The organism is Mesorhizobium bavaricum (assembly GCF_056781655.1).
Genome location: NZ_CM165566.1, coordinates 3,401,003 through 3,456,928, shown reverse-complemented (window position 1 = coordinate 3,456,928; position 55,926 = coordinate 3,401,003). Strand labels below are relative to the sequence as shown.

The following is a 55,926-nucleotide window of genomic DNA, read 5'->3' as shown; positions in this document are numbered from 1 at the left end:
TGTCGGCGGTCCCGAAAATCGGCTGCCGTTTGCGCCACTATCGGCGCATTCCCGGCACGCAGCAGCGCCACAGCAAGCAAATCCGTGGCTCCAGACCCAGGACGAATACGGGAACCGATGCCAAGGTGCAGAGTTTCCCGGCAACGCACCCTGCAAAGGAGTTCTGCCATGACCGCAAAGAAGAAATGGTCGGCCGAGGTGACCGAGCACAGCGACGCGATGGATCTCGAGGACCACGTCTTCGAATCCGATGACGCCAGAAAGATCGCCGCCTCGCTCAAACGATCCGCCGATCACAGCGACCGGCGCAAGGCCGAGCCGTTCCAGTCCGCCATGTCGACGCTGAATTTCTACATCAACCGCGCCGGCAAGAACCTGCCTGCCACGCGCAAGAAGGTGCTCGAGGACGCCAAGGACGAACTGCGCGCCGCCTTCGGGCGTGAGACGGACGATTAGCCGCGACCCGGTCGGCCCTTATCGCGATCGGATGACGCTGTCGGTGTTGGCCAACAATTTGCGCACCGCGGCGCGCGCCGCGTCCGGCCGCTGCAGGCGGATGTTCTTCTCGATCGCCTCATGCAGCTTCTGCGCATGATTGAGATCGTCCACGGCCCGGGTGGTGAAGGCGAACAAATGATCGAAAGCGGATTCGATCAGCACGCCGAGCGGCACCAGAAGATCGTTGCCGGAGGCGCGCAGGATGGCGAGGTGAAAGCGGGTGTCGGCGCGGGTGCGCTCCTGCAGGCTGGCTGCCTCACCCATATCGCGGCAGGCCTGGCTGATTTCAGCCATCTGTTCGGCGGTCCGCCGCATGGCGGCAAAGGCGGTTGCTTCCGGCTCAATGATGTGGCGGAATTCCTGCACGGTCTTCAGGAACACTTCGCGATCAGGTGATGTCGCGTACCAGGCCAGCACATCGCGGTCGAGCAGGTTCCAGCGTTCCTTCGGCTCGACCCAGCTGCCGATCTTGGGGCGCGACGCCAGCAGGCTCTTGGCCATCAGCATCTTGATCGCTTCGCGCACCGCCGAACGGCTGACGCTGAAGGTCTCCGACCATTTCGCTTCATTGGGCAGGATGGTGCCGGGCGGGTAGTCGCCACGCACGATCCGCAGGCCAATCTCGCTGGCCAGCGAAGCATGAACGCTCGAGCCTGGAATGCGCGCCGCGTCGGGTCGGCGAACGCCGGCCGGGCGGTCGCTCGAGGCCGCTTTCGCTGGCGATTTTTCCTTGTTCGGCTTCGCGTCCCGCATAGGCTCCAGAAAGTCCGGATTGAAGAGGCTGTCAAGCGCGGCAAGCGGCTTGGGGCGCAAAGCCCGCCGCTGTGCACAGATCAGCCCCGATTGCCTCCGCGGATCAGGCCTGCTTGACGTATTTGCGCCAGCTGTGCTCCGGGCGGAAACCCAGCACGTCCCGCGCCTTGCGGTTCGAGAGCAGCGTCTCATACTCGCCGAGTTCGGCCTTGACCGGTACGCCCGGATAGAACCGCGTCAAGAGTTCGGCCGTCGGCAGATCCGACGACGTGTCGTCATTGGCAGCATTGAACACCTGGTAGCCGAGGCCATCCTTCTCGACGGCGCGCAACGTGATCTGGCCAAGATCGCGCGCGTCGACATAGCTCCAGGCGATGCGCTTGCGAAAACCCGGATCAGCGAACCATTTCGGAAACAGCGAATATTCATGCGGCTCGATGACGTTGCCGATGCGCAAGGCATAGATATCGGTGCCGTTGCGCTGCGCAAAGGCGCGTGCCGTCTTCTCGTTGACGACCTTGGACAGCGCGTAGCTGTCCATCGGATCGACATCATAGTCCTCGTCGAGCGGGAAATACTGGGGATCACGCGGCTCATTGGCGAACACCAGCCCGTAGGTCGTCTCGCTGGAGGCGATCACCACCTTGGGGATGCCGAGCTTCACCGCCGCCTCGATGACATTGTAGGTACCGAGCGCGTTGATGCGGAAAACTTCATTGTCGGTGGTGATCATGATGCGCGGGATGGCCGCGAAATGCACAACGGCATCGACCGGCTGGGGGCGCAGCGACGGGTCGAATTCGTGCAGGCCCATATAGCTCGACAGCGCGTTGAACACCTGCCCGCTGTCGGTGATATCGGTGATCAGGGTGCGCACCCTGGGATTGTCGAGCGGCTTGGTGTCGATGTTGAGCACCTGGCAGCCCTGCTCCACCAGATACTGCACGACATGGCGTCCGGCCTTGCCACTGCCGCCGGTGAACATGATCCGCTTCGTCATTTTGCTCTCCACATCCTCTGGGATTTATGTGTATTGTCAGACAATATCGCAATCCGCAACCACCCTCGCCTGCAAAATGGCAGCGCCTGACCTCAATCATTTCAACAGGACTTGAAGACATGAACACGACTGCCGCGAGCGAAAAGATCGGCTTCATCGGCCTTGGCCTGATGGGACACGGGATCGCCAAGAATATCGTCGACAAGGGCTACAGCCTGACCTTTCTCGGCCGCAAGAACCGCAAACCGGCGGAAGACCTGCTGGGCCGCGGTGCAACGGAAGCGTCGACCTCGCGCGATGTGGCTGCGGCATCCGACATCGTCTTCATCTGCGTCACCGGCTCGCGCGAAGTCGAAGCCATCGTTCGCGGCCCCGGCGGCCTCAAGGAGGGCTTGAAAAAGGGCTCGGTCGTCGTCGACTGTTCGACCTCCGATCCGGTCTCGACCATTGCACTGGCAGCCGAACTCAAGGCGCTTGGCATCGATTATGTCGACGCACCGCTGAGCCGTACGCCGAAGGAGGCCTGGGAAGGCACGCTCGACGCCATGGTCGGCGCGCCGGACGCCGTCTTTGCCCGGCTGAAGCCGGTGCTGGAAACCTGGGCCGGCCGCATCGTCCATATCGGCGACACCGGCGATGGCCACCGCATGAAACTGCTCAACAATTTCATCTCGCTCGGCTATGCCGCGATCTATTCCGAGGCGCTGGCGCTGGCGCAGAAGGTCGGCATCTCGCCGCCGCGCTTCGACAGCGTCATCCGCAATGGTCGCATGGATTGCGGCTTCTACCAGACCTTCATGCGCTGGACGCTGGAAGGCGACCGCGACGCCCACAAATTTTCCATCGCCAACGCTTTCAAGGACCTGACCTATCTGGAATCGATGGCCGGTGCGGCCGGCATCGCCAACCCACTCGGCAACGCCACCAAGAACTCCTTCGCCGGCGCCTTCGCCACCGGCCCGGCCGAGCAATTCGTGCCAATGCTGGCGACGCATATCGGCAAGGTCAACGGCGTCGACCTGATGCCGATGAAGGATGGCAAGAAACAGACGCTTTGAGGCGAGAAGCGGTTCGCGCAGCGGACGAAAAGCCAATTGCTTGGCTTTTTGAGTTCGGACGCCCTGAGCCTGCGAAGGGCGGCTGGAGGTTACGCGCATAAAATGCGCCAGTCACCGCCTTGACCGCCCGATCCCTTCATCGGTGTTTTCAAGCAGCCTGTGCACGGCGTTGCGTGCGGCGGCCGGACGCTGCAGGCGTATGTTCTTCTCGATCGCCTCATGCAGCTTCTGTGCCTGCCGCTGATCACCAACTCGCTGCGTCGTGAAGTCGAAGAGATGGTCGAGTGCCGATTCGATCAGCACTCCGAGCGGCACCAGAAGATCGTTGCCGGAGGCGCGCAGGATGGCGAGATGAAAACGCGTGTCGGCGCGGATACGCTCCTGCAGGCTCAAGGCATCGCCCATCTCACGGCAGGCCTGGCTGATTTCGGCCATCTCCTCGTCGCTGCGCCGCATGGCGGCAAAGGCCGACGCTTCCGGCTCGATGATATGGCGAAACTCCTGCACGGTGCGCAGGAAGGCCTCGCGGTCGGGCGCCGTCGCGTACCACGCCAGCACGTCGCGGTCGAGCAGGTTCCAGCGCTCTTTCGGCTCGACCCAACTGCCGATCTTGGGACGCGAGGCCAGAAGGCTCTTGGCCATCAGCATCTTGATGGCTTCGCGCACCGCTGAACGGCTGACATTGAAGATCTCGGCCCATTTGGCCTCGTTGGGCAGGATGGTGCCAGGCGGATAGTCGCCGCGCACGATCCGCAGACCGATCTCGCTGGCCAGCGAGACATGGACGCTCGCTCCCGGAAAGTGCGCGGCACCAGCCCTGCGCATGACAGCCGGACGGCGGCTGGCTTGTGCCTTGGCCCGGTCGGCTTGCTTCTTTGACTTCTCGTCCGGCATCCACGTTCCAATGCGTCGGCCGTCTGTCGTCCGGACTGGTCCGAACCTGCACGGCGCGCCGATCTCGTTGCCGAAAAATCCAGACCACGGACGCGCCAAAGCCGGAGCCTGTTGCCCCAACCACAGCGTCCCGTTCAGGAATTGACGGGGCGCCCGTTGCCGAGCGCCCCGAAATCAGGACCCTACTTCTGGATGCAGGTGTCGACCGTGTCCTTGGTGCATTCGTCGAGACCGGTGAACACCGGATCGGCGACGGCCTTGCCTTCGATCAGGTCGATCATCACCGATGGCGCCTTGTAGCCCATTTCGAACGGCCGCTGACCGACCAGAGCCGTCACCAGGCCATCCCTGGCGATCGCCACCTCGTCGCCGATCGTGTCGGCGGCACCGATGACGAAGTCGTTGCTGGCGATCCGGTCCTTGAGCGGCCCGAACAGATCGCGATAGGGCTGCGGGGCACCGAACAACGGCCAGCCGCCCATAATGCCGAACGCATCCAGCTTGGGGTTGGCGGCGAGGATGTCGGTCATCGCCTGCACGCCCTTGGCGCCGTCGTCATTGGTGAACACCGGGCAGCCGGCGACTTCGGTCCAGCCACCTTCGCCGGCAAGTGCAGCGAGGCCTTCCTTGCCCGACAATGCGTCACGCATGCCTTGCGCACGACGCAGGATGTTGTCGGCAGCAGGATTGCCCTCGATGGTGCAGATCGTGCCGCCATTCGGCTTGCCCTTCTTGATGTACTCGCCGATCTTCTTGCCCATCAGATAGTTGTCGGTGCCAAGATAGGTCTTGCGCAGCGCCGCATCTTCCTTGCTGAGGTCGGCATCGACCGTCATGATCGGGATCGTCGGATTGGCGGTCTTGATCGTCTGCGCGATCAGCGGCGCGTTGGACGGCGAAATCGCCATCGCCACGGTGTCGGCCTTGCTCAGCATGTCCTGGACAATCTGCGCCTCGCCGGCCTCGTCCGAAGTCGACGCCGGACCGGTGTAGAAGCATTCATATTCCGAGCTGGCGTTTTCCTTGTTCCATTTCTCGCAGCCCTGGTGGATGGCTTCGAAGAACGGATTGTCGAGACCTTTCACGACAATGACGAGCTGTTTCTTGGCCAAAGCCGGTCCGGCGCCAAGCGCCATCATGGCGACGGCGGCGAGCAAAAGTGATTTTTTCATGTCAGTCCTCCCTTGAAACAGACGGACACGGCGTGCCCGCCACACAGATCAACCCGGATGTGCAATGACAGAGGTCGTTTCGCGAACGCTCGTGTCGCCAGACAGGTCGATAAGCATTTCCAGATGCGGCGTTAGACCGGCTCAAACATGCCGAATCCCCGACCGATAAGCCTCCGCCGATTCCACCCGGCGAACCGCCAGCCGGGATCGGCATAATCTCCTCCGACGCTTAGCTAATATCGGCTCGACACCAACGTCAATGCTATTTGTCCTACAAAACGGATTTTTAAAATAATCCGGCGATTGACGCGCGCCGGCTTTTGCGTAAAAGAACGCTAACGCTGTTTCCGGGAGGAGCTGGGGAGAGCGAGGCCAAAGCAGCGCCAGCATTCATGCTGGGAACAGCAGCAGGCCGCAAAAACGGGGAGGCAAGAAGGCTGGTGGCAGTTCTCGAACTCACCAATATCTCGAAGCATTTCGGCGCCATCCAGGCGGTCAACGACGTCTCGTTGTCGATCGAGCCTGGGCAGGTGGTCGGCCTGATGGGCGACAACGGCGCCGGCAAGTCGACGCTGGTCAAGATGATCGCCGGCAATTTCCGCCCGAGCCATGGCACCATGCAGATGGACGGCAAGGACCTGGTGCTGCACAAGCCGGTCGAGGCGCGCCAGCACGGCATCGAGATCGTCCACCAGGATCTGGCGCTCTGCAACAATCTGACGGCAGCGGCGAATGTCTATCTCGGTCGCGAATTGCGCCGCGGCGTCGGCCCGTTCCGCATTCTCGACTACGCCTCGATGTACAAGCGCGCCGGCCAGATCTTCGCCGAGCTCAAATCCGAGACCCGTCCGCGCGACCTCGTCAAGCAGATGTCGGGCGGCCAGCGGCAGGCGGTAGCGATCGCCCGCACCATGCTGTCGCAAGCCAAGATCGTGCTGATGGACGAGCCGACGGCGGCGATCTCGGTGCGGCAGGTCGCCGAAGTGCTGAACCTGATCCGCCATTTGCGCGACCAGGGCATCGCCGTCGTGCTGATCAGCCACCGCATGCCCGACGTCTTCACCGTCGCCGACCGCGTCATCGTCATGCGGCGCGGCCGCAAGGTCGCCGACAAGACGATTGCGTCGAGCTCGCCCGAGGAAGTCACCGGGCTGATCACCGGCGCCATCGAACAGGTATGATTTCAAGCGTTTTCACCATGGCAGCAGATGAAGGCCGACGATGGCACTGACAATTGACCAGCCGATCGAACACAAGCAGCAATCTCTGCCGGCAAGGCTGTTTGCCAGCCAGACCTTCTGGGTGGTGATCGCGGTCATCCTCGCCTGCCTGTTCCTGTCATTTGCCACCGATGCCTTCGCGACATCGAAGAACCTCTACAATATCACCCGCAACATCACCTTCGTCGCCATCATCGCGCTCGGCATGACCTTCGTCATCATCACCGGTGGCATCGACCTGTCGGTCGGCTCGGTGCTGTGCCTGTCGTCGATGGTGCTGGCCGTCACCATGCACGCCGGCTACTCGATCGAGGTCGGCATCCTGGCGTCGATCGCCACCGCGCTCGCCATCGGTGCCTTCAACGGCGTCCTGATCGCCTATCTCGGCTTTCCACCCTTCGTGGTGACGCTTGGCATGCTGTCGATCGCCCGCAGCCTGGCCATGGTCGCTTCCAACAACACCGTCGTCTTCCAGTTCGGGCCGGACCACGCCAAGCTTCTGGCGCTGGGCGGCGGCGCGTGGGTGTTCGGCATCGCCAATCCAGTGCTTTACATGATCCTTTTGGCGCTGATCACCGGCTTCATCCTGCGCTGGACCAAATTCGGCCGCCACATCTTCGCCATTGGCGGCAATGAGCATGCGGCGACGCTGACCGGCGTTCCGGTGCGTCAGATCAAGGTCGCCGTCTACATGATCTCGGCGCTGTCGGCAGGTATTGCCGGCATCATCCAAACTGGCTGGCTGGGCGCCGTGACCACCAATCTCGGCACCGGCATGGAGCTGCAGGTAATCGCCGCCACCGTCATCGGCGGCGCCAATCTGGCCGGCGGCGTCGGCACCGCATTCGGCGCCATAGTCGGCGCGGCATTGATCGAGGTGATCCGCAACAGCCTTGGCCTGCTCGGCATCAATGCCTTCTGGCAAGGCGTGTTCATCGGCGGCGCCATCCTGCTTGCGGTGCTGTTCGATCGCATCCGCAATTTCCGCCGCAGCGACTAGGACCATGGATGCCGAAAGGTGGAAACCCGTGGGGCGTGAAGGCTTCGTTTTCAGGCACCAACGCCGGCGCGGCCATCCAACCGTTGTTCGGTTCACTACCTATCGCCCAGTCTGAAAATCCACAGCCAAGGCACGTCGCAGAAGACCACGGCCGCCCTGCACCTTGACGCGCGCCCGAACTCGGCCGCACAATCCCGCTGCAGGCGAAGGGAGGCCAGTCGTCTGCGGGAGGATTACCATGACGGAAGCGATCAGGCTCTACTGGGGCCGGTTCGGACATGTTTCTGTCCTGAATGTCGCAAGCGACTTCGTCACCCACGCCCATGGCGAGGCACATCTGATCATCTGGCTGGAAGGCACGGCCGGCGAGATGACCATTGGCCGTGAAACGGTACGGCTTGGACCCCGCACCGCCGCCGGCATCAACTCCTTCCAGCCGCACAGCCACGTCCTGTCGCACAACGGCACGCCAGGCCTGTTTCTCGCCTTCTACATAGACCCCGACTGGGCGCGCCGCCGCCGCGACCTGCCTTCGTCTGCGCCACTGTTCTCACAGGCGGCGATCACACTGGAGCCCTGGCTGCACCAGGCCGCCGGCAATCTGCTCGACCACCTCAGCGACAATGAGAGCGTCGACGACGTCGCCAATTACGAGATCGAGCGCTTCATCGACAGCGTGCTCGATGCCGCGGACGCCTCGGCGCCGCTGGAGACGCGCGTCCGCATAAACACCATGCAGGATTTCCGTGTGCGCAAGGCGATCCAGCTGATGAAGGCCAATGTCTGCGAGCGCATCTGCTTCGACGACGTGGCACGCAGCGTCGGCCTGTCGCGGCCGCACTTCTTCGCGCTGTTCAAGGAACAGACCAATCTGACGCCCAATGTCTACTGGAACACGCTGCGCATGGAGGAAGCCGTGCGGCAATTGCAATGGTCGCGGGAACCACTGATCTCGGTCGCCTGCAATCTCGGCTTCACCACGCAGGGCAATTTCTCGCGCTTCTTCCGCGACCATGTCGGCGTGCCGCCGACGCTCTACCGCGAGGCGGCGCGGATGATCGCCTGACCGGCCGCGACCCTTTTCAGACTCCACCCTTTTTCAGACGCATTGATACGTGCTCAAGACGCATTGATAAGCGCCCCTGAAATGGCCGCCCTACCCTTGCCCAACTGTCGCAATCGCAAGGGAACATCTGATATGGCGAACGTCACCATCTCCAGCGTCATCGACGCGCCGGTCGAAAAGGTCTGGGCGCGCATACGCGACTTCAACGGTTTGCCAAGCTGGCACCCGCGCATGGTCGAAAGCCATATCGAGGATGGCAAGGACGCCGCGACGATCGGCTGCGTGCGCAATTTCCAGCTCGCCAGCGGCGCCCGCATCCGTGAAAAGCTGCTCGACTTCTCCGATCCGAATTTCCTCGTCAGCTACTCCATCCTGGAGACGCCGCAGCCGCTGACCAACCACAAGGCGACCCTGCAACTCAGGCGCGTGACCGATGGGGACCGCACCTATGCCGAATGGACCGCCAGCTTCGACGCCGCGCCCGAGGAAGCCGACAAGCTGGCCGAGGGCATGGGCGCCAATGTCTTCCAGGGCGGCTTCAATGCGCTGAAGACCCATTTCGCCGGCCAGAGCTGAAGGAGCCAGATCATGGCGCTAGCACTGCAGACTTTTGCAACGGTGAAGGACGCCAACGCAGCGCTGAAATCCGCCGGGACCCGTTATCTCGGCGGCGGCACGCTTGTGGTGCGCGCAGCGAATGAAGGCGACGTTTCGGTCTCCAGCCTTGTCCGCTCGACCGAGCCGTCGCTTTCAGCAATCACCGTCACCGACGGCAAGGTCCGCATCGGTGCATCGGTCACCATGGCGGCGATCGCCCGTCATCCGGACCTCAGCGCCCTCTCCGGTGCCGCGCGCGCCGTTGGTGGTCCGGCCGTCCGTAACATGGCGACCGTCGGCGGAAATCTGTTCGCACCGGCGCCCTATGGCGATTTCGCCGTTGCCCTGCTGGCGCTCGATGCGACGGTCAACACCGATAATGGCGAGATACCGGTCGAGACCTTTCTGGCAGGGCGCGACAGCAACCGCGCCATCGTCACCTCCGTCGGTTTCACGCTTCCGAAGGCTGACGGCTTTCGCTTCCTGAAAGTGTCGAGGGTCAAGCCGAAAGGCGTCTCGGTGCTCAGCATCGCCGCCGCTGTGGAACAATCGCCGGACGGCACGGTGTCTTCGGCACGGATCGCGCTGGGCTGCATGGCCGACCGGCCGATGCGCGCCAAAGCGGCGGAAAAAGCGCTGATCGGCCAAAGCCTGACCCTAGACGGCATCGCGCCGGCGCTGGCCTTGGCCAACGAGGGCACCTCGCCGGCGACCGATCCCATCGCCAGCGCCTGGTATCGCAACGAAGTGCTGCCGGTCCATCTCGGCCGGCTGCTGCTGGCCTGAAAACACCGGTTGGGGGGCGCGCGTCTGTCCGATCAATCGGGCAGGCGCGCAAGGAGGAAACATGGCAAAGGTCCCGGTCCAGTTCACGCTCAACGGTTCTGAAAAGGCCGAATTCATCGACAGTGGCACGACGTTACTTCACGCCTTGCGCGACAAGATCGGCGACACCTCGCCGAAAGGCGGCTGTCATCAGGGCACCTGCGGTGCCTGCTCGGTGATCATCGACGGCGAGCTCAGGCTGTCTTGCCTGACATTGGCCGAGACCTGCAACGGGGCGGCCATCAACACGACGTCCGGGCTTTCGGAGGGCGGCGTTCTGCACCCGTTGCAGCGTGCCTTCCTCGATGCATTCGCCACGCAATGCGGCTTCTGCACACCAGGGATGATCATGGCCGCCAAGGTGCTGCTCGACCACACGCCCAACCCCAGCCGCGACGAGGTGATCGAGGCGCTGTCGGGCAACATCTGCCGCTGCACCGGCTACGAGCCGATCATCCAGGCGGTTCTGATCGCCGCCCGCGCCAATTCGCAGAGCGCCGCTTGAGGGAAGCAAACATGGAACTGCGCAAGAGCTACTTCGCCGATGTCCGCAAGGATGATCTGCACGAGATCGGCCAGCCGAGACCGCGCTCGGATTCGCCCGGCCACGTCACCGGCAAGACTGCCTTTTTCGCCGACCGCAATTTCCCCGGCATGTTGCACCTGAAGATGGTGCGCAGCCCGCACCACCATGCCCGCATCCGCTCGATCGACACCTCGGAAGCCGAGAAGCACCCCGGCGTGGTAAAAATCCTCACCGCCAAGGACGTACCGCACAATGTGTACACCATCCTGATCCTGATCCAGATCGGCCCGGAGGACGAGACGGTGCTGGCCGACGGCAAGGTGCGCTGGAAAGGTGAAGCCGTCGTCGCGGTGCTCGCCGAAACCGAGCGCGCGGCACAAGAAGCCGCCGCCAAGGTCAAGGTCGACTACGAGGTGCTGCCGGCCGTCTTCGACATGGAGGAGGCGCTGAAGCCGGGCGCTCCGCTGGTCAACGAATATCACGGCCAGAACCACTACCTCTATGACAGCGGCGAATGCCGCAAGGTGCGTTTTGGCGATGTCGAGGCGGGCTTCGCGGCCGCCGACCATGTGCTGGAGCAGAGCTATCAATCCTCACCGATCGAGCATGCGCCGACAGAGACCACCGGCTGCGTAGTGGTCCCCGAAGGCAATGACCGCTTCACCTGCTACACCAACACGCAGGCGATGTTCTTCACCCTCGACAATGCCTCGATCATTCTGCAAATGCCCGGCAACAAGCTCCATTTCGTCGGCGGCACCGTCGGCGGCGGCTTTGGCGGCAAGGTCGACGTCATCGTCGAGCCGATCGCCATCCTTGGCGCCAAGCTCACCGGCCGTCCGGTCTCCTTCATCTACAGCCGCGAGGAGGAGATGCAGATTTCCTCGCCGCGCGCCGCCGAAAAGGTCGTCATCAAGGACGGCGTCATGAAGGATGGCCGCATCGTTGCCCGCAAAGTCACCGGCTACACCGATGCCGGCGCCTATTCCCGCCATTCGCCCTATGGCGCGCAGAAGGGCGCTGGCCACTATCCCGGTCCTTACACCATCCCCAACGTCTGGATCGACACCTACTGCGTCTACACCAACCGCACGCCCTCCTCCGCCATGCGCGGCTTCGGCGTCACCATCGGCGACTTCGCGCTGGAGGTGCAGATGGACAAGCTGGCGCGGCTGATCGGCATGGATCCGCTCGAATTCCGCTTCATCAACGCCTATCGTGACGGCGACATGAAGGCGCATCGCCAGCCGACCGAGGGTGCTGCGCTGATCGAGTGCATGCAGGAAGCCTCGCGCGCCGCCAACTGGCCGGTGGCGGAAAAATTCATGGCGATGTCGTCCTACGTGAAGGGAGCTTGAGATGTCGATCAGGCGCGGACGTGGGGTTGCCGCGATCAACTACCCGACGGGCATGAACCTCGGTGGCGACCCGACGCAGGCGCTGGTGCATTCGACACCGACCGGCAATTTCATGGTGACACTGTCATCGGTCGATCTCGGCCAGGGCATGAAGCAGATCATGGCGCAGATCTGCGCCGAGACGATCGGCGTGCCGACCGACCGCGTCGTCGTCGACACAGCCGACACCGACACCGGCCCGCACTGCATGGGTACCTTCGCCTCGCGCGGCACCCACCGCGCCGGCAACGCCGTCATCCAGGCGGCGAAGGAAGCCCGCCAGGTGATGCTGGAAGTGGCCGCCGAGGAGCTGGAGGTCAACGCCTCCGACCTCGAGACCGACGGCCAGGGTAACATCCTGGTCAAGGGCGCGCCGCAGAAATCGATTTCGATCTTCGATGTCGCGCTGTCGGCGCACTTCAAGCGCGGCCGCTCGATTTCGGGACGCGGCATGTTCCTGATCCCGCGCTCCTATCCCGAGAAAGAGACCGGCGCGATGAAGCCGTCGACCTGCTATGCGCACGCCTGCACGGTGGCCGAGGTCGAGGTCGACGACGAGACCGGTGAGGTCACCGTGCTGACGGTGAAGAACATCTTCGAGATCGGCCGCGCGCTGAATCCGAAAATGGTCGAACAGCAGCTGGTCGGCGGCTCGTGGATGGGCATCAGCCACGCTCTCTATGAGACGACCGAGCCCTATTACCCCAACCGCGACCATGGTGGCACCGACTTCAACCAGTACCTGATGCCGGGGCCGGGCGACCTTGCCGAAACCGAGATCATCGTGCTCGAGCGGCCGTCGGCCGACGGGCCTTATGGCGCCAAGGGGCCGGGCGAAATGTGCGCCAATCCCCAGATACCAGCGGTCGCCAATGCCGTCTTCGACGCCGTCGGCGTGCGCATCGATACGCTGCCGATCACGCCGGAGCGCATCCTGCGCGCGCTCAAGGCGCAAGCGGCGAACTGAGTGATCGAAATGCCTGAGGTGAACGCCCAGACATCGGCAGCCTCGCCGGAGGCGGTGGCGGAGCACCTCGCCGCCTCGCGCTATCTGGCCGATGAAAGCCTGGCGACCGCCATCTTCCTGGCCATTCGGCTGGGCAAGCCGCTGCTGCTCGAAGGCGCGCCGGGCGTCGGCAAGACGGAAGCGGCCAAGGCGATCGCGCAGCTGCTCGGCCGCGATCTGGTGCGGCTGCAATGCTACGAGGGCATCGACGCCGCGCATGCACTGTACGAATGGAACTACCAGCGCCAGCTGCTCGCCATACGCCACGCCGGCGAGCACGAGATCGACATCTATGACGACCGTTTCCTGATCGCCCGGCCGCTGCTGCAGGTGCTGAAGGCGCCGGATCAGCGTGTGCTGCTGGTCGATGAAATCGACCGCTCGGACCATGAGTTCGAAGCGCTGCTTCTGGAATTCCTCTCCGATTTCCAGATCAGCATTCCCGAGCGCGGCACCATCCGCGCAACCGCGCAGCCGGTCGTTATCCTGACCTCGAACCGCACCCGGGAACTCGCCGAGGCCCTGCGCCGGCGCTGCGTCTATCACTGGATCGGCTATCCCGACGCCGAGCGCGAGGCCGCCATCATTATGCTGCGCGCCGGCGATGTTGCCGAGACGACGGCACGCGCGGTGGCGGCAGCCGTGCAGACCATCCGCGCCCGCCCGCTGGCCAAGCCGCCCGGCATCGCCGAGGCTGTCGAATGGGCCAACGCCGCGACCATTCTGGAAAAAGGCGGCAGCCCATGGCCCGAAGCCTTCCGCCGCGCCATCGGCGTGCTGATCAAGGACGAGGAAGACCTCTCCTATATCGCGCCGGAGCTTGGCCGGATTGTCGAGGAGGCACTGGCGTGAGCGCCATGCCCCGCGCGGCCACGCCGTTCCTCGCCTTCGGCCGACTGCTGCGCCACTACGGCTTTGCCGTCGCGCCGGAGCAGGTGTCCGGCTTCATGCAGGCGGTGACATTGCTGGGGCCGCGCTCGATGGCCGACGTCCGCGAGGCAGCCCTTGCCACGCTGGCGCCGCCGCCCGACCGCCGCGAGGAATTCGAGGCGCATTTCCAGAGCCATTTTTATGGCAACGCATCTGCGGTGGTCGAAGGCGATGCGGACGAGGAAACCCGCATCAAGGACGATGGCGGCGCGAGCCAGGAAGAGGTCGAGGTGATCAGCCAGCAGGAAGGCGGCGAGCTGTCCTCCGGCGCGGAACAGTTGAGCACCCGCGATTTCCAGCGCGACATCGATGGCTTGGCAGCCTTTCGCCGCAAGCTCGCTTGCGCCCTGCCCGCCCGCCGCTCCTTCCGCACCGTGCGCACCCACTCGGGCGGCAAGCTTGACCTGCGCCGGTCGCTCAGGGAGATCGTCAGCGCCGATGGCGACGTGCCCTGGCCGCTGCTGCGCCGCCGCCAGACCGTGCCGCGCAAGCGCTGATCCTGATCGACGTTTCCGGCTCGATGAGGCTGCACACATCCGATTATCTGAAACTCGCGCATGCCGCCGTGCAGGGTGCCGACCGCGCCGAAATCTTCACCTTCGGCACGCGGCTGACCCGCATCACCACGGCGCTTCGTGTTCGCGACCGCGACCAGGCGCTGGCCCGCGCAGCAGCCCAGGTCGACGACTGGGATGGCGGCACGCGCATGGGGCCGACGCTGCTCGCCTTCCTCTCGGTGCCGCGCTTTTCCGCCTTCGCCCGCGGGGCTGCCGTCGTCATCCTCTCGGATGCGTTGGAGCGCGGCGACCACGCCGAACTGGAGACGGCGATGCGCCGGCTGAGTGCCCGTGCCTTCCGGCTTTCACTGGCAACGCCGCTGGCCGGCGACCCGCGCTTCCGGCCGGCAACGGCGGCACTCACCGCCATCCTGCCGGTGCTCGACGATCTCATCGACGGTTCTTCGCTCAAGGGCCTCACCGATTTCATCCTGTCGCTCGCCCGCCCAGCCCCCGCGGCGGCGACAATCTGGAAGAGGGTTTCGTGATGCAGAAAGCAATCGACGTGCATTTCCACATCTGGCGCCAGCAAGACCAGCCCTGGCTGGTCGGGCCGATGGTGCCGCGCATCTTCGGCCCCTACGAGCCGATCCGCCGCGACTACCCGATCGAGGAATTCCTCGCCGACCAGAAGGGCGCTGGCGTCGAGAAGGCCGTCTATGTCCAGACCAACTGGGCCAAGGAGGATTTCGAGAAGGAAGTCGCCTTCCTGCAGAAGACCGCAGACGAGACCGGCTGGCCGCACGCCATTGTCGGCTATACCGACATGACCGTGGACGATGTCAGGCCGCAGATCGACAGGTTGAAAAAATATCCGTTGCTGCGCGGCGTGCGCATGCAGTTGCATTGGCACGAGACGCCGGCCTTCCGCTTCGCCGCTTCGGCTGATCAGGTCATCGACCCCAAGGTGCGCGCCAATGTAGCGCGACTCAGGGACTATGGTCTCTCCTTCGACCTGCAGCTCTTCCCCGCCCAGATGAAAGACGGCCTGACGCTGGTTGGCGAAAACCCCGAGACGAATTTCATCCTCACCCACGCCGGCATGCTGACCGGCATGGAGCCGGAAACCACCGCGGCCTGGAAGGAAGGCCTGCGCACGCTGTCGGCCGCGCCCAATTTCTACGCCAAGCTGTCTGGCCTCGGCACCTTCGTCCACCGCAACGACCCGGCGCTGATCGCCTACATAGTCGACAATACGATCGACATCCTGGGCGCGAACCATCTGATGTTCGGCTCGAACTTCCCGGTCGAGAAACTGTGGACCAGCCATGCCGAGCTGATCAAGGCACACCGCGCGGCGGTGGCCAAGCATGGCGCCGCGGCAGAGGCGGATATTTTCTGGAACACGGCAGAGAAGGTGTATCGGCCGGCATAAGCGCACGCCTTCCCTTCTCATTTCAAGAAGGTGGCCGAGCGCATGTGATGAATATGCTCACAACGGCCGGCCTAAAACCTGGACCATATGCCGTTTTGCCCCAATGCTGACTGGTCCCGCCGTCCGCACCAGCTTGAAGCCTTGCCGCCGCCAAAAGCGATGAGCCTGCTCATTTTCTGCGAGCACGCCGAGTTCCACCCACTTGACGTTCTGGGATTTCAGCCACCTGAAAAAGTCGTCGCACAGTGCTCGCCCCAACCCTCTTCCGCGAAGTTCTTTGTCGATCATGAACAATGCGATCCACCAACACTCCACTCGCGGATAGTTGCGGTCGCAGGCCAGCAAGCCCACAAGTTCGCCATCGATTGCCTTCACCCCGAATACGAACTTGTCGGCTTCCGTCCGGTTCGGTGGAAAGTTCTCAAATTCCTCCTTTGCACTGGCAGCGTTGGGCGGCTCGCCTCGTTCCAGCACGACATAGTCCGAGCAGCCCTGATACAGCGGCACCAGTCGTGAAGCATCAATTCCAATCAGGCCTTCAATCTCGTAGCCAGAGAGCGAGGTTGGAAATCTGGTGCTTTTGTCCATGGAAATTCACCCCGGAAAGCAGCCGCCCTCACTTCACCTCGAACTGCGGATCGACCGGAATCTGCATCGCCGTGACCAGATGGTTGGTCTGGCCGGCCAGCCCGATGATCGACACCAGTTCGCCATGCTGTGCATCGGTCATGCCTTTCGCACGAGCGGCGGCGGTGTGCGAGTGGACACAGTAGGAACAGCTATTGGCGGTCGACACCGCGATATAGATCATCTCCTTGGTCAATGGATCGATGGCGCTGTCGGCGACCATCACCACCTTCAACTGTTCCCAGATCCGCTTCAGCGCCGGTGGATCATTGGCCAGCCCGCGCCAGAAATTGTTGACGAAATCGGATTTGCGCGTAGCGCGTATGTCGTCGAATACGGCTTTCACGGCCGGGATTTTCTCCACCTCGGCATCGCTGAGAAGTCTTGTGGTGGCCATGATGTCGTCCTTTCATTTGAATCGCCGTGTGAGCGCATTGAATCAGGCCTTAAGCAATCGCGGCCAATCCATTCGGATGATTCAGCTTTCTAGCGGCAGCGTAACGATTCAGGTCAGGCCGAGTCGAAAATGGTGGATTCCGAGAACCGGAGCGGAGCGTACTTTTCGTACGTGAGCACCGGAAGCGGAGGGAGCCGCCATTTGCAGGCCGGCCTCACCTGAATCTAATGCACCGCCGCATACATAATCTTCTCCTCCGTCGCCTCCGCCGGTGAGAATTCCTCGACGATGCGGCCCTGCCGGCAGACCAGGATGCGATCGGACAGGTTCATGATTTCCGGCAGATAGGACGAGATGACGACGACGGCCAGGCCTTCGTCGGCCAGCCGGTTGATGATCTGGTGGATTTCGGCGATCGCGCCGACATCGACGCCGCGGGTCGGCTCGTCGAAGATGACGATGCGCGGCTGCTGCACCAGTCCCTTGCCGATCACCACCTTCTGCTGGTTGCCGCCGGACAACTCGACGACACGCGCATTGTCGTTGATCGCCTTGATGTTCAGCGTCCTGGTCCATTCGGCCGACAGCGCGCGCATCTCCTGCTGGTTGATCACCCAGGCCTTTTCGCGGCCCGCCGCCAGCAGCCCGCCGAACAGGTTCTCGGCAACGCCCATCGTCTCGAAAATGCCTTCGCTCTTGCGGTCCTCGGTGACGTAGACGATGCCGTCGGCCACCGCCTCGCTCGGCACGAGGTAGCGCACGGGTTTGTCGTCGAGTTCGATGGCACCGCCGCGCAGGAAATCGCGCTTGTAGATGCCGGAAACGATCTTGAACGTCTCAGTGCGGCCCGAGCCGATCAGCCCGAACACGCCGGTGATCTGGCTCTCGAAGATTGAGAACGAATTGTTGCGCACGACATTGCTCATCGAGATGTCCTGCACCGACAGCACCTTTTTGCCGGCCTTGCGCAGCTTCGCTTCGTCGCGTTGCCGATAGATCTGCCCTGACAGCGTACGCCCGACCATGGCGGCGACGATCCGGTCGCGATCGAAGGTCGATGTGTCGTCGGTGATGACCAGTTCGCCATCGCGCAGGATGGTGATGCGGTCGGCGATATCAAGCGCCTCTTCCAGCGCGTGGCTAATGAAGACGATCGACACGCCGCTCGCCTTCAGCCGCCGGATCAGAGCGAAGAAGTGCCGCTTCTCCTCCGGCGTCAGCGTCGCCGTCGGCTCGTCGAAGATGATGATCTCGGCATTGTGGTGGACGGCGCGCGCGATCTCGACCATCTGCCGCTTGGCCGCACCCAGCGTCGCCACCATGGCGTTGGGGTCGACTGGAAAATTCAGCGATTGCAGGAACTGCTGCGCCGAGATGTAGGTGCCGCGCAGCCGGTTGAGGAATTTTTCGGTGCCGAGATAGAGGTTCTGCGCCACAGTCATCGACGGCACCAGGCTGGTCTCCTGGAACACCATGGCGATACCCGCCTCAAGCGCTGCATGCGGCGAGGCGTAGGCGATCTCCTGGCCCTTGTGGAACATCTTGCCGGACGTGGCGTCGACCACCCCGGCAATGATCTTGGTCAGCGTCGACTTACCGGCGCCATTCTCGCCGAGCAACGCGTGGATCTCGCCCTTGCGCAGCTCGAAGTTGACGTTTTTCACCGCCGGCACGCCGCGATAGGTCTTGGTGACGTTCTCCAGACGAACGATCGGTTCCATCAGAAGCCCCCCGTGGCGACGGACAGCACGCAGTCGCCGCCCCTGGAGGCGACGAACAGCAGGCCGTCCTTTTCGGCGACGCTGCAGATGCCGTGGCGCGTGCCGTTGGCGCGGCTGTGCAGGCTGAATTGCGGTTGCATGTTGCGGTTGAGCCTGACCACCAGCCCGTAGGAGCGGCTTGGCGACCACGGTTTGTGGATGCCCATGGTCCGGATGCCGCCGCATTGCAGCGGTTCGAGGAAACTGCGGCTGGAGGCCAGCGCCGGCGCGATCCAATAGGCCGGCGGCACCTGCTCGATCATGTCCTGGCGGTAGTGCGTCTCCTGCAGCACGAACTCGATCAGCCGGTTGCGCGGCGCAAACAAGGTCAGCCACGCCCCGCTATCGGCCGCCGGCGATAGCCGCGCGGGATAGCCGGGCAGATGCGTCAACACCGTCGAACGGTTGCCGGTCACGCCGTCAAACCGCACCAGTTGGTGACGCCAGCTTTCGCTGACCAGCACATCCCGCCCCATCGGATGCAGCCCATAGGGGTAGGCGATGTCGCCGGCCACCTTGTGGAAGTTGCCGCCCGCCGCGTCCAGCTTCCAAAGCGAACCAGACGCGCCCTTCTTCATCAGGTCAGCGGCCCATTGCGACGGCGTATGCTCGGCCGAACCATTGGCTAGCCACAGCGTGCCGTCGTCGGCATAGGCAAGTGCTGTGATGCAACGGACCCCGGCAGGCAGCGAAACCTCCTTGCCGCCAGTCAGCAGCCTGCCGCTCTCCAACCCAACCGTCAGTTCACCCGATGGCGAGAGCGCCAGCGCCGTGACCGGAGACGGAAAAGTCTCGACCACGCTTGGCTCCGCCCCGGCAGCAATCGCGAAGATGGCGTTGCCGCTGGAGGACAACAGCCTGTCGCTGGAAATCAACAGATTGTCCGGCTCGGTCAGCTCAGTGAAAGCCGGCGCGTCATCCAGTCGCGTGTTGGGGCGGAAGGCCCCATCGAGCGGCGGAATGGTCACCGCCTTGCCGCGAAAAAGGTCCAGCACCGGATCGAGGATCATGGCTTTGCTCCCCAATAGGAAGCGGGACTGGTCCAGTTCGGGTTGGCGCCTGCGATTTTGTAGCGGCCGATGCGGTTGTTGAGGATGCCGCCGACGAACAGATAACCCTTGTGCTCGCGCATCGAGGTGACCATCGGGTGTGCGCCGCCGGTGAGGTCGCCCATCGCCTCGATGATGCCGCCCTTTTCGTTGAACTTCACCACGCCACCGGTGTTGATGTTGGGGAACAGCCATTCGTCCTGCGGCAGCCGGCGCGTCATGCGCTTGCGCATGTCGGGGTGGCGTAGCGATAGGTCGAAGCTCGGCGTGCGCATGCCGAGCCACGCCATCCAGTAGTTGCCGTCGGAGGCGCGGTTGATGTTGTCGGGGTAGCCCGGCATGTCGCGGATGACGCATTCGGCGGTGCCCGCCTTCGGCCCTTCCAGCCAGTAGCGATGCACGCGGCAGGCCCAGCTTTCGGCGAAAAACAGCGACGTGCCGTCATGCGCCATGCACACACCGTTGGTGTAGCGGTAGCCGTCGAGCAGCGTCTTCGTCGATCCGTCCTTCGGGTCGTAGACCAAAAGCCGTCCGGTGGCGCGGTTCTCGATCGAGTCCAGCGCCCAGTCATGGGCGTCGTAGCGCTTGGTCGAGTCGGTGAAATAGATGCGGCCGTCGGGTGCGATGTCGCAGTCGTTGGGGTCGCGCAGCCGCGCATCGTCGACGATCGAGGTCCACGAGCGCGACGTCTCGGCCGACAGGCGTTTCACCTCGCGATCCGGCGACACGGAATAGAGCCCCATGGCGCCGACGCAGCTGATCAGACTGCCTGATTTGTCGAAGGCAAGGCCGAGCGGAAAGCCGCCGATGTGGGCAAACACTTCCGATCTGACATAGTCCGGTGCGAAGAAGCGGACGATCTCGCCATGGCGCGTGCCGCAATAGAGATGGTCGTCGCGGTCGAGAATGACATCTTCCGGTCCTTCCAGTTCGCCAAGCCCGATATGGTCGGCGTCAGACAACCGGTTGTCGAGTTCGTAAGGCGTGCCTGAGCCGGGCGCGGCCGATTGGGTCGCGCCCATCTTGAGATAGACCGGCGCGACATAGACCTCGTTCAGCACCTTGTGGCGGTTCTTCAGCCAGCGGATGTCGATGGTCACCGCGACCGCCAGCATGATGCCCAGCACCATCTGGTTGGTACCGGTGCCGTAGCCCAGCCGGATCAGCCCGTTGGTCATGGTCAAGACGATGATCGCGCCCATCAGCCCCTTGATCACCGAGCCGCGGCCGCCGCCGAGGCTCACGCCGCCGACCACCGCCGCCGTCAGCGCCATGATCTCGAGGTTGAGGCCGGTCCCCGGCCCTGCTCCGCTCAGCCGGCAGGCGATGAGAAAACCGCCGATCGAGGCACAGAAACCGGAAAAGACATAGGTCATGAATACTGTGCGGCGCACGCGGATGCCGGCATTGTGCGCCGAGCGCCTGGAGCCGCCGACCGCCAGCACGTGCCAGCCCGGCCGCGAACGCGTCAGCGCGATGTGGGTGACGATAGCCAGGATGATCGCCAGCCACACCGAGACGGACAGGCCCCAGAAAGTGCTGTCGCCGATGAAGTCGAGTACATCCGATGTAGCTGTCGAAAGCTGCACATCGGCGGCGTAGGTGGTGACGAGGATATCGAACAGCGCCCGCCCGAATATGAAGGTGACCAGCGTGGTGAGAAAGGCGCGCAGGCGAAGGTAGCCGACGAGATAGCCATTGATGGCGCCGAACACGAGGCCGGTGGCAAGCGAGGCCGCCAGCGCCAGCCAGATCGACTGTTCGAGGATGAAGAAGACATAGACGGCCGAGAAGCAGGACAGTGCGAAGATCGAGCCGACCGACAGGTCGATGCCGCCGCCCAGCATCACCACCGTCATACCGGTGACGACCATGGAGAACTCGCCAAGCTGGCGGGTCGATTCCTGCAGCGCGGTGAGCTTGAAGAAGCCCGGAATGATCGAGCCGAAGGTCGCCAATGTCACCACCAGCGCCAGGAACGGAATGGCGTTGTCGGTCCAGCGCTTGGTCAGGATCTCGCCGACCAGATGGTCGGGCACGAGATTGTAGCGCCAGGACTGCAGGCGTTCGCGAAAGGACATCAGGTCACTGCTGCAAGAGAAAGAGGTGGCCGGGCAATCCGGCCACCTCGTTGATTGGTGTTGGCAAGGATCGGTCTATTTCGCCGCCGCTTCGGCCTGCAGTGCCTTCAGGTCCCAGCAGCTGTCGGGCTTGAGGTCCGCCTTGGTCGTCGCCTTCTCCAGGGTGTAGATGTAGGTGTGCGAGGTGCCGGCCGGCTGGCCGCTCTGCAGCAGGAACTTGATGATGGCGTTCATGTCGCCCGACTGGCGGGCAAGATCGGTCATCACCACGGCGCCATAGGTGCCATCCTGCAGCTTGTCGCAATCGGCGGTCTTCTCGCCGCCGCCGGTGGTGACCAGGAACACCTTGCCCTCGAGCTTGGCATCGCGGATCGCGGCGGAGGCGCCGGTGGCGTCACCATCCCAGAAGTCGATGATCGAGCAGATATCGGGGTTCTGCTGCAGCATCGTCGTCGTCACGTTGCGCGAGGTCGTTGCATCCCAGTTGGAGTCGGGCTTGGCCACCACCTTGAAGTCGGGATGCTTGTCCAGCACCTTCATGATGCCGGCATACTGGTAGAGGCTGGAGGAGTTCGCCTGGTCGCCCTGCACCAGGCCGATCTTCTTCGACGAGTTTTCGCCACAACCCTTGATCGCCGCTTCCGCCTCGAGCTGGCCAAGCCGGTCCCAGTCGCTGCCGACGAAGGCGTCGGCGGGGAAGTTGGCCGGATTGTCGACCAACAGCACATAGGTGCCCGCGGCCTGCGCCTTCTTCATCAGCTTGGAATAGGAGTTGAGGTCCGGCGCGTGGATGATCAGCACGTCCGGCCTGGTATCCGACGAGATGGCGTCGGTGATCGCCTGCGCGCCGGCATCGACCACCCAGTTCGGGTCGCGCGTCTCGAACACGCCACCCCAGGCCTCGACTTCGGTCTTCAGATAGTGTGACCAGCCCTGTGCCAGGTCAAAGCCCATCGCCAGCGGCACCAGCATGACGCGCTTGCCCTTCAGCGCCTGCGCATAGGCGGCCGGGCCCGGATCGTCGGCGGCAAAGCTGGGCGCCACGAAGGCGGTAACGGCAAGCGCCGTGGCGGCGGCCATGAGTGTCTTGATCAGTTTCATGTCACATCCTCTGTTTGCTGTTGGTCTCCACGGACGGCCCCAACCGCCCGCGTTTGGTTTAGATATCGCCTTGCTGCGCGGTCTGTTCGTCACGTGGGTTGATGATGCCGTCGACGATGATCGCCCCCAGCAGGATCGCCGCCTTGATCAGGTTCTGGTAGAGCAGCGGAATGTCGATGATGGTCATGGCGTTCAAGAGGATGCCGATCAGCGCCGCGCCGACCAGCACATTGCGCACCCCGCCCCGCCCACCGGACAGGCCGATGCCGCCGATCACCGCCACCAGCACGATGTCGTAGAGCAGCGTCGAGTTGACGACGCGGGTGTTGATCGAATGCAGGCTGGCTGCCGTCAGCAGGCCTGCGATCAGCGCGACGAAGGCAGACAGCACGTAGCGCAGCACCAGCATCGGCCGCACCGGAATGCCGATGTTGCGCGCCGCCACCGGATTGTCACCGGCGAAATAGATGTAGCGGCCCCATTTGGTGTAGCGCAGGAACAGGAAGAACAGGAAAGCCAGGCCGGCGAAGACGAACACCTCGATGGGAATGTCGAGGAAGCGCAGGCCGCCGAGAAGCTCGACCCAATGGCCCTGCGGCACCGGCACGGCATCCTGCGTGATCAATTGCGAGCGCACATAGCCGAAGACGAAGGAGCCTGTCGCCAGCGTCACGAAGATCGCCGGCACATCGGCATAGGCGACGAGGAAGCCGTTGAGCAGGCCGATGGCGAGCACGCCGGCCAGCACATAGGCGAAGGCCAGCCCGTCGGCTGTTCCCGAATTCAGAAGTTGCAGATACCAGGCAACCGACATCGCCATGATCGCCACGGCGGACAGGTCGATGCCCCGGCCGATGATGACGACCGCCATGCCGAGCGCCAGTATGCCGAGCACCGATACCGAGCGGACGATGGCGACGAGATTGTTGGGGTCGAGGAAGCCCGGCAGACCGATGGCGGCAGCAACGAACAGCACCACCGCGATGGCAAAGACAATACCTTCCTGATTCAGGCTTCTGAAATTCGGCCAGCCGATCGTGTTCATGTCTGCGTGTGCCCCGATGGCAGCGCTGCCATCCCTGGGAAAGAAAGCTAATCGGCCCACAGCCGGTTCGTCAAATGAATCCGCGTTCAGAAGCCCGCTCGGCGGCGATATCCACCGGGTGGACGCATCGATTGCCAAAACTGGCGCAATGCGCGGAAAAGCCTGCATTTTTGGCAATTGCTTGCGCCATAGCGGCAGCTCGCGAAAGCTCAACACCAAGAAGAAAGGACAGAGCGGAACTTATCTCCGCATCAGGCGGAAAATTCGATTTCAATTCCTCGGCGCGTGGCCTGAAACCTCGGCGCCCGCACCCGGCGGCAGCGCGAGGAAGCGGAACGAAGCCACCAGCCCGATGGCGCCGATCGCCAGGAAGGCGATTCGAAAATCGACGAGGTCGAGCGCCGGCCGGCCCCTGGCGATCTGTGACAGGTTGAGGATCGCCGCCGCCACCGCGACGCCGAACAGCATCGCCACTTGTTGCAACATGCTGGACAGTGTTGCCGCCGAGCTGCGCTGCGCCGCGTCGATGTCGGCGAAGGCCAGCGTGTTGAGGGCAGTGAACTGCATCGAGCGCGACAGGCCGGCGATCAGCATCAGCGCAACCACCATCGCTTGCGGCGTTTGCGGCGAGATAGCCGCGCAAGCCGCGATCGCCGCCGAGGCGATCAGGCCGTTGACGACCAGCACCGAGCGGAAGCCGAAGCGCCGGAGCGTCGGCGTCGTCACCGTCTTCATGCCGAGATTGCCGAGGAAATAGGCAAGGATCATCATGCCGGCATCGACGGGGCTGAGGCCGAAACCGACCTGGAACAGCAGCGGCAGCAGGAACGGCGTGGCGTTGATCGCCACCCGGAAAATGGTGCCGGCGGCAAGCGTCGATATGGCGAAGGTCAGCACCTTGAAAGATGAGAGGTCGAGCAATGGATGCGGCGCACGCCTGAGATGGCGCATTGCCAGCCAGCCGATGACGATGCCGGCGGCGATCAGCAGCACCGTCGGCAGGACACCGTCCTCAGGGTGCGCGATGCGTTCGAGGCCGTAGAGCAACAGGGCGAGCCCGGCCGATGTCACCACGAAGCCCGGCCAGTCAAGCGGCTTGGGATCGGCCTCGCGGTCGCCGGGAATGAAGCGGGCGACCAGCGCCAGCCCGATCACCCCGAGCGGGATGTTGATAAAGAAATTCCAGTGCCATGACAGATAGGTGGTGATGAAGCCGCCGAGGACCGGCCCGACCACCGGCGCGAACAGCGCCGGCCAGGTGATCAGTGCCGTGGCATTGAGCAGCTCGGACTTCGAGGCGTTGCGCAAGACGAGAATGCGGCCGACCGGCGTCATCAGCGCGCTGCCCAGCCCTTGCACGACACGCGCGGCGACGAACTGGGTCAGATTCTGGGAGAACCCGCAGGCGAGCGAGGCCAGCGTGAAGAGGATGATCGCCAGCAGGAAGATGTTGCGCGCGCCGAACCGGTCGGCGAGCCACCCCGACAGCGGCACGAACACCGCCATGGTGAGCATATAGACGGTGATGCCGATGCTCATCGCCACCGCCGGCACGCCGAAGGACGCGCCCATCTGCGGCAGCGAGGTCGAGATGATCGTCGAATCCAGCAACTGCATGAAGAAGGCAATGGCAACGATCAGCGCCACGCGCCGCGCATTGGTGGCCGTTTCGGGTAAAGCTTCAGTCTCGGGAATGGCAGTCATGACGGGACCGGTTTGAACAGCATTTGGCCGGCCGCGTCCAGACACGGCGCAACAAACTTTCGTGTCGCATCGCGGCCTGTTATGGATGAGCGGCGACCGGGGAAAGTGCACGCAGCAGATGAAACCCATCTATATCGACTACCTCAATGCGTTCGACATTGACGCCCTTGCCATGACCGATGGTGAAATCATTGCCGCCGTCGAGGCTGGCCTGGTGGCGCAAGGCAATGGCCAGACGGTGATCGAGCCGCGCGTTCATCTCGAGCCGGATCCGTCCTTCCACGGTCATTTCAATGTGTTGCGCGGCTACGTCGCGCCGCTCGACACCGCCGGCGTCAAGATCGTCGGCGACTATGTCGACAATTACCTGCACGGCCTGCCCTCGGAATTCGGCATCCTCAATCTGTTCGATCCGCGCACCGGCACGCCGCGCGCCATCCTCGACGCCACCGTCATCACCGACATGCGCACCGGCGCCGTCACCGCCATCGGCGCCAAACATCTGGCGCGGAAGAATTCGAAGGTGCTGGCCCATGTCGGCGCGCGCGGCACCGCCTACTGGAATGTGCGCCTGCTCGATCATCTTTTCGACTTCGACGAGATCCGCGTCCATTCGCGACGCCCGGAAAGCCGCGACGGCTTTGCCGCCAAGCTCTCCGCCGATCTTGGCAAGCCGGTGACGGCGGTAGCCGGCTGGAAGAGCTGCATCGAAGGCGCCGACATCGTCGTCGAGGCCTCGCGGCTGCCTGAGCCGCAGCCATTTTTGAAGACCGAATGGATCAAGTCCGGCGCGCTGGTTGTGCCCTATGGCACGATGAGCGCGGTGGAATTGTCGCTGACCGACATCATGCAGAAAATGGTCGTCGACGACTGGGGGCAGTGCAAGGGCGGCAAGTTCGGCTCGCTGCGCCCCCATGTCGAGACCGGGCGGCTGAGCGAAAAGACGCTGCATGCCGAGCTCGGCCAGATCGCCGCCGGCCTCAAGGCAGGGCGCGAAAACGACAGCGAGACGATCCTGTTCTGGCACCGCGGCCTGTCGCTGTCCGACATTGCGTTGGGCAAGGCGATGCTGGCCAAGGCGCAGGCGCAAGGCATCGGCCAGAGACTACGCTTCGCATGAGCGCGCTCGTCCTCACCGGAGCCGGCGTAGGCACTGCGGATGTCGCCGCAGTCGCCCGCGACGCGCGCAAGGTGGAGGTCGCGCCTGATGTCATCGGCAGGCTGGAGAGGGCGCGAAAAGTGCTCGACCAGGCAGCCGCGTCCGGCCAGCAGATCTATGGCCTCAACACCGGACTCGGCGCCAATCTCGGCACCACGGTAGAGGGCGACGCCAGCGCCTTCCAGCGCCAGCTGCTGGAAGGACGCAGCGGCGGCGTCGGCGAAGCGCTGCCGGTCGAAAGCGTGCGGGCAACCATGGTGGCGCGCGCGGCAATGCTTTCAGCCGGCGGCTCCGGCCTTTCGCCTGCCGTATTTGTCGCCCTGGTCGACGCACTCAATGCCGGCGTCCACCCGGTGATGCCGTCGCTCGGCTCAATCGGCGCCGGCGATCTGGTGCTGATGACGGCGCTCGCCCGCCTGCTGACCGGCGAAGGTGAAGCCGACTATCAGGGCCGGCGCATGCCGGCCGTCAAGGCGTTGATGATGGCCCGCCTCGGCCCCATCACCTTGGCGCCCAAGGACGGGCTGTCGCTGATCAACGCTTCGGCGGTGTCTGCCGGCGGCGGCGCGCTGGTGGTGACGGATGCGCTGTCCGCCCTTGCCCAGCAGCAGCAGGCCGGCGCTCTGACCATGGAAGGCATTGGCGCCAACCGCACCATCCTCGACCCGCGCCTGCACATGGCGCGGCCGGCGGCAGGCCAGCAGGAAGCCGCCAAAGCCCTCAACGATCTGCTCGCCCGCGACGAGGTGCCGGAACCGACCACCTTGCAGGACCCGCTGTCGATCCGCTGCATGCCCTCGATCCATGGCGTGCTGATCGAGGCGATCGGTCAGGCCCAGCAAGCCGTCGAGATCGAACTCAATGCCGCCGGCGACAACCCATTGGTGCTAAGCGACGACGAACTGGTGCTGTCGACCGGCAATTTCCACACCGCGTCGCTGTCGCTCGCCTTCGAGACGCTCGGCCTGGCGATCGCTCAATGCGCTGCCGCGAGTGCCGCCCGTTTCATCCAGCTCACCGGCTCCGGCCGCAACGGCCTGCCCAAATATCTGTCGCCGGTCGGCGGCGCCTCGGCGGGTTTCGTGCCGCTGCAGAAGACGGCGACATCGATCCTGGCCGCCATCCGCCACAAGGCCAATCCGGTGATGCTGGATTTTCTGGCCGTTTCGGAAGGCGTCGAGGACCATGCCACGCAGACCCCTTTGGCGGTTGCGAAATGCGCCGGGATGATCGCGCTGTGGCGGAGGCTGATTGCCTTCGAGCTGATGGCGGCCGCACAGGCGATCGACATGCGCGACGGGTTCACGACGGCGCCCCGCACCACCGCTGTTCACGCGGCGATACGCTCGCTCGTCCCGGCCCTGAAAGAGGACCGGCCGCTCGGCATCGACGCCGAAGCGCTCTATGCCGCGCTCGCCAATGGGCCTTGGCAGACGGCCTTACGTCCGGCCGACCTTGTCGAGGAACAGCCGTAGCTCGGCCGGGTCCATGTGTACGACGTGCCTGTCCTCGGGATAGGCCAGGCTGTTGACGTCGGCGACATATTCCGAGAACGCGGCGATACGCTCGGCCTGCAGGCGATCATATTCGGCGGCGAAATTGCGATAGACCTTGGAGTGGCGGGGCATGTGACCGCGGTTCTGGCCGAGAATGTCGTCGGCGAACAGATATTGCGCGTCGCAGCCCGTCCCTGCCCCCATCGACAGCATGATCAGTGACGTACGCTCCGAAATTGCTTTCGCGACCTCGACCGGCACCACTTCGATCTCGGCGCCGATGGCACCGGCGGCCTCCAACTGCTTCACCGCTGCGAAAATCTCCATGGCGGTGTCGGCGGTCTTGCCGACCGCCTTGAAGCCGCCCGTCCAGGTGGCGCGCGATGGAATGAGGCCGACATGGCCGATGACCGGTATGGCTTCGTCGGCCATCCGCTTGATCGTGGCGTAGCCGGCGCTGCAATAGACCGCGTCGGCGCTAGCCTTGTAGAGCCGGAAGGCCCAGCGGACAAAATCGTCTGATGTGCCGATCTCGAAAAAGTTCTCGCCCGGCATGGTGAACAGGCTGGGGGCTGCGTCGCGGTATTGCGGGTTGAGCACCAGTTCGGGCGGCACCGAGACGATGTCGACCCCCGCCCGCTCGGCGGCCTCGGCTTCGTCCATCGTCAGCACACGCAGCATGGTCAGCTGACGCTTGCCCTTCATGGCGCGCAGGTCGGCGACGGTTGGTCTTTTTCGGCTCATCGAAGGGGTTCCCTCTGTCACGTGCTGCGGTGGGTCAGCCGATCTGGATCATCACTTTGCCGGCCTCGACCTTCACCGGATAGGTCGCGAGATTGACGCAAACCGGTGCGCCCTTGGCGGCACCGGTCTTGTAGTTGAAACGGCCATTGTGCTTGGGGCATTCGATGATGTCGTCCATCACCAGCCCGTCGGCCAGATGGGTCTTCTCATGCGTGCAGAACCCGTCGGTGGCGAAGAACTCGTCGTCCGGGCTGCGATAGATGGCGAAGCTGCGTCCGCCATGGTCGAAGCGGATGACGTCCTCTTCCTCGACATCATGGATGCCACACGCTTCAACCCAGTCGGCCATCTGTCTCTCCTGCAACTTTATTCCGCTGCCGCCGGGACGGTCAGGGCGTGGAACTCCTCCCGGTACGGCCGCGCCGTCGGTGGCAGCTCGCGCTTGAGGAAATAGTCCTCGTACTGGAGTTGTTTGATGAGCACTGGCCAGACTTCGCGATAGGCATGCCACATCGAAGGGTTCGGCTCCGGCAGGTCATGCTTGATCAGGTCATGCAGCTTCGGCAACGCGTGATAGGGTACCATCGGAAACATGTGATGTTCGACGTGGTAGTTCATGTTCCAGTAGATGAAGCGGCTGATCGGGTTCATGTGGACGGTGCGCGTGTTCAGCCGGTGGTCAGTGACATTGTCGGCGAGGCCGATATGCTGCAGCAGCCCGGTCAGCACCATGTGCCAGCTGCCGTAGAGGCGCGGCAGGCCGATAAGCACAAGCGGCAGGAATGACCACAAATAGAGCGCCAGCGCGATCGCAGCGACATAGATGGCAACATGCCAGCGCGCGGCGATGACAGCCTTGGGCTGTTCCATCTCGGGTACGAAGCTTTTTTCGTCGGGCGAGAGATTGCCGAACGCGTTGCGCACCAATGTCGGCAGTGAATAACGGAAATCGAGGACACCAGTGAAGGCAAGCGCGGCGCGCAACAGGTCCGGCGGGCGCATCACGGCGATCTCGGCGTCGCGGCCGACGATGATGGTGTCCGTGTGGTGGCGGGCGTGGCTCCAGCGCCAGGTCACCGGATTGCGCATCAGCATGAAGCTGGCGATCTGGTAGACGACGTCGTTCATCCAGCGGGTGCGGAATGCGGTACCATGGCCGCATTCGTGCCAACGCGAGTCGCTGGAGGAGCCGTAGAGCACGCCGTAGACGAACAAGAACGGCAGGCACCACCATGTACCCCAGAACCAGATGCCGCCGGCGGCGGAGCCGAGAATGGCGAAAATCCAGATCACGGTGTCGCGGATTGCAGGCCCGTCGGAACGCTGCATCAGCTCCTTCATCGCCTTGCGCGAGACGTCGGTGTGATACCATTCGGCCGAGGCCAGCCCGGTCTCGATCGCGGTCCGCGTGCTTTCGCCGACCAGGCTGTAGTCGCGCTTTGTCTTGCCAGCCGTCATCATGGCCTCCGGATAGTGAACCGGGCGGGCTGATCGGCCTGCCCTTTCTGGCGGCGCGCGCCCGTCATTGACCTCTGCCCCCGAGCATCGCAAAAACGCCCGACGGCATCGGGTAATCCTCTTGCGGCTGCATGGCGGTCGCCGCGATCCGCTGCTCGCATGCGGCGATCGCGCCGGCGCCGTCGAGAACGCGAAACACCACATCATAGGAGCGGCTGTCGCCATGCTCCAGCCAGATCATCTCGCTGCGTTCGCGCGCGGCGAGATTGCCGAGCACATGATGCGTCGAGGGCTCGATGCCCAGCGCATACTGCCCCGCCTGGAAATTCTGCCATTGATAGGCGCAAGGCAGCTGGTCCTTGCGCGTCACCACTTCAAAGCCAAGCCCGAGCTGATCGTTGACCACAGCCACGGGCACGTCACCATTGGCATCGGCCGCCATCTCGTGCTGCCAGACCTGCTCGCTGAAACCCAATTGCGGCGCCGGCACCGTGCGGTAACCGACTTTCTGCGCACGGTAGCGCTCGCCGCCATGGCCGGCCCAGACGACATCCCGGATCGGCGCCAGATAGCGCGAGCCTTCGTCGAGCAAGGGATGGCTGACATTGACGTGGTAGAAATACATATGCGGCGTGCGGTTGAAGCCGTGATTGACGACACGGTCGAAGAGCCGGATCTCGTTGCCGCCGACATCGGCCTCTATGCGCCGCAGGAGATGCAGATCCTCGCCGAACACCGCCGACTGCTGGACCATGCCTTCGGCCCACAGCACGCAGCGGTCGCCGTCCCAGGTCTCGCCATAGCCGGTCAGCCTGGCCGGAATGGTGCCGACGCGGCCATGCAGCGAGTGGACCACCGTCTTCTTGCCTGGGTAGTTGTAGTTTTCGGCCGACACTTCTTCCTGGCTTAATATGTGGTCGAGACCGCACGTCACCAGCAGACCGGAGAACGACCGAGCCCAGCCCAGCCCCCCTTCCCCCTCATACTCGTGCAGACCGGGGTTGCGAAAACCGCTCGGCGAATGCCAACCGATCGCCTGGCCCTTGAAGTCGCAGTCGGCGATATCGAGTGCCCGGTCGACCAGCGCGGTGAAGCGCAGGCCCGAGCCGGTGCGGAACTCCAGCATGCGTATGCCGCGTTCCACACCGTCGCCGAGTGTCATCAGCCGCACGCCGGCGAATTGCGACAGCATGCCCGAGCGTTCTCGGACCTGCCGTCGCGACAGCGTCTTGCCGTAGAGTTCTACCATGTCACGGCCGCTTCTTCACTTCACTGTCGTCCCTTCAACCGGCGGCGCGCGGTGACCATCACAGGCCGTTGGCGCGGAACTTCCCGTCGAGGAATTTCTTGGCGCGCGGCACGTCGTCTTCGGCCAGATGCTCGATGATGACAGGGATGTTCGGATGCTTTTCGGCCAGCCGCTGGAGATAGAGATCGTAGTTCAGCGAGCCGAGGCCGGGCGCCGGCAGCTCGATCTCGCCAACACCGCGGAATGTGTGGCTTTCCATGGCGTTGTCGTCGCCGATATCGGCGTGCTTTTCGGATTTGTCGCTGCCCGAACGCTTGACGTCCTTGGCGTGGGCAATCTTGATCTTGTCAGTCAGCGTGTCGAACACCTGGTTCAGGATCTGGTCCATCCTGTCGATGTTGTGCGTCTCGAAATAGTTGGTCGGGTCCATCAGCAGGCCAAGGCCGGGATGGTCGACCTGGGCGAACATCCTCACCGTTTCCTCGACCGAGCCGACGACGTTGTTGACGTAGGTTTCGAGCAGGAAGACCGCGCCGTGGTCATAAGCCGTCTGCGCGAGGTCGGCGACCACCTTGCGGCATTCCTCGAAACCTTCCTCGGTCTTGTTCTTCGGGTGATGCACCCAGTCGGATTCGGTGTTGTAGGTGCCGGTTTCCGAGATCACGTAGGGGCTGCCGAAATGGCGGGCGTTGCGGATGATCTCCTTGAGGTAGCCGACACGCTTGTCGCGCTCGGCCTTGTCCGGATGGATGATGTTGGTGTAGCCCGACACGCAGCAGATCGGCAGATTGTGTTCGCGAAACGTGTCGCGGACCTTCTTGGCCTTGTCCTTGGTGATCTGTCCGGCCGACAGGTCGACATCCCTGAAATGCAGGTCGAGCTGCACCGTGTTGAAATCGAGCCCGCGGATCTTCTTCGCCGTCTCTTCGAGACCGTACGGGAAATAGCCCGTGAAAATACCTGCCTGCATCATGGTGTGAATTCCTCCCTGTAAGCGATTCAGTTGACTGGTGATTCGGTTGTGGTGATCAGACGGCGATTTCGGAAAGCCTGACCGTGCGGCCCTCGTCGATCGAGCGGTAGCCCGCCTCGACCAGCGCCATGGTCTTGACGTTGTCGGCGACGGAAAGCGCCGGCGGCGTGCCGGTTTTCACCGCGTGCTGCAGCTGCTCCATCACGCCGATGAAGGCATGCGGAAACCACATCGTGTCCCAACGCGGCGTCACCCACGCGCCGCCGGTCGTCTCGGTCGAGGCATAGGTCAGCGTCGAGGCAGCGCCAGTTGGCCAGCCGATACTGCCCTTGGCGACACCCCTGGTGCCGTCGACGCGCCAGTTGATGTGCTGGTCGTCCTTGTAGCCGTCCTGGCGCGGGCCGGACCAGACATCTTCCAGCGACACGGCGAGCACGCCGGACGGAAAGCGCAGCGTCGACACGGTGATGCCGTCCGAATGGTCGAATTTCGTGCGTGGATCCTTGCGGGTCAGCGTCGTGATCTCATCCGGGTCGCCGAACAGGAAGCGCAGTACGTCGAGATGGTGCACGCTCATATTGGCGAGCGTCAGCCGGTCGTAGTCCTCGAGGAAGCTCTGCCAGTGCGGAATGGCGTGCATGTCGATCTGCGCGAAGACGATGTCGCCCAGCGCGCCGCTCTCGATGATCTGCTTCAACACCCGCATCGACTGGTCATAGCGCATGTTCTGGTTGACCGAGAGAATCTTGCCCGCCTTCGCCGCCTCATCGCGCAGCTTGACAGCTTCCTCGACCGAGAGCGCCAATGGCTTCTGCGCCAGGATCGCCATGATGTGCTTCTGCTTCAGCGCGTGGCGGATCAGAGCCGGTTGCTGGTCGGGTGGAAAGGCAAGATCGATGATCTCGACATTTGTATCCTCGATCAGCTTTTCCGGCGTGTCATGGACGGTCGGGATGCCCCAGCGCTCGGCGACTTTCTCGGCGCTGGCCCTGGTGCGAGAGGCGATCGCCACCACAGGGAAGCCGGCTTCCTTGTAGGCGGCGAGATGGCACTCGGCCATGATCATGCCGGCACCGACGCAGCCGATCCTGTATTCTTTCGTGCGCACCTTCACGTCCGGCTCGAAGCCATTGTCTGCCATCTGATCCTCCCGAAGGTCTTTTCTTGCGGCCGCCGTCATTTTGCCAGCGCTGCCCCGCTTTGCCCGAAATAATGCACGCGGGCCGGCTCGCAGGATATCGCCACCATGGCATCGGGCCTGATGTCAGGCTGGCCGCGCAGCAATGCCTTCAACCGCGCCTGCCCGGCAGCGAGCGTCACCACGGTGTAGCCGCCAAGCGGCTCAACCTCGAACACCCGCGCCGGGCGGCCCGAGCCCCCGCCAGCCCACAGTCCAACCTTGATATCTTCCGGCCTGAGCCCGATCTCGACGGCATCGGCGGGAGCAGCCTTGTCGGCAATGCGGATCGTGCCTTCGGCCGCTTCGACACCGTCCTCGCCGCGCGCCGATCTGAGGATGTTCATCATCGGCGAGCCGAGCAGCCGCGCCACATAGGTGCTGGCCGGGCGGTCGTAGATTTCGGCCGGTGCGCCGATCTGCCTGATGCTGCCGTCCTCGAGGATGGCGATGCGGTCGGCGACCGACATCGCCTCTTCCTGGTCGTGCGTGACATAGATCAGCGTCTTGCCGAGCTCGCGCTGGATCCGCTTCAGCTCGACGCGCGTCTCCTCGCGCAGCCTGGCGTCGAGCGCCGAGATCGGATCGTCCATCAGATAGGCATTTGGATCGCGCACCAGCGCCCGGGCAATCGCCACACGCTGCCGCTCGCCACCCGAAAGCTGCGCCGGCGGCTTGTGCAGGATATGACCGATATGCAGCTTTGCCGCGACGTCGGCGACCCGCCTTTTGATCTCCAGCTCGGCGACCCGGCGTTCGACCAGGGGGAAGCGGACATTGTCGAGCGCGCTCATATGCGGAAACAGGGCCAGGTTCTGGAACACCATCGCCACGTTGCGTTCGGCCGGCGACACCATGTTGACCGGCTTGCCGCCGATCAGGATTTCTCCGGTGTCAGGCGTCTCCAGCCCGAGCACCAGGCGCAGAATTGTCGACTTGCCCGACAGCGGCGGACCGAAGAAGCAGAAGAACTCGTTGTCGTTGACCGTGAACGAGGCGTCATCGACGGCGAGTGTCTTGCCGTAGCGCTTGGTCACATTGCGAAAGACGATATCGGCCATCTCAACCTGCCTTGATCGCAAGGCCGGTAGCGGCGTCGAAGACACGCACCGACGACGCGGCGGGCGCGACGACGGCGGTGTCGCCGATCGCCAGTCCGACATCATTGTCGAACACCGTCTTTACCGCGCTTTCGCCCTCGCCGAGATGGACGATGGTGCGCGCACCGATCCGTTCGACGAAGCTTACCGGCATGGCGAGACCCCGCCCGTTTTGCACCAGGGACGCCTGTTCGGGCCGAAATCCGTAAAGCACCTCGCCGCGCGCGCCGCGCAAGGCCGCCGCGAGCGCGTCCGGCAGCGGCGGCGTGACGCCCAGCGGCCCGAGATCGACGACCAGCCCACGGTCGCTCTCCGTTGGACTGCCCTTGAGCAGGTTCATGCCCGGCGCGCCGATGAAGCGGGCGACGAAGACATTGGCCGGATCGTTATAAACCTCGAGCGGCGTGCCGACCTGCTGCAGCACGCCATGATCCATGACAGCGATGCGGTCGGCCATGGTCATCGCCTCGAGCTGATCGTGAGTGACATACACCATCGTCTGGCGGAACTGTCGCTGCAACTGCTTCAGTTCGGTGCGCATGACGGCCCGGAAAGCGGCGTCGACATTGGAAAGCGGCTCGTCGAGCAGGAAGATCGCCGGCTCCATGATCGCCGAGCGGCCGATCGCCACCCGCTGCAATATGTTGACCGACAGCCGATCGGCCTTGCGGTCGAGCAGCGGCGTCAGCTGCAGCATCTCGGCAATGGCGCCGACGCGGCGATCGATCTCGGCCTTCGCCGCACCACGCATCTTCGGCCCGTAGGCGAGGTTCTGGCGCACCGTCATATGCGTGAAAATGGCATAGTTCTGGAAGACGAAACCGACGCCGCGCCTGCCCATCGGCACGCCGGCCATGTCACGCTCGCCGAACAGGATCTTGCCGCCGGTCGGCTCCTCCATGCCGGCGATCATGTTCATCGTCGTCGACTTGCCGCAGCCCGACGGCCCAAGCAGCGCCATGAACTCGCCGTCCGATATGGCAAGATCCATCGTCTTCAGCGCCGTGAAGTCGCCGAACTTCTTGACCAGGCTCTGCAGGTGGATGGCACTCATACCGGCACCTCGCGCGACCGCGCCATGCGCTTCATGGCCAACACCGCGACGATGGAGAGCACGATCAATATGGCCAGCGCGATCGCCGCCACATAGCCCCAGATCAGGTCCTGCGTGGTGAGCTTGTAGATGTAGACGGAGATGGTTTCGGTGGCGACGCCGGGGCCGCCGCCGGTCATGATGTAGAGCGTATCGAAGATCTTGAAGTTCTCGATCACCCTGATCGCCAGCGCGATAATGATGATCGTCTTCATCTTCGGCAGCACGATGGTGACGAAGCGCTGCCACGGATTGGCGCCGAGCAGCGTCGCCGCCTTGATCTGGTCCTCGGGCACGCCGACCAGGCCGGCAAGCAGGATGAGGAACATCAGCGGCGTCCACTGCCAGATGTCGGCGACCATGACGGCAAACAGCGCCAGCGTCGGATCCGAGAGCCAGGCGATGGTGACGGGAGAGCCGGTAAGCGACGACAATATGTCGTTCACCGGTCCGCCCGACTGGAAGAGCATGAAGAACATGTAGCCGGCCACCGCCGGCACCACCATCATCGGCATCAGCAGGATCGAGTAGAAGATGCGTTTGCCGGGGAAATCGTCGGCAAACAGCGTCGCCAGCGCCAGCCCGAGCAGGAATTCCGCCGGCACGCAGACGATCATGACGATGGCCGTACGCTTCAGGGCGCTCCAGAAGCGCGCATCGGCGGCAAGGTCGGTGTAGTTGGCGAAGCTGTTCCACAGCGACCAGGCGTTCCACCAGCCAAGACCCGACAGCGGCGACCAGTCGGTGACGCTGATGTAGAGCTGCATCAACAGCGGGAAGGCCGAGATGAACAGCACGAGGATCTGCGCCGGCAGCGTCAGCCGGAAGCCGAGCCTTGCCCCTTCGTCGCGCAGGACCGGTCTTGCCTGGACGGTTTTCATCGCGTCCTCTGTAATCGTGGCCATCACCGCGCTCATTGCTTGAGCGCCCCGAAAGTCAGCCCGCGCACCAGATGGCGCTGGATGGCAATGCCCATGATGACGGGCGGCACGGCGGCGATGAGGCCAAGGGCTGCCTTGGCGCCATAGAGCTGCCCGGTCATCGAGGACGACAGCGAAGCCATGTAGACCGGGATCGTCACCCATTCGCGCGTCGTCAGAAGCAGCGCGATCAGATAGTCCGACCAATTGAGGATGAAGACGAACAGTGCGGCGCTGGCGAGCGGCGCGCGCATCATCGGCAGCGTGATGCGGGTGAAGACGCGCAGCCGCGAACAGCCTTCGACAAGTGCGGCCTCCTCGATTTCGCGCGGCATGTCGTCGAAGAAGGTCTTCATCAGCCAGAAGGCGAAAGGCAAGGTGACGATGCCGTAGATCAGCGACAGCCCCCACCAGCTGTCGGTGAAATTGAGGAAGGCCCACATGATCATCACCGGGATCATGACCGCCATCGGCGGAAACAGCCTGAGCTGGATCAGCGCCAGCGGCAAGTTCTGGCCCGAGCCGAAACGTGACAGGCCGTAGGCGGCGGCCGTGCCCGCCGACATCGCGATCACCGTGCCGAACACCGCCGACAAGAGCGACGAGGCGATCGGCTTCAGCGCTGTGCGGTCGAGCGCGACGATCAGATTGTTGGTGGATTCGCCGAAGACGAAACGGAAATTGCCGAGCGTCGGGTTCTTCGGCCACCATGTCAGGTCCGCACCCGTCGCCGACCATTCGGCGATCGGCTTGAAGGCCATCGACACCATCCACAGGATCGGCACCAGCGTCACCGCCATGGCCGCGAAGATCGCGGCGTAGCGGAATATCTCGAAAGGCATGGAACGCTTCATCTGGCGGCTTTGCTGGTGGCGTTGCGGGCGGAGGGGAGAAGCAAGCTCCTCCCCTCCTTCGATGTGATCCTGGGAGAAGGATCAGGCGATTGGATCGAGAACTGTCGGCCAGGCCTCCTTGTTGGACTTGATGGCTTCGAGCAGCTTGTCCTCGCCGGTGCGCCGGGCGATCTTCTTCCACTCGGCTTCGGTGTCGGCCATCGCCTGATCGGCGGTCTTGGCCTTGGTCAGTGCCGCCATGAGGTTCTCGTCCAGCGCATTGTGGAAGGCTGTCGCGCCGGGATAATTGATGGTCGGCACCGTCCGCGCCACCGTCTCGCGCACAATGTCCATGTGGTAGGCATGGTAGGTCTGGCGCACCAGCGGATCGGAGAAATCCGAAAGCCGGAACGGATCCAGATAACCGCCGGGATTGGCGCTCATCCAGGCGTAGATGCGGGCGGAGCCCAGCCATTGCAGCAAGAGATAGGCGACCTCCTGGTTCTTCGACTGTGACGAGACCATGCCGGTCAGCGAGAACCAGAGGACGGAACGGCTGATCAGCTTGCCGTCTATCTCGCGTCCGGGCGGCAGCATTGAACCGATCTTGCCGGTGACAGCTGAATCCTTGTTGCCGGCATTGTCGAGGAATTTCGGCAGGTTGGAGAAGGCGCAGGTCATCGCCGCACCACCCTTGGCGAAATTGCCATACTGCTCAGGCCAGCCCCACGAGATCGCATCCGGCGAATGATGCGACAACGATGCGATATATTCGTTGGTGGCGGCGATGCCTTGCTCCGAATTGATCAGCGGCTTGCCGTCATCGCCAAACAGGAACTGGTTCGGCGAGGCCATCGAGACATAGCGCTGGTACCAGTTGGTGTAGCCCCAGCCCTGGTTGCGCAGGTCGGTCGAGCCAAACAGGCCCTTGTCCGGGCGCTGGAAGAAGGCGGCGATGTCGCCATGCTGCTTCCAGGTCTTCGGCGGCGCCAGATCGTAGCCATACTTGTCCTTGAAGGCCTTCTTCTCGGCTTCGTCGCCGAACAGGTCGGTGCGGTAGACCCAGGTCTGGAAGTCTCCGTCCAGCGACACGCCATAGTTCGAGCCGCGATATTTGTTGAGCAGCGACACGCCCTTGGCGCCGTTGACATAGCCGGTGACCGGATCGTCCCACTCGGGCTTGTACTGCGCGACAAAGTCGTCGAGCTTGGCGATCCCGCCGGTTTCGGCGAGGTCGCCGAGGCGGTTCCATTCCGTCGAGTAGATGTCGTACGCCCCACCCTTGGTGGAGATGTCCTGCATCGTCTTGGTGAATTCCTGGCCATTCGGCAGGCCGACGATTTCGATCGGAATGCCGGTTTCCTTTTCCCAAAGATCCTTGATCGACGGCGCGCCGGCCGGGAACGGCTGCGTTAGCTGGCCGATCGAACCGTCCGACAGGCCAAGCACGATCTTGGCCGGCGCCTTGCCGGAACCCTTCAGCGCCTTCGCCGCCTCGATGGCGCGGCCTTCCGGCGTGTCGGCGCCATACTGGTAGTGCTCGGCTCCATCGAAGCCCGTCGGGCCGCCGATCATGCCTGGCGCCAGCGCGTCGGCCGCATAGGCGCGGCTCGGACGAATGAATTTCGGTGCAATACCAGCGGCGGCCATGATCACGGCCGCTTTTCCTCCGGACGCCAGCAAGCGGCGCCGCGACATGCGGATCAAGTCAGACATTGAACTCCTCCTCAGGGCCACGTTTCCTCCACGACCCGATGAAGGATATTGACGGCAGCATGGCAAGGCTGTCAACATCATAAATACTCAAAACACATCACAATATTGCAAATAGGGCAGAGAGATGCGTCATACCGGGATCCATACATCGCTCCAGGTGCCTCGATTTGAGGGAAAATCAATCTTGCCAGCTCTGCGCAGCCCTGCCCGACGATTTGATTTAGCCCGGCGGCTTGCGCATCGGCCAAGGGCGGATACATCGTTTCCCATCAGAATCGCGGATGACACAGAAGCCGTCGCCAGCCGACCTGACGCATGCAGGAGATGAAAGACAGTGCGGTCCACCTTGACTGACATAGCCCGGGAAGCCGGTGTCTCGGCCGCCACGGTCGACCGAGTGCTCAACAATCGCTCCGGCGTGCGGGCGCGCACGCGTGAAATCGTGCTCGAAATGGCGCAGCGGCTCGGCTACATCGCCGAAAGCCCGAACGGGGCGCCGCCGCGGCATTTGCCCGGCGATGTCATCCGGCTCGACTTCGCGCTTCCGGCCGGCACCAATTCCTTCATCAAGATGCTGCACCGGCAGATCGAGGCGCAGGCGCAGTCACGGCCCGACCTCGATGTGCACATCGCCACCATCGAAGGTTTCAACCCGGACGGCCTCGCCCGCCTGCTGCAGGAATTGCGCGGACACACGCAAGGCGTCGGCGTCATCGCACTCGACCATCCGACGGTGCGCGAGGCGATCCGCTCGCTGTCGGCCAACGACATCAAGGTGGTGACCATCGCCTCCGACATCCTGCATGTGCCGAGGGTTGCCTATATCGGGATAGACAACCGCGCCGCCGGGCGGCTTGCCGGCTATCTGCTCAACCGCTTCATGGGATCGGGGCGTCCGGGCAAGGTGGCGCTGTTCGCCGGCTCGCTGTCCTATCGCGGCCACGAGGAGCGCGAGATGGGATTCCGCCATATCCTGATGGAAGAATCGCCCAATCTGCAGATCGTCGAGATGCGCGAAATGCTCGACGACCGCGAAAAGGCCTATTCGGAGGCGTCGGCGCTGCTGGAACGGCACCCCGACCTTGCCGCGATCTACAATGTCGGCGCCGGCAACACCGGCATCGCGCGCGCGCTCAAGGAACGCGGTCGCGCGCAGTCGATGGTCTTCCTCGGCCATGAGGTGACCGACGGCACCAAGGACCTTCTGCTCGATGGCACGCTCGACGCGGTCATCGACCAGAACCCGCGCGTCGAGGCCCGTGAGGCGCTCAACACCTTGACCCATGCGGTCAGGGGACTGCCCTATGAATTGCACCAGCCAAGGCTGCAGGTGATCTTCAAGGAGAATATCCCGGAAATCTGACGGGTTGGACAAGCGGGGCGGCGCGGCGAAGGCCCGCCCCATCGGAGCTTCTGGTCTACTGGACGGCGGCGACTTCCGCGGCCGCAGCGTCGACAAAGCTCTTGTCGACCCATTTGCCGTAGTCGATCGAGCCCTTCAAAAGCCCGGCACCGGCCATGAATTTTTCCTCGCCCTGCAACGCGGCGATCGCATCGTCGGTGAGTTTCGGATCCTGGTGGAACACGCCGTCGGCATAGGTCTTGCGGACGGATTTTTCCGACGACTTGGTCGCCTCGACAAAAATCTTGATCGTCTCCTCGGGATGTGCGTCGGCCCAGCGCGAAATCTCGTTGTCGACCTTCAGCAGCCGCTTGACGAGATCGGGGTATTTCGCCGCGAAGGCGCCATTGACCGAGATGACGTTAGGCACGTTCCATTCCGGATGGGTGCCGGTGTCGAAGAGCACGCGCGCCTCGCCGGTGTCGACCAGCTTGGCCGCGGTCGAATCGGTCTCGACGATGGCGTCGATGTCGCCGCGCAGCAGCCCCGGGCCGGACGCCTCGAAAGGCAGGTTCAGCCCTTCGACGTCATTGGTGGTCAGGCCGACGCTGTTCAGCGCCTTGCTGAAATTCGAATGCCGCACCGTGCCGGTGAGATAGGCAACCTTCTTGCCCTTGAGATCCTGTAGCGTCTTCAGCGGCGAGTCGGCCTTGACGACGATGTAGGAGCCGCCGGCCTTCACATAGCTCGACAGGCCGATCAGCTTGACGTCGGCGCCGGACGCGGCGACGCGCAGCGCCGGATTGTTGCCGGTATAGGTGAACTCGATCGCACCGGTGGCCAGCGCGGTCGTCGCCTCGGAGCCGCCATTGAAGGTCACCAGTTCGACCTTGATGCCGTCCTTGGCGAATTCCTTCTCCCACCAGCCGCCCTTCTGGGCGAGGACGAACTTGAGATGCCCGGGTGCAGTGCTGCCGATGCGGATGACCTCCGGCTTGTCCTGCGCGAAGGCCGGCATGCCGCCAAGGCCGATGACGACGGCAATGGCGCCCTTCAGGAGAAGCCGGCGGAATCCGTCGAATGAGATGGTGGACATGGGGAAAATCCTTCCTGATTGGATGAATGAATGAGCTAAATGAGCGAGGTCTCGGACTGGCCCTTCCAGGCGGTCGCCCAGCGTTCGAACCAGACGAGCAGGTAGTTGACGGTCAGCCCGATGACGGTCAGCGTCAAAATTCCGGCATACATGTCGGCCGTTTCCATCATCAGCTGCGAGTTCTGGATGAGGAAGCCGAGGCCGGATTTTGCCGCCAGCATCTCGGCGCCGATGACGGCGAACAGTGAGGATTTCACCGCGAGCCGTGCGCCGGCGACAATCGAGGGAATGCTGGCGGGCAGGATGACTTTTCGGAACAGATCGAAGTCGGACGTGTCCATCGAGCGCGCCGCCTTGATCAGCAGTGGATCGACCGACTTGACGCCGCTGATCGTGTTGACGAGGAGAAAAAACACCGACGAGTAGAAGGTGATCGCCACCTTCGATTCCTCGCCGATGCCAAGCAACAGGATAAACACCGGCAGCAATGCGAATTGCGAGGTGTTGCGCAGTGTCTGCACCAGTAGATCACTGACCTTCTCGAACAGCGAATAGCGTCCCATCAGCAGCCCGAGGGGAATGGCGACCATCACGCCAAGCGCGAAGCCGATCGCCGCGCGCTGCAGGCTGATGCCGATGTGTTCGATCAGCACGCCCGAGGCGAGCAGGTCCCACCAGGCGACCAGCACCTCGCTCAGCGGCGGGAAGAAGATGCGGTTCAGCCAGCCGAGCCGTGGCGCGACCTCCCAGAGCAGGAAGAACAGGCCGAGCAGCGGCAGGCCATAGAGGAAAGTGCCGTGGCTCGTTCTCTTGCGCCGAGCCTTGGAACTGTAGGCCTTGATGGCCGGCACTCTCGCGGCGGTCACCGTTTCGCCAGCTCCGGCAAACAGATGAAGAGCTCCGGCGGTGCCAAACTTTTCGGTCAGGTAGGCCATGGATCTAGCTCCTCAATGGCTGAAGGCTGGCGACAGCGTCCAGTCCTTCTGCGCCTTGTTGACCTCGTCGCGCAGCACGTCCCAGACGCGGGCGCGATACCCGTTGAATTCGGCGCTGGCGCGGATGTCGCCGTCGCGCGGCCTTGGCAGGTCGATGTCGATGATCTCCTTCACCGTGCCAGGGCGCGCGGTCATCACCACCACCCGGTCGGCGAGGAAGATCGCCTCGTCGATCGAATGTGTGACGAAGATCACCGTCGTCTTGATCTTGCCCCAGATCCGCAACAACTCGCCTTGCAGGAGCTCGCGCGTCTGCTGGTCGAGTGCCGCGAACGGTTCGTCCATCAGCAGCACTTCCGGATTGCTGGCGAGCGCACGCGCGATCGCCACGCGTTGCTGCATGCCGCCGGAAAGCTGGTTGGGGAAACGGTCCTCGAAGCCGGCAAGGCCGAACAGCGACAACAAATGCCGCGCGGTGGCCGTGCGTTCGGCCTTGGCGACGCCGCGCACTTCCAGCGCATATTCGATGTTGGCCAGCGCCGTGCGCCAGGGAAACAGCGCGTATTGCTGGAAGACATAGCCGGTCTTCGAGTCAGGCCTGGTGATGCGCCTGCCGTCGAGCTGGACGTCGCCGCCGGTCGCTTGCGTCAGCCCGCCGATGATATCGAGCAGCACTGACTTGCCCGAGCCGCTCGGGCCGACCAGCGTGATGAACTCGCCCTTGCGGACGGAAAGATCGACGCCGTCGAGCACGGTGACGCGGTCGGTCGCCTCGCCATCGACGGTGACGAACTGCCCCGGCTTGAGTTGGAAGGTCTTGCTGATGTCGCTGACGACGATGCGGTCCATGTTTGGGCGGTCCATGCCTGTCTCCGATCGGTTCACTGGGCCACGCGGATGCGGTGCGTCGGGTCGAATTCCGAGCCGCCGGCCTTGCCGCGCTTCCAGCCGAGCGCGCGGGCATAGCCGCCGAACAGCTGGCGCGCCTCGGCTTGCGCCTCGGTGATGCCGGTCGGCCCTTCGGCGAATTCGGCCACATAAAGCGCGTCGGTCGGGCAGTAGATCTCGCAGAGAAAGCAGGTCTGGCAGTCGTCCTGGCGGGCGATCACAGGCACGCCGCTCTCAGCCGCGTCGAACACATTGGCCGGGCACACCTTGACGCAGATGTCGCATTCGACACAGCGCGTCGCCGAGACGATCTCGATCATGACGCCAGCTCCGCCAGCCGCTCGGGCGCCCCGGCGATGCGGAACTCATCGACGCCGGTGATGACCAGCCGGTGCGCCAGGGCCGGGCTCTTGCCCGGCAGATCGGTGCGGCGATGCATGCCACGGCTTTCGGTGCGGTGCAGCGCGGCGGCCACCGACCAGCGCCCGGCAGCCGCGATCGATGCCGCCTCGCGCGTGCGGACCCGATCCAGCCCCTCGCCCCGCAGATGGTCGCGCACGTCGCACCAGACGCTCTCCAGCCGCAAGCCGCTTTTCTCCAGGCCCTCGCCGCTGCGGAAGAAATTCTTGTCGAGCGGTGTCACCTCGTTGCGCACCGTCTCGATCACCTCGCCTGCCGAGATGTCGGCGCGCAGCGATGCCGCCGGGCGCAGGCCGGCCTGGCCGAGCGGCTGCACCGTGCCGCGGAAGGCCTTGCCGCTCCGGCGCCTGGCATGCGTCGAGGCGCCCTTGCCGGCCCACCAGCCGCTGGCCAGCGCCCAGGAAGAATTGACGGCGCCGCCGCCGGACACCGCGCCGGTCATGATCTCGCGGCTGGCGGCGTCGCCGGCGACGTAGAGGCCGGGCACGCCGGTGGCGCAGTCGGCGGAGACGATGTCGATGCCGCCGGTGCCGCGTACCGTGCCTTCGGCGCGCAAGGTGATGCGGAACAGCTCGGTGAACGGGTCGATGCCGGCGCGGTCATAGGGCACGAAACAATTCGGCTGGCCCTGGCGCAGCCAGCCCTGCAGCGCCGGTTCGGCCTGATCGAGCCGCGCATAGACCGGGCCGTCGATCAGCGCGCGCGCCACCTCTTCCTCCCGATCGCCGATGCCGTTGCGCAACGGCTCGCCAGTTGGACCGAGGATCGGCGAGCTATCCTCGCGATGGAACGAGGCCCAGCGGAACGGCAGGCCCTTGTTCAGCGAAGAGCCGTATGGCGCCAGCGTATACTTGCCGGTGAACTCCATGCCCGACAGGCTGGCGCCGGCTTCCGCCGCCATCAGGTAGCCGTCGCCGGTCAAGCCGGTCGCGCCGAGGATGCGCTCGCGGAAGGCACAGCCGCCGGTCGCCAGCACCACGGCATTGGCGTCGACGCGCCAGTCCTGGCCAGCCTGCCGGGCGACACCGGCGGCCCCGACGATGGCATCACCATCCGACAACAATTCGAGTGCGGGATGATGGTCGAGCACGGTAACGCCGGCGAGGAGCACGCGGCGGCGCATGAAGCGCATGTAGTCCGGCCCGCGCAGATTGGCGATGTAGAGCCGGCCGTCGTCCTCGCTCGGGAAGGGATAGCCCCATTCGGACAGTTTCAGCAGGTTGCGGTAGGCGGTATCGACGCAGCGCAGCATCCAGCGCGGGTCGGCGAGTTCGCCGGTGCGCTGCCAGCGCCGCTCGACGACCGCATGCCTGTTGTCGCCCGGCGGCACGCACCAGGTGCCGGTGTTCGACGGCGCGGTGGCGCCGCTGGTGCCGAGATAACCCTTGTCGGCCAGCACCACCTTGGCCCCGCTCTCGGCCGCCGCGACAGCCGCCCAGGCCGCCGACGGACCGCCGCCCAGCACCAGCACATCGGCCTGGAGATGCAGCGCGTCGGAAGCGGATCGTTGCGGCTTTGGCATGGATACTCGGTGACTGGGTTCGTGACAGCGCTACGCGGCGCGGGCGGCGCTGGAGAACCACACCGGCTCGTTGCCGGCGCTCCATTTGATGTTGCAGCCGATCGACGGCACTTGGCTGGCGGCCGGTCTGCCGCCCTCCAGCACCGTGTCGACCGCCGCGCGCAGATCAGTGCCGGTTACCGGCTTGCCGTTGCCTGGCCGCGCGTCATCGAACTGGCCGTGATAGGCAAGCCGCCGGTCGGCGCCAAACAGGAAGAAGTCGGGCGTGCAGGCCGCGCCATAGGCCTTTGCCGTCTGCTGTGACGCGTCCTTGAGATAGGGGAAGGAATAGCCGAATTTTTCCACCTCTTCGCCGATGCGCGCCAGCGTCTCCTCCGGGTGCGCCTCATGGTCGTTGGCGTTGATCGCCACAATCTGAAGCCCCTTGGCGGCATAGTCCCTGGCAAAGGTGGCGAGCTCCTCGCGGATCAGCACGACGAACGGGCAGCGGTTGGAGATGAAGGCGACGAGCAAGGCCGGCTTGGCATCGAAATCGGCAAGCCGGTGCAGCACGCCATGGGCGTCGGGCAGCAGGAAATCGGCGGCCCTGGTGCCAAGGTCGATCGGGTTGGACTCTGTCTTCGGCATCGATGCGCTCCCTTTTTCAACCGGTACCACAGGCCAAGATGCGAGTGCTTTGAGCGATCGCAGTTAGTCTATGAATTTAGTAGAATTATAGGCTGGAGAGCACGCTGACGGTCAACCGCGCGGCTTAGAATATCGTGCCAATGTTTCAGGCCGAGCCGGCACGTTTGTTCGGGCGCGGGCTGTCTGGAAAGAAATGCGATTTGCGAAGGAAAGATTTGCTCGCAGTGGCGCCTTCAACGCGCCGGTTGGTGTTTGCGCTTCATCGCCTAACCGAGCCGTCGGTCGAAATGGCGACGCGAAGATGCGGGACGCAGTTCCGGTCCACTCAATCTGGCAATCGGCTGACGATCGCCCGGCCATCCGCGCTGAGGCTGATCGAGATACGGTCACCGGAAGCGATGCCGCCGATATCGCACACCACCAGAGGCATGCGGATGTCGTAGAGGAATTCGGCGACGATGGCGCCCACCGCAAGGATCGGGTCCGGCCGCTCCAAGAGAATGCCGGCCGGCGCCGTTCCCCTGCGGATCGCCTCGGCCAGAACCGATGACGAGGACGACGAGCCGCGCCCGCTCGGCAAGACCAGGATCCTGCCGGCGACATTCTGACCGAGACCAGGATGCGAATGATCCGATATGTCGCCGGTCTCGGCGTTGATGCCGCCCCAGAAGCTGAGCGGCTGCGAAAACACCAGCGCCTGGCCTGAAGCCTCGCCGGCCAGTTGGAAAGTGCCGGTCCGCTCGACGGCCCTGGTTTCCACTGGCTGCGTCATGAGGCGCTCCGCACGACATGCCCGACTGCTGCGGAGCGGATGCAATCCTTCATGTCGGCGAAGGCGACGGACACCCCGATATTGCCCGGCGCATAATGCGCCCATTTGCCGGAATTGGTCATCACCACGCCGTCGAGGCGCTCGAGGATCGAGGTCACATAGGTGCAGGTGTCTGCGACCGGGATCAGGCCGAAAGCCTCCATGCCGGCCAGCGCGCCCTCTTCCTGCAGCCGCGTCAGCGTCGCGCGCCCAGTGTTGACATAGATCGGAATGCGCCTGCGCGGCGCGACCTCGCGCAGCAACGGCAACAGGCGCATCCATTCCTCATGCGAGAAATGCGGCGTGCCCAGCGACACAGCCGCCAGCGGCGCGCCGTCCGGCACGGTCGACAGTCTGGCCAGCGCATGATCGATATCAGCGCGGGTGATGCCGATCGTCTCTTCCGGCGCATGGCCCTGGAACGCCTCGTCAAGCGTTCTTGCTTCCGGCGTGATGCCGACCGCATGGAACAACGCCACCGCGCCGGTGGTTGCCGCGGCAGCGCCCAACGCCTTCAACTGGTCCTCGTCGCGCGGCTGCGGCAGGCCTGCAATGACCGGAATGCGGTCGCCGCTCGCTTGCCCGACGATCAGCCCGACGCCGACGAACAGGCCGTCGCTCGGTTCCGGCTCGGCAACGGCCAGCTCGAACAGGATCCGGCCGCGCCGGTTCTCGCTCAGATGCAGCCCCCAGGCCGGCGCGCGCCCGGTCATGGCGCAGCACAGGTCGATGAAATCACCGTAGCGGTTGGTGCGGGCGCCTATGACCGAATTGGCAAAGACGATGGCGTTGGATTCGCCCCAGGCGATCTGCTCGCCGAAGCCGGGTCGGAACCGCGTTTGATAGGGCGCGCAGGTGAACGTCGCCTGACAGCCAAGCTCCAGATGGGCCTTCATCAGCCGCCGCGCCGGCACCTCTTCCGCCGCTGGCATCTTCACCATGCCGGGATGGATGAGATCGAACGAGCCGACATTCAATGTCGTCGGCACCCGGACACGGCCGCCGCCCTCGACCAGCCGTTCGACGAAATCGAGCCCTGCCTTGCCGTGGTAGAGACAGCCGTCGATATGCGAGCTGGCAATATCGAGCAGGCTGCCCGCCCCGACCGCATTGGAAAACGCGACCAAGATCTTCATCGCGGCGGCTACGGGCGGGCCGCGCTCGCCGTCGAGCATGGATCGGTCCTCGGCCGTCAATTCCAGCGTCATCGATGTGCTCCGGGCTCGTGCCCGGTTATGCTGTCCCTGATTACGAACAGTCTGGCAAGACCCAGCAAGTGTCAGTTTGTAGCGATCAGCACCGTGCTCTCCGGCGACCAGCGCAGCACCACGTCCTGCCCCTCCGCCAGTCGCTCGATGCCGGTGTTCTGCACGATGACCTTGAGCGTTTGGCCGGCACGCTCGACGAAGTAAGTGCTGTTGTTGCCCGCGAAGATGCGTTTCGACACTTGCCCCCGCAGCACATTCGCGTTCGCGGCATCCGAAGCCCCTGCATCGGTGGCGATGCGGATCCGCTCGGGCCGCACGGCGCAGCTGGCCTTGGTGCCGGCGGCAAGCTTGGCGCCAGCGCCCGCGGCGATCGCCGTGCCGTCCGCCAGCCGGATGCCGTCACCGGTCGTGTCGCCGCGAAAGATGTTGGCGTCGCCGAGGAAAGTGGCGGCGAATTCGCTCTTCGGCCGGTCGTAGATCTCCTCGGGCGGGCCTTCCTGCACCAGCCTGCCGTCGCGCAAGATGCCGATGCGGTCGCTCATCGTCAGCGCTTCTTCCTGGTCGTGGGTGACGAAGATGGTGGTGATGCCGATCTCGCGCTGGATGCGCTTCAACTCGATCTGCATGTCGACGCGCAACGCCTTGTCGAGCGCGCCGAGCGGCTCGTCGAGCAACAGCACGCGCGGCTTGGTGACGATGGCCCGCGCCAGCGCCACGCGCTGGCGCTGGCCGCCGGACAATTGATGCGGCCGTCGGCCACCCAGCTTGCCGAGCTGCACGAGGTCGAGTGCGCGCTGCACCTCGTCGGCAATCACCGTCTTGGCCTCGCCGCGCACCGACAGACCGAAGGCGACATTGTCGGCAACGCTCATATTGGGAAACAGCGCATAGTTCTGGAACACCATGCCGATGCGCCGCTTCTCGACCGGCACCCGCTCGACGCTCTCGCCGCCGATTGCAATGCGGCCACTGTCGGGAAAGTCGAACCCGGCGATCTGCCGCAGCAGCGTGGTCTTGCCGCTGCCCGACGGTCCAAGCAGCGCATAGAAGCCGCCATCGGCGAAATCGATGGAGACGTCGTCCAGCGCCTTGTGCGCACCAAAGCTGCGCGACACATTCGATACCTGCACGCCCGCCATTACTTCTCTCCGCCGAATTTGAAGAACCGTGCCGTGAGCAGCATCAGCGCCATCGACACGACAATGATGATCGTCGAGACCGCATTGATCTCGGGGGTGAAACCTTTGCGGATCGCCGCGTAGATTTCGACCGGGAGCGTCGTCTGGCCGGGCGTCGCTAGGAAATAGGACACCACGAACTGGTCGAACGACACCGCGAAGGCGAACAGCCCGCCGGCAATGACGCCGGGCATGATCCACGGCAGCGTGACGCGGCGCGTCACTTGCCACTGGTTGGCGCCGAGCGAGCGCGCCGCCTCTTCCAGTTCCGGCGCAAAGGTCTGCAGCCGGGCCGAGACGACGACGATGACATAGGGCAGCGCCAGCGCGACATGGCCGAGCAGGATCGCATGCAGGCCGCGGCCGATGCCGACGCCGAAGAAGAAGATCAGCATCGCCGTGCCGGTGATCAGCCACGGAATGGCGATCGGGGGAAACAGCAGCGCCTGCAGGAATTTCTTGCCGCGAAATTCATAGCGATAAAGCGCCAGCGACGCCGCCGAGCCGAGCACCGTGCAGATGATGGTGGTGATGATGGCGATCTCGACACTGTTCCAGGTGGCGGCAATCAATTGATCGTTCTGCCACGGCGATGCGTACCATTCTGTCGTCCATTCGAACGGCAGTTGGTAGAAGGGCGAGACGTTGAACGACATCAGGGCCATGATGATGATCGGCAGGTATAGGAAGGCGAGCAACAGCCAGATGTAGAGGCGGCCGAGCCATTCAAGGATGCGGGTCGTCGCCATCAAGCAGCCCTCTTGAGCACCGGCGAGGCCACCGCCAGGATGACCAGCACGACGGCCAGCAGGATGAAGGAGAGCGCCGCGCCCAGCGGCCAGTTGAACACCGCCACGAATTGGTCCTCGATGACCGTGCCGTAGAAGGTGCCAGTGCGGCCGCCGAGGATGCGCGGTTCCATGAATGAGCCGACAACCGGCACAAAAATCAGCGCCGCACCCGCTACCAATCCGGGCAAGGAGAGCGGGATGATCACCCGCTTCAAAACCTGCAGCCGCGAGGCGCCAAGCGAGCGTCCGGCCTCGATCAGCGAGTCGTCGATCGCCTGCAGCGTGAGGTAGCAGGTCAGCACCATGTAAGGCACGTAGGAATGCACCAGTCCGATGATCACGGCCGGATAGGAATACATCAGGTCGATGTTGATCTTGAACGGCAGCACCGCGTTGAGCGCCGTGTCGAGGATGCCGCCCTCGCGCAGCACCATCGCCCAGGAGAAGATGCGCACAAGCCCGTTCGACCAGAACGGCAGGATGACCAGCAGGAAGATCGCCTCGCGGCTGCGGCCCTTCAGCACCTTGGCCAGCACATAGGCAGCCGGGTAGCCGATGACGATGCACCACAGCGTCACCTCGAGGCCGAGGCGCAACGAGGCGAGCAGCAGCGTGAGATAGAGGCTTTGCGAGAAGAAGGCGGCATAGTTGCCGAGCGTGAACGCCCACGGCTTTCCCGACAGCGGCAGTTCGGTCATGAACGAGAAGAAGACCATCGCCGACAGCGGCAGGAAGATTGCCACCGTCAGCCAGAGATAGGCAGGCGCCAGCAGCGGCAATGCCGATCTCAGCCCGCTTCGCGACGCTGTCGCAGCTGCCATGATACCCTCCTCCCCAGGATTGAAAGTGCCAGCCGGCGCGAACCGCCGGCTGGCCCGGACGCGAGCTTACTTCACGTCGACCTTGAGCTGCTGCCAAAGCGCCAGATAGGCCTCGCGCTGTGCGTCGGTGATCGGCGCCTGGAACTGGATGCGCTTGGCCACTTCGGGGTCGCCCATCACCTTGCGGTTGAAGGCATCCTCGGGCAGCGCTTCCACCGCCTTGGTGTTCGCCGACACCGGCGCGCCGACCTTGGTGACCCATTCGACATAGAATTTCGGGTCGATCATGTAGTTGATGAAGGCCTCGGCGCCAGCGACGTTCTTGGCGCCGACCGGAATGGAAAAGGCGTCGAGCCAGGCGACGGCGCCTTCCTGCGGAACAACCAGCGCGACCGGCAGCTTGAAGTGCGTCTTGGCGCGGTCGGCCGAGCCGCTCCAATAGGTACCGATGTCGATCTGGTTGGATGCGACCATCTGGTTCCAGTCGTTCTCCGAGCTCCAGAACGTCTTGATCTGCGGCATCAGCGAGGTGAGCTTCGCCTTGACGGCGTCCATATCCTTGATGTCGTTGATGTTCTGGCCGGTGGCGATGGCGCCGAACTGCACCGCCTCGACGGCATCGTCACGAATGACGACACGTCCCTTGTGGGCGGCATCCCACATCTCGGCGATGCTGGTTGGCGGCTTGTCGAAGGATTTCTCGTTGATGGCGAGCGCCGTCAGACCCCACACCCACGGCACGCCATAGACCTTGCCGTCATGGACAAGCATTGGCGAGCCTGCCTTGTCCTTGCTGATGTCGGCGTAGTTCGGCAACTTGGAAGTGTCGATCGGCTGGATCAGCTTTCCGTCCATCGCCTGGTCGTTGAAGGCGGCATTGATCATGACGACGTCATAGAGGCCGGGATTGGTCCGGATTTTGGTCAGCATTTCCTGTTCGGAGTTGAAGAAGTCGTTGATGACCTTGTTGCCGGTGGCCTTTTCGAAAGCCGCAACGGCCCACGGCTCGTCGGTTCCGTAGCCCTTCCAGTTGAGCACATGCACGTCGTCGGCCTTGGCGGCGAAGGCGAGTGCGGAGGTGAAGACGGCGGTCGCCGTCAGCAGAGCAGTCAAGTGAGGCATGCGCATGGTTGGTTCCTCTCTGTGGGTTTGCCCGCTTTCCCGGGCTTGTCAGGCTTTCTGGCAGTTATGCATTGGCCTCCTGTGTCCGGCCTGCGCGCGACGGGTCGGCGGCATGGCTAAGGAATGTCTGGATTTCGTGATCGGCCGGCGCCGACGAGCCGCCATGGCGGGTGACCGAAATGGCGGCCGCCGCATTGGCGTAGCGCGCTGCCTCGAAGGGCGGGATGCCGCGCGCCAGGGCGCCGACGAAGGCGCCGATATGGGTGTCGCCGGCGCCATTGGTGTCGATGGCGGCAACCTTGAAGCCGGCAATTGTCCGCGCCGAGCCATCGGCCAGCCGCACGAGGCAGCCCTTGGCGCCGGCGCGGATGACCACGCCCGCTGCCTTCGGGCAGTGATCGTCCAGCAGCCGCGCGGCGACCGTTTCAACGTCGCCCGAACCGGCAATCTCGCCCGCTTCCGTCGTGTTGCAGCTCAGCCAGGTGGTGCGGGCGAGTACCCGCGACAGGATGGGGCGCGGAATGTCCGATATCACCGGCGTCGGATCGAAGACGAGGGGAATGTCTGCCGGCAGTGCCTCGATCCAGTCGGTGAGCGCGTCGCGGCTTGCCGGATAGCTCAGCGTATAGCCGGAGGTGAACACCCAATCCCCCGACGCGACACCCACGGGCTCCATCATGTCGAGGCTGAGCACGCTCTCCGCTCCTGGCCACGAGACGAAGGTGCGCTCGGCGTCGGCGCTGATCATGGCGACGCAGTTGCCGCTGTCCATGACAGGTGATGGCGGCGTCAGCGTCTCGATACCTTCGCTGGCGAAGGCGGCGCGCAAAAAATCGCCATTCGGTCCGCTGCCGAGCTGGCCGCCAAATACCACTCTCATGCCGGTGCGGGAGGCCGCGACCATCATGTTGAAGCCGCCGCCGGCGACCTGGGCGAAGCTGGATGCGGTCTTCTCAGCGCCAGGCGCCGGCAAGGCGTCGATACGGTAGACATAGTCGACCACGGCGCTGCCGATATGGACGAGGCGCCCGCTCATGCCGCCGCGTCCTTGCCGGAGCCGGTTTTCGCCAACCTTGCCTCCACGAGATCGGCGGCAAGCGAGCGAACCTCTGACATGTCGATGCCGACGAGCCTGGCGATCTGCTGTTGCGGCAATCGGGAAAAGCCGGCGCAGGCGCCGGCCATGCCCGCCGCGATGGCGCCGATCGTGTCGGTGTCGCCGCCGAGATTGGCGCTGATGACCGCCGCTTGCCATGGATCGCCGCCGGCGACTTCCAGCACAGCGAAGGCGGCCGGAACCGATTCCTGGCTGGCGACGCCGGTGCCGACCAGCTCGGTGATCAGCCGGACCGCATCCTTCAGCGCCTTGCCACGCACGATATCCTGCGCCCATACGATGCGCGCGGCGATGTCGCCGCCGGTCACCCAATTGCCGAGCGTCGCCCCTCGCCTGGCCGCCGCAACGGCGCTGTCGGACGCGCCGCGCCAGCCGCTGCCCGCGACGCCGCGGCTGACGGCGGCAGCGACGGCGGCGGCTGAAGCGATGGCGATCGAAGTGTTGTGCGTCGCCCGGCAGGCCTCCGCCACCTTGGCGACCAGCGCGTCGAGCGGCTCCAGCGGCATCATGATGCCGACAGGGGCAATACGCATGGCCGCACCATTGGTGTCGCCGCCGCGCCCGGCCTCTTCCGCCGGCACGCCATTGTTGATGGCATCGATGGCGCGCTTGGTCGACGGCCCCAGCAGATCGTAGCTGCCGCGTGCCTTGACCTCGCGCTCCCAGTCGAGCAGCGCGTTGACCCAGCGCGCATGGTCGAAGCGGTCGCCGGACTCCACCAGGATGCGGCCAAGCAGAAGCGCCTGTTCGGTGTCGTCGGTGACCGTGCCGGCCAGAAGCCCTTTCGACACCGGGTGGTCGGCCACCGGGGCGACGAAATCGTCGACATGGCCATAGAGCTCGGCGATGCGGGCCGGCGACAGAAGCTGCGTCGGCATGCCCAGCGCATCGCCGATCGCCCCGCCGACAAGTGCGCCCATGGCGCGGTCGATCGCCTTGCTGGTTGCATCCGACATCGCTCAGAACCTCATATGCAGCGCGAAATGCGCCGGGTTGAGCAGGCTGGTGACATATTCGATGGGCCGGTCATCGGCGGCGCGGGTCAACCGGCGGCCGCGCAGGAACGGCGTGCCTTGCGGACAGCCGAGGATGGCGGCGTCCTCGGCATTGAGCATCTCGATCTCCACCCATTCCTCGCCATGGTCCGGAATGAGACCAGCGTCACGCAGAGTCTGGTGCAGCGAACCCTCGCGCAGGCCGCGCAGCGGTACGTCCTCCAGTTCCGGCGACAGCGGCAGCCGACTGCGCTCGATGGAAATCGCATGGCCGTCGCTGGCGTTCGTGCGCACCCGGTCGACGGCAATGAAAAACGGGCTTTCAATGCCGAGCCAGGCGGCCAGGTCGGCGTCCTCGATCACCTCCAGCCGCAGCGTCCGGGTCTCGGCATTGGCGCCTGCATCGGCGAGCGCCCGCGACCAGCCGATCGCATCGTCGACTGGCTTGCCATCGAAGGTGACGAACGAGCCGATGCCGACCTTGGTGGTGATCAGCCCGCGGCTGGACAGTTCCTCGAGGCCCTTGCGAACCGTGTTGCGGCTGACGGAGAAGCGCTGGACCAGCTCGTTCTCGCTTTGCAGGCGGTCGCCGAAACCGAGTACGCCGGAGCGGATTTCGTGCTCCAGGACTGTGGCGATCTGCTCGGGCTTGCCCGTGCCAGGAGACAGTTGAACCGCGCGGCGCTTCATATGCGTACCTGTCTAGTGAACCTGTATAGTCCTGTTCAATATACGGATGAGGATGCCGTGTCAACGGCATGCCGAAGGCAAGCCCTGCCGGTACTGAATGGTGCGGAAACTCCTGCAATTTGGACTTCGAAAAACCGATCCGAACGCAGAAAAGACAACGATCAATCAAGAGGATAGAGCAAAGCCCTGATGCAATTTTGGCCCGACAGTTCTATGGCATCGAAACTTCACGAGGTTCAACGAGGATGTCTGCCTCGATAGCGGCGCTGATGAACGCTGCCCGTGCCGCCGAGGCTTCCTTCTTGCCCTCAAGCACGGCCAGGCAGACCTTGCGGGCAGCCATGTGTCTTTGCCCTGTCGCAACCGGCCAGCGGTTCATCAGAATATCGGCGGCCTGAGCGACCCGCTCCACGTTGAAGATCGAGTTTCGCGATCTGCCGAGCGCGATCCTGACCGGCTCATCGAAACGCTGGTCTCGCACCACGCCACCTCCCGAAATCGAACGTGCCGACCCAATTTCCTGTATTGTGATAGGTTCCGGAAGAAAGGTGCAAGATGTCCGATTCAAATGGCCAGAAAAGTCCCAAACTGATCGTCGTGGTCGCGTTCGATCGCGGTGAGGATGGCGAATTGTTTCCAGCCTTTGGACCCGCCGACCAGCAGAGCGAGGACCGGGCCATCCGCACCGCCAGGGCTCTGGCGGTAAAACATGCCGGCGTTATCGCCTGGAGCCGCGAGGCGGACCCGGCGCTTGGCGAGTACGGCCCGCCGAACACGCTGTTCGTCAGCGGCGACGTGCCTGACATG

At 63.9% G+C, this 55,926-nt stretch carries 56 protein-coding genes and 1 pseudogene (1 of these 57 running past the window's edge); 17 read left to right on the top strand and 40 right to left on the bottom strand.

The annotated features are described in order from the left end of the window. Positions 1-168: 168 nt before the first annotated feature. Positions 169-456: a DUF3175 domain-containing protein gene (locus AC1RZR_RS17025; RefSeq protein ID WP_477274387.1), complete on the top strand. Its 288-nt coding sequence runs from the start codon at positions 169-171 to the stop codon at positions 454-456. Between the two features lie 18 nt (positions 457-474). Here AC1RZR_RS17025 and AC1RZR_RS17020 read toward each other — a convergent pair whose 3' ends face one another. After that, the gene (locus AC1RZR_RS17020) at positions 475-1,251 is read right to left on the bottom strand and encodes a FadR/GntR family transcriptional regulator (RefSeq protein WP_481825361.1); all 777 of its coding nucleotides are present in this window, start codon (positions 1,249-1,251) and stop codon (positions 475-477) included. Positions 1,252-1,354: 103 nt separating this feature from the next. Then, the gene (locus AC1RZR_RS17015) at positions 1,355-2,251 is read right to left on the bottom strand and encodes an NAD-dependent epimerase/dehydratase family protein (RefSeq protein WP_481825360.1); all 897 of its coding nucleotides are present in this window, start codon (positions 2,249-2,251) and stop codon (positions 1,355-1,357) included. Between the two features lie 119 nt (positions 2,252-2,370). On the opposite strand from AC1RZR_RS17015, the gene AC1RZR_RS17010 reads away from it, so the two are divergent. Beyond that, positions 2,371-3,309 carry an NAD(P)-dependent oxidoreductase gene (locus AC1RZR_RS17010; RefSeq protein WP_481825359.1) on the top strand — a complete coding sequence of 313 codons (939 nt, stop codon included), beginning with the start codon at positions 2,371-2,373 and terminating at the stop codon, positions 3,307-3,309. 111 nt (positions 3,310-3,420) lie between these two features. Here the strand turns inward: AC1RZR_RS17010 and AC1RZR_RS17005 are convergent, their stop codons facing one another. Then, on the bottom strand, positions 3,421-4,203 hold the full coding sequence (locus AC1RZR_RS17005; RefSeq protein ID WP_477274379.1) for a FadR/GntR family transcriptional regulator: 783 nt from the start codon (positions 4,201-4,203) through the stop codon (positions 3,421-3,423). A 182-nt stretch (positions 4,204-4,385) separates the two neighbouring features. After that, positions 4,386-5,375 (bottom strand): sugar-binding protein, encoded by a 990-nt coding sequence (locus tag AC1RZR_RS17000; protein WP_477274377.1) that lies wholly within the window; start codon positions 5,373-5,375, stop codon positions 4,386-4,388. Positions 5,376-5,815: 440 nt separating this feature from the next. Between AC1RZR_RS17000 and AC1RZR_RS16995 the strand changes: the two genes are divergently transcribed. The 11 genes and pseudogenes from AC1RZR_RS16995 to AC1RZR_RS16945 all read left to right on the top strand — a co-directional run bounded on the left by AC1RZR_RS16995 (position 5,816) and on the right by AC1RZR_RS16945 (position 15,874). Beyond that, the gene (locus AC1RZR_RS16995) at positions 5,816-6,556 is read left to right on the top strand and encodes an ATP-binding cassette domain-containing protein (RefSeq protein WP_477274375.1); all 741 of its coding nucleotides are present in this window, start codon (positions 5,816-5,818) and stop codon (positions 6,554-6,556) included. Positions 6,557-6,596: 40 nt separating this feature from the next. Continuing rightward, entirely contained in the window at positions 6,597-7,595 is a 999-nt protein-coding gene (locus tag AC1RZR_RS16990) for an ABC transporter permease (protein WP_477274373.1), read from the top strand. 238 nt (positions 7,596-7,833) lie between these two features. Further along, positions 7,834-8,661: a helix-turn-helix domain-containing protein gene (locus tag AC1RZR_RS16985; RefSeq protein ID WP_481825358.1), complete on the top strand. Its 828-nt coding sequence runs from the start codon at positions 7,834-7,836 to the stop codon at positions 8,659-8,661. Positions 8,662-8,793: 132 nt separating this feature from the next. Further along, positions 8,794-9,237, top strand: a complete 444-nt coding sequence (locus AC1RZR_RS16980; protein ID WP_477274369.1) for an SRPBCC family protein — start codon at positions 8,794-8,796, stop codon at positions 9,235-9,237. A 12-nt stretch (positions 9,238-9,249) separates the two neighbouring features. Beyond that, positions 9,250-10,044, top strand: a complete 795-nt coding sequence (locus AC1RZR_RS16975) for an FAD binding domain-containing protein (protein WP_481825357.1) — start codon at positions 9,250-9,252, stop codon at positions 10,042-10,044. 61 nt (positions 10,045-10,105) lie between these two features. Next, positions 10,106-10,588: a (2Fe-2S)-binding protein gene (locus tag AC1RZR_RS16970; protein WP_481825356.1), complete on the top strand. Its 483-nt coding sequence runs from the start codon at positions 10,106-10,108 to the stop codon at positions 10,586-10,588. An 11-nt stretch (positions 10,589-10,599) separates the two neighbouring features. Next, on the top strand, positions 10,600-11,967 hold the full coding sequence (locus AC1RZR_RS16965; RefSeq protein WP_481825355.1) for a xanthine dehydrogenase family protein molybdopterin-binding subunit: 1,368 nt from the start codon (positions 10,600-10,602) through the stop codon (positions 11,965-11,967). 1 nt (position 11,968) lies between these two features. Continuing rightward, positions 11,969-12,973, top strand: coding sequence for a xanthine dehydrogenase family protein molybdopterin-binding subunit (locus AC1RZR_RS16960; protein WP_481825354.1), 1,005 nt, complete (start codon positions 11,969-11,971; stop codon positions 12,971-12,973). Positions 12,974-12,982: 9 nt separating this feature from the next. Further along, positions 12,983-13,864: an AAA family ATPase gene (locus tag AC1RZR_RS16955; RefSeq protein WP_481829075.1), complete on the top strand. Its 882-nt coding sequence runs from the start codon at positions 12,983-12,985 to the stop codon at positions 13,862-13,864. A gap of 5 nt (positions 13,865-13,869) precedes the next feature. Then, positions 13,870-14,987, top strand: a pseudogene (locus AC1RZR_RS16950) (vWA domain-containing protein). Continuing rightward, positions 14,987-15,874 (top strand): amidohydrolase family protein, encoded by an 888-nt coding sequence (locus AC1RZR_RS16945; RefSeq protein WP_481829074.1) that lies wholly within the window; start codon positions 14,987-14,989, stop codon positions 15,872-15,874. The pseudogene AC1RZR_RS16950 and the gene AC1RZR_RS16945 overlap by 1 nt, the downstream one beginning before the upstream one ends. A 57-nt stretch (positions 15,875-15,931) precedes the next feature. Here AC1RZR_RS16945 and AC1RZR_RS16940 read toward each other — a convergent pair whose 3' ends face one another. The 9 genes from AC1RZR_RS16940 to AC1RZR_RS16900 form a co-directional block, all read right to left on the bottom strand. Further along, entirely contained in the window at positions 15,932-16,462 is a 531-nt protein-coding gene (locus AC1RZR_RS16940) for a GNAT family N-acetyltransferase (RefSeq protein ID WP_481825353.1), read from the bottom strand. 28 nt (positions 16,463-16,490) lie between these two features. Further along, positions 16,491-16,898, bottom strand: a complete 408-nt coding sequence (locus tag AC1RZR_RS16935; RefSeq protein ID WP_481825352.1) for a carboxymuconolactone decarboxylase family protein — start codon at positions 16,896-16,898, stop codon at positions 16,491-16,493. 224 nt (positions 16,899-17,122) lie between these two features. Beyond that, positions 17,123-18,619: a sugar ABC transporter ATP-binding protein gene (locus AC1RZR_RS16930; RefSeq protein WP_481825351.1), complete on the bottom strand. Its 1,497-nt coding sequence runs from the start codon at positions 18,617-18,619 to the stop codon at positions 17,123-17,125. Then, entirely contained in the window at positions 18,619-19,668 is a 1,050-nt protein-coding gene (locus AC1RZR_RS16925) for an SMP-30/gluconolactonase/LRE family protein (protein ID WP_481825350.1), read from the bottom strand. The genes AC1RZR_RS16930 and AC1RZR_RS16925 overlap by 1 nt, the downstream gene beginning before the upstream one ends. Continuing rightward, on the bottom strand, positions 19,665-21,788 hold the full coding sequence (locus tag AC1RZR_RS16920; protein ID WP_481825349.1) for an ABC transporter permease: 2,124 nt from the start codon (positions 21,786-21,788) through the stop codon (positions 19,665-19,667). Before AC1RZR_RS16920 ends, AC1RZR_RS16925 begins: the two co-directional genes overlap by 4 nt. Before the next feature lie 75 nt (positions 21,789-21,863). Further along, positions 21,864-22,889, bottom strand: a complete 1,026-nt coding sequence (locus AC1RZR_RS16915) for a sugar ABC transporter substrate-binding protein (RefSeq protein ID WP_477274348.1) — start codon at positions 22,887-22,889, stop codon at positions 21,864-21,866. A gap of 58 nt (positions 22,890-22,947) precedes the next feature. After that, positions 22,948-23,934, bottom strand: coding sequence for an ABC transporter permease (locus AC1RZR_RS16910; RefSeq protein ID WP_477274346.1), 987 nt, complete (start codon positions 23,932-23,934; stop codon positions 22,948-22,950). Positions 23,935-24,004: 70 nt separating this feature from the next. After that, on the bottom strand, positions 24,005-24,208 hold the full coding sequence (locus AC1RZR_RS16905) for a hypothetical protein (protein WP_481825348.1): 204 nt from the start codon (positions 24,206-24,208) through the stop codon (positions 24,005-24,007). After that, positions 24,205-25,638, bottom strand: a complete 1,434-nt coding sequence (locus tag AC1RZR_RS16900; protein ID WP_481825347.1) for a DHA2 family efflux MFS transporter permease subunit — start codon at positions 25,636-25,638, stop codon at positions 24,205-24,207. Before AC1RZR_RS16900 ends, AC1RZR_RS16905 begins: the two co-directional genes overlap by 4 nt. 118 nt (positions 25,639-25,756) lie before the next feature. On the opposite strand from AC1RZR_RS16900, the gene AC1RZR_RS16895 reads away from it, so the two are divergent. Further along, the gene (locus AC1RZR_RS16895; protein WP_481825346.1) at positions 25,757-26,758 is read left to right on the top strand and encodes an ornithine cyclodeaminase family protein; all 1,002 of its coding nucleotides are present in this window, start codon (positions 25,757-25,759) and stop codon (positions 26,756-26,758) included. Then, positions 26,755-28,272 (top strand): HAL/PAL/TAL family ammonia-lyase, encoded by a 1,518-nt coding sequence (locus tag AC1RZR_RS16890; RefSeq protein ID WP_477274340.1) that lies wholly within the window; start codon positions 26,755-26,757, stop codon positions 28,270-28,272. The genes AC1RZR_RS16895 and AC1RZR_RS16890 overlap by 4 nt, the downstream gene beginning before the upstream one ends. On the opposite strand, the gene AC1RZR_RS16885 is transcribed toward AC1RZR_RS16890, so the two are convergent. From AC1RZR_RS16885 to AC1RZR_RS16835, 11 genes are all read right to left on the bottom strand, one after another. After that, complete coding sequence (locus tag AC1RZR_RS16885; protein WP_477274338.1) at positions 28,237-29,037, bottom strand: 3-methyl-2-oxobutanoate hydroxymethyltransferase; 801 nt, start codon at positions 29,035-29,037, stop codon at positions 28,237-28,239. The two genes, AC1RZR_RS16890 and AC1RZR_RS16885, sit on opposite strands and share 36 nt — an antisense overlap. Before the next feature lie 34 nt (positions 29,038-29,071). Next, the gene (locus AC1RZR_RS16880) at positions 29,072-29,386 is read right to left on the bottom strand and encodes a MocE family 2Fe-2S type ferredoxin (RefSeq protein WP_477274336.1); all 315 of its coding nucleotides are present in this window, start codon (positions 29,384-29,386) and stop codon (positions 29,072-29,074) included. A 17-nt stretch (positions 29,387-29,403) separates the two neighbouring features. After that, a complete protein-coding gene (locus AC1RZR_RS16875; RefSeq protein WP_481825345.1) occupies positions 29,404-30,498 on the bottom strand; it encodes a fatty acid desaturase family protein in 1,095 nt (364 codons plus the stop codon). Positions 30,499-30,559: 61 nt separating this feature from the next. Continuing rightward, a complete protein-coding gene (locus AC1RZR_RS16870) occupies positions 30,560-31,744 on the bottom strand; it encodes an aldose 1-epimerase family protein (RefSeq protein WP_481825344.1) in 1,185 nt (394 codons plus the stop codon). Between the two features lie 58 nt (positions 31,745-31,802). Continuing rightward, positions 31,803-32,717: a sugar phosphate isomerase/epimerase family protein gene (locus tag AC1RZR_RS16865; protein ID WP_477274330.1), complete on the bottom strand. Its 915-nt coding sequence runs from the start codon at positions 32,715-32,717 to the stop codon at positions 31,803-31,805. 55 nt (positions 32,718-32,772) lie between these two features. Next, positions 32,773-33,858, bottom strand: coding sequence for a Gfo/Idh/MocA family protein (locus AC1RZR_RS16860; protein WP_481825343.1), 1,086 nt, complete (start codon positions 33,856-33,858; stop codon positions 32,773-32,775). Positions 33,859-33,893: 35 nt separating this feature from the next. Next, positions 33,894-34,955 (bottom strand): ABC transporter ATP-binding protein, encoded by a 1,062-nt coding sequence (locus tag AC1RZR_RS16855; protein WP_481825342.1) that lies wholly within the window; start codon positions 34,953-34,955, stop codon positions 33,894-33,896. A 1-nt stretch (position 34,956) separates the two neighbouring features. Continuing rightward, on the bottom strand, positions 34,957-36,048 hold the full coding sequence (locus AC1RZR_RS16850) for an ABC transporter ATP-binding protein (RefSeq protein ID WP_477274324.1): 1,092 nt from the start codon (positions 36,046-36,048) through the stop codon (positions 34,957-34,959). Continuing rightward, entirely contained in the window at positions 36,045-37,004 is a 960-nt protein-coding gene (locus tag AC1RZR_RS16845; RefSeq protein WP_481825341.1) for a carbohydrate ABC transporter permease, read from the bottom strand. The genes AC1RZR_RS16850 and AC1RZR_RS16845 overlap by 4 nt, the downstream gene beginning before the upstream one ends. Then, on the bottom strand, positions 37,001-37,861 hold the full coding sequence (locus tag AC1RZR_RS16840; protein ID WP_481825340.1) for a carbohydrate ABC transporter permease: 861 nt from the start codon (positions 37,859-37,861) through the stop codon (positions 37,001-37,003). Before AC1RZR_RS16840 ends, AC1RZR_RS16845 begins: the two co-directional genes overlap by 4 nt. 81 nt (positions 37,862-37,942) lie before the next feature. After that, complete coding sequence (locus tag AC1RZR_RS16835; protein ID WP_477274318.1) at positions 37,943-39,556, bottom strand: extracellular solute-binding protein; 1,614 nt, start codon at positions 39,554-39,556, stop codon at positions 37,943-37,945. Between the two features lie 334 nt (positions 39,557-39,890). Here AC1RZR_RS16835 and AC1RZR_RS16830 point away from each other — a divergent pair, with 334 nt between their 5' ends. Next, positions 39,891-40,919 (top strand): LacI family DNA-binding transcriptional regulator, encoded by a 1,029-nt coding sequence (locus AC1RZR_RS16830; RefSeq protein WP_477274316.1) that lies wholly within the window; start codon positions 39,891-39,893, stop codon positions 40,917-40,919. Positions 40,920-40,974: 55 nt separating this feature from the next. On the opposite strand, the gene AC1RZR_RS16825 is transcribed toward AC1RZR_RS16830, so the two are convergent. From AC1RZR_RS16825 to AC1RZR_RS16750, 16 genes are all read right to left on the bottom strand, one after another. Continuing rightward, entirely contained in the window at positions 40,975-41,994 is a 1,020-nt protein-coding gene (locus AC1RZR_RS16825; protein WP_481825339.1) for an aliphatic sulfonate ABC transporter substrate-binding protein, read from the bottom strand. A 35-nt stretch (positions 41,995-42,029) separates the two neighbouring features. Next, positions 42,030-42,929: an ABC transporter permease gene (locus tag AC1RZR_RS16820; protein ID WP_481825338.1), complete on the bottom strand. Its 900-nt coding sequence runs from the start codon at positions 42,927-42,929 to the stop codon at positions 42,030-42,032. Positions 42,930-42,941: 12 nt separating this feature from the next. After that, positions 42,942-43,778: an ABC transporter ATP-binding protein gene (locus AC1RZR_RS16815; RefSeq protein WP_477274997.1), complete on the bottom strand. Its 837-nt coding sequence runs from the start codon at positions 43,776-43,778 to the stop codon at positions 42,942-42,944. A gap of 32 nt (positions 43,779-43,810) precedes the next feature. Next, on the bottom strand, positions 43,811-44,137 hold the full coding sequence (locus AC1RZR_RS16810) for a 4Fe-4S dicluster domain-containing protein (protein WP_481825337.1): 327 nt from the start codon (positions 44,135-44,137) through the stop codon (positions 43,811-43,813). Next, on the bottom strand, positions 44,134-45,759 hold the full coding sequence (locus AC1RZR_RS16805) for an FAD-binding protein (RefSeq protein WP_481825336.1): 1,626 nt from the start codon (positions 45,757-45,759) through the stop codon (positions 44,134-44,136). Before AC1RZR_RS16805 ends, AC1RZR_RS16810 begins: the two co-directional genes overlap by 4 nt. A 30-nt stretch (positions 45,760-45,789) precedes the next feature. Continuing rightward, positions 45,790-46,386 (bottom strand): thioredoxin family protein, encoded by a 597-nt coding sequence (locus AC1RZR_RS16800; protein ID WP_481825335.1) that lies wholly within the window; start codon positions 46,384-46,386, stop codon positions 45,790-45,792. Positions 46,387-46,711: 325 nt separating this feature from the next. After that, a complete protein-coding gene (locus AC1RZR_RS16795) occupies positions 46,712-47,158 on the bottom strand; it encodes an aconitase X swivel domain-containing protein (RefSeq protein WP_481825334.1) in 447 nt (148 codons plus the stop codon). Beyond that, positions 47,155-48,405, bottom strand: coding sequence for an aconitase X (locus AC1RZR_RS16790; protein WP_481825333.1), 1,251 nt, complete (start codon positions 48,403-48,405; stop codon positions 47,155-47,157). Before AC1RZR_RS16790 ends, AC1RZR_RS16795 begins: the two co-directional genes overlap by 4 nt. 71 nt (positions 48,406-48,476) lie before the next feature. After that, positions 48,477-49,544 carry an ABC transporter ATP-binding protein gene (locus AC1RZR_RS16785; RefSeq protein ID WP_481825332.1) on the bottom strand — a complete coding sequence of 356 codons (1,068 nt, stop codon included), beginning with the start codon at positions 49,542-49,544 and terminating at the stop codon, positions 48,477-48,479. Beyond that, a complete protein-coding gene (locus AC1RZR_RS16780) occupies positions 49,544-50,332 on the bottom strand; it encodes an ABC transporter permease (protein ID WP_481825331.1) in 789 nt (262 codons plus the stop codon). The genes AC1RZR_RS16785 and AC1RZR_RS16780 overlap by 1 nt, the downstream gene beginning before the upstream one ends. Continuing rightward, the gene (locus AC1RZR_RS16775) at positions 50,332-51,195 is read right to left on the bottom strand and encodes an ABC transporter permease (protein ID WP_481825330.1); all 864 of its coding nucleotides are present in this window, start codon (positions 51,193-51,195) and stop codon (positions 50,332-50,334) included. The genes AC1RZR_RS16780 and AC1RZR_RS16775 overlap by 1 nt, the downstream gene beginning before the upstream one ends. 66 nt (positions 51,196-51,261) lie before the next feature. After that, positions 51,262-52,323 (bottom strand): ABC transporter substrate-binding protein, encoded by a 1,062-nt coding sequence (locus AC1RZR_RS16770; RefSeq protein ID WP_481825329.1) that lies wholly within the window; start codon positions 52,321-52,323, stop codon positions 51,262-51,264. Between the two features lie 58 nt (positions 52,324-52,381). Then, a complete protein-coding gene (locus AC1RZR_RS16765; protein ID WP_477274292.1) occupies positions 52,382-53,353 on the bottom strand; it encodes a PfkB family carbohydrate kinase in 972 nt (323 codons plus the stop codon). Then, positions 53,350-54,390 (bottom strand): ADP-ribosylglycohydrolase family protein, encoded by a 1,041-nt coding sequence (locus tag AC1RZR_RS16760; protein ID WP_477274290.1) that lies wholly within the window; start codon positions 54,388-54,390, stop codon positions 53,350-53,352. The genes AC1RZR_RS16765 and AC1RZR_RS16760 overlap by 4 nt, the downstream gene beginning before the upstream one ends. 3 nt (positions 54,391-54,393) lie before the next feature. Next, a complete protein-coding gene (locus AC1RZR_RS16755; protein ID WP_477274288.1) occupies positions 54,394-55,119 on the bottom strand; it encodes a GntR family transcriptional regulator in 726 nt (241 codons plus the stop codon). A gap of 211 nt (positions 55,120-55,330) precedes the next feature. Then, complete coding sequence (locus AC1RZR_RS16750) at positions 55,331-55,600, bottom strand: DUF982 domain-containing protein (protein ID WP_481825328.1); 270 nt, start codon at positions 55,598-55,600, stop codon at positions 55,331-55,333. A 74-nt stretch (positions 55,601-55,674) separates the two neighbouring features. On the opposite strand from AC1RZR_RS16750, the gene AC1RZR_RS16745 reads away from it, so the two are divergent. Next, positions 55,675-55,926 carry the 5' portion of a hypothetical protein gene (locus AC1RZR_RS16745; RefSeq protein ID WP_477274286.1) on the top strand. 6 nt of this gene lie beyond the right edge of the window, so only the first 252 of its 258 coding nucleotides appear in the window; its start codon is at positions 55,675-55,677; its stop codon lies beyond the right edge, outside the window.

Bases quoted from the DNA above. Each gene is read 5' to 3' on its own strand.
- AC1RZR_RS17025 (WP_477274387.1), top strand. From the start codon at position 169: ATGACCGCAAAGAAGAAATGGTCGGCCGAGGTGACCGAGCACAGCGAC.
- AC1RZR_RS17020 (WP_481825361.1), bottom strand. From the start codon at position 1,251: ATGCGGGACGCGAAGCCGAACAAGGAAAAATCGCCAGCGAAAGCGGCC.
- AC1RZR_RS17015 (WP_481825360.1), bottom strand. From the start codon at position 2,251: ATGACGAAGCGGATCATGTTCACCGGCGGCAGTGGCAAGGCCGGACGC.
- AC1RZR_RS17010 (WP_481825359.1), top strand. From the start codon at position 2,371: ATGAACACGACTGCCGCGAGCGAAAAGATCGGCTTCATCGGCCTTGGC.
- AC1RZR_RS17005 (WP_477274379.1), bottom strand. From the start codon at position 4,203: ATGCCGGACGAGAAGTCAAAGAAGCAAGCCGACCGGGCCAAGGCACAA.
- AC1RZR_RS17000 (WP_477274377.1), bottom strand. From the start codon at position 5,375: ATGAAAAAATCACTTTTGCTCGCCGCCGTCGCCATGATGGCGCTTGGC.
- AC1RZR_RS16990 (WP_477274373.1), top strand. From the start codon at position 6,597: ATGGCACTGACAATTGACCAGCCGATCGAACACAAGCAGCAATCTCTG.
- AC1RZR_RS16985 (WP_481825358.1), top strand. From the start codon at position 7,834: ATGACGGAAGCGATCAGGCTCTACTGGGGCCGGTTCGGACATGTTTCT.
- AC1RZR_RS16980 (WP_477274369.1), top strand. From the start codon at position 8,794: ATGGCGAACGTCACCATCTCCAGCGTCATCGACGCGCCGGTCGAAAAG.
- AC1RZR_RS16975 (WP_481825357.1), top strand. From the start codon at position 9,250: ATGGCGCTAGCACTGCAGACTTTTGCAACGGTGAAGGACGCCAACGCA.
- AC1RZR_RS16970 (WP_481825356.1), top strand. From the start codon at position 10,106: ATGGCAAAGGTCCCGGTCCAGTTCACGCTCAACGGTTCTGAAAAGGCC.
- AC1RZR_RS16965 (WP_481825355.1), top strand. From the start codon at position 10,600: ATGGAACTGCGCAAGAGCTACTTCGCCGATGTCCGCAAGGATGATCTG.
- AC1RZR_RS16960 (WP_481825354.1), top strand. From the start codon at position 11,969: ATGTCGATCAGGCGCGGACGTGGGGTTGCCGCGATCAACTACCCGACG.
- AC1RZR_RS16955 (WP_481829075.1), top strand. From the start codon at position 12,983: ATGCCTGAGGTGAACGCCCAGACATCGGCAGCCTCGCCGGAGGCGGTG.
- AC1RZR_RS16945 (WP_481829074.1), top strand. From the start codon at position 14,987: ATGCAGAAAGCAATCGACGTGCATTTCCACATCTGGCGCCAGCAAGAC.
- AC1RZR_RS16940 (WP_481825353.1), bottom strand. From the start codon at position 16,462: ATGGACAAAAGCACCAGATTTCCAACCTCGCTCTCTGGCTACGAGATT.
- AC1RZR_RS16935 (WP_481825352.1), bottom strand. From the start codon at position 16,898: ATGGCCACCACAAGACTTCTCAGCGATGCCGAGGTGGAGAAAATCCCG.
- AC1RZR_RS16930 (WP_481825351.1), bottom strand. From the start codon at position 18,619: ATGGAACCGATCGTTCGTCTGGAGAACGTCACCAAGACCTATCGCGGC.
- AC1RZR_RS16925 (WP_481825350.1), bottom strand. From the start codon at position 19,668: ATGATCCTCGATCCGGTGCTGGACCTTTTTCGCGGCAAGGCGGTGACC.
- AC1RZR_RS16920 (WP_481825349.1), bottom strand. From the start codon at position 21,788: ATGTCCTTTCGCGAACGCCTGCAGTCCTGGCGCTACAATCTCGTGCCC.
- AC1RZR_RS16915 (WP_477274348.1), bottom strand. From the start codon at position 22,889: ATGAAACTGATCAAGACACTCATGGCCGCCGCCACGGCGCTTGCCGTT.
- AC1RZR_RS16910 (WP_477274346.1), bottom strand. From the start codon at position 23,934: ATGAACACGATCGGCTGGCCGAATTTCAGAAGCCTGAATCAGGAAGGT.
- AC1RZR_RS16900 (WP_481825347.1), bottom strand. From the start codon at position 25,638: ATGACTGCCATTCCCGAGACTGAAGCTTTACCCGAAACGGCCACCAAT.
- AC1RZR_RS16895 (WP_481825346.1), top strand. From the start codon at position 25,757: ATGAAACCCATCTATATCGACTACCTCAATGCGTTCGACATTGACGCC.
- AC1RZR_RS16890 (WP_477274340.1), top strand. From the start codon at position 26,755: ATGAGCGCGCTCGTCCTCACCGGAGCCGGCGTAGGCACTGCGGATGTC.
- AC1RZR_RS16885 (WP_477274338.1), bottom strand. From the start codon at position 29,037: ATGAGCCGAAAAAGACCAACCGTCGCCGACCTGCGCGCCATGAAGGGC.
- AC1RZR_RS16880 (WP_477274336.1), bottom strand. From the start codon at position 29,386: ATGGCCGACTGGGTTGAAGCGTGTGGCATCCATGATGTCGAGGAAGAG.
- AC1RZR_RS16875 (WP_481825345.1), bottom strand. From the start codon at position 30,498: ATGATGACGGCTGGCAAGACAAAGCGCGACTACAGCCTGGTCGGCGAA.
- AC1RZR_RS16870 (WP_481825344.1), bottom strand. From the start codon at position 31,744: ATGGTAGAACTCTACGGCAAGACGCTGTCGCGACGGCAGGTCCGAGAA.
- AC1RZR_RS16865 (WP_477274330.1), bottom strand. From the start codon at position 32,717: ATGATGCAGGCAGGTATTTTCACGGGCTATTTCCCGTACGGTCTCGAA.
- AC1RZR_RS16860 (WP_481825343.1), bottom strand. From the start codon at position 33,858: ATGGCAGACAATGGCTTCGAGCCGGACGTGAAGGTGCGCACGAAAGAA.
- AC1RZR_RS16855 (WP_481825342.1), bottom strand. From the start codon at position 34,955: ATGGCCGATATCGTCTTTCGCAATGTGACCAAGCGCTACGGCAAGACA.
- AC1RZR_RS16850 (WP_477274324.1), bottom strand. From the start codon at position 36,048: ATGAGTGCCATCCACCTGCAGAGCCTGGTCAAGAAGTTCGGCGACTTC.
- AC1RZR_RS16845 (WP_481825341.1), bottom strand. From the start codon at position 37,004: ATGAGCGCGGTGATGGCCACGATTACAGAGGACGCGATGAAAACCGTC.
- AC1RZR_RS16840 (WP_481825340.1), bottom strand. From the start codon at position 37,861: ATGAAGCGTTCCATGCCTTTCGAGATATTCCGCTACGCCGCGATCTTC.
- AC1RZR_RS16835 (WP_477274318.1), bottom strand. From the start codon at position 39,556: ATGTCTGACTTGATCCGCATGTCGCGGCGCCGCTTGCTGGCGTCCGGA.
- AC1RZR_RS16825 (WP_481825339.1), bottom strand. From the start codon at position 41,994: ATGTCCACCATCTCATTCGACGGATTCCGCCGGCTTCTCCTGAAGGGC.
- AC1RZR_RS16820 (WP_481825338.1), bottom strand. From the start codon at position 42,929: ATGGCCTACCTGACCGAAAAGTTTGGCACCGCCGGAGCTCTTCATCTG.
- AC1RZR_RS16815 (WP_477274997.1), bottom strand. From the start codon at position 43,778: ATGGACCGCATCGTCGTCAGCGACATCAGCAAGACCTTCCAACTCAAG.
- AC1RZR_RS16810 (WP_481825337.1), bottom strand. From the start codon at position 44,137: ATGATCGAGATCGTCTCGGCGACGCGCTGTGTCGAATGCGACATCTGC.
- AC1RZR_RS16805 (WP_481825336.1), bottom strand. From the start codon at position 45,759: ATGCCAAAGCCGCAACGATCCGCTTCCGACGCGCTGCATCTCCAGGCC.
- AC1RZR_RS16800 (WP_481825335.1), bottom strand. From the start codon at position 46,386: ATGCCGAAGACAGAGTCCAACCCGATCGACCTTGGCACCAGGGCCGCC.
- AC1RZR_RS16795 (WP_481825334.1), bottom strand. From the start codon at position 47,158: ATGACGCAGCCAGTGGAAACCAGGGCCGTCGAGCGGACCGGCACTTTC.
- AC1RZR_RS16790 (WP_481825333.1), bottom strand. From the start codon at position 48,405: ATGACGCTGGAATTGACGGCCGAGGACCGATCCATGCTCGACGGCGAG.
- AC1RZR_RS16785 (WP_481825332.1), bottom strand. From the start codon at position 49,544: ATGGCGGGCGTGCAGGTATCGAATGTGTCGCGCAGCTTTGGTGCGCAC.
- AC1RZR_RS16780 (WP_481825331.1), bottom strand. From the start codon at position 50,332: ATGGCGACGACCCGCATCCTTGAATGGCTCGGCCGCCTCTACATCTGG.
- AC1RZR_RS16775 (WP_481825330.1), bottom strand. From the start codon at position 51,195: ATGGCAGCTGCGACAGCGTCGCGAAGCGGGCTGAGATCGGCATTGCCG.
- AC1RZR_RS16770 (WP_481825329.1), bottom strand. From the start codon at position 52,323: ATGCGCATGCCTCACTTGACTGCTCTGCTGACGGCGACCGCCGTCTTC.
- AC1RZR_RS16765 (WP_477274292.1), bottom strand. From the start codon at position 53,353: ATGAGCGGGCGCCTCGTCCATATCGGCAGCGCCGTGGTCGACTATGTC.
- AC1RZR_RS16760 (WP_477274290.1), bottom strand. From the start codon at position 54,390: ATGTCGGATGCAACCAGCAAGGCGATCGACCGCGCCATGGGCGCACTT.
- AC1RZR_RS16755 (WP_477274288.1), bottom strand. From the start codon at position 55,119: ATGAAGCGCCGCGCGGTTCAACTGTCTCCTGGCACGGGCAAGCCCGAG.